Source organism: Dyella japonica, from assembly GCF_040545895.1.
Lineage (GTDB): Bacteria > Pseudomonadota > Gammaproteobacteria > Xanthomonadales > Rhodanobacteraceae > Dyella > Dyella japonica_D.
In genome coordinates, this window is the sequence record NZ_JBEPMU010000001.1 from 1,197,343 (window position 1) to 1,251,560 (window position 54,218).

Consider the following 54,218-nt stretch of genomic DNA (forward strand, 5'->3'; position numbering starts at 1 on the left):
CAGAGCTACCGCTGCCCGGAATGCGAATCCGTGCAGGTGTTCCGCGTCGATTGAGGCGGTGATGGTGCGCCGCGGCGCGTATGCGGCCAGATCCGATGGCGCAAGAAACGGATGTCGCCGCCATGTGGCCGGCGCGAAACTGGACTCCGTCGAGTCCACGGAGCCCATCCCATGTCTTTTCGCATTTCCGGCCTGCCCGCCGAACCGTTTGCTGAACTGTTCTCTCTCTCCGACGAAGCGCTGGCAGAGCGTCGCGCCGTTCGCATGGTGGCCGACAGTGACAGCGGCTTTCCGTGCCGCATCAGCCTGACCGACGCCAAACGCGGCCAGACGCTGATCCTGGTGAACTACGAGCACCAGCCGGCGGATTCGCCGTATCGCTCCACCTATGCCATTTTCGTCCGCGAAGGCGAAGAGCAATACGACCGCGCCAACGACGTGCCGGAACAGCTGCGCCGCCGCCTGCTCTCGGTGCGCGGCTTCGACGACCAAGGCATGCTGCTCGATGCGGACGTGACGCCGGGCACGGAGCTCGAGTCGTTGATTGACCGTCTGTTCGACAACCGGAAAATCGCCTACCTGCACGTGCACAACGCACGGTACGGTTGCTACGCAGCCCGCGTGGACCGCGCCTGATCTGCATCAGCGAGCGTCGCGACTTGCCTTGGCAGCCAGCGCGACGCCCAATGCGATCCAGCCCACGATGAAGGCCACGCCGCCCAGCGGCGTGATCGCACCGAACCAGCGCGGCGCGCCCAGCGCCAACGCGTAGAGGCTGCCGCAGAAAACCACGATGCCCATGGCGAACGCAGCGATGGCGATGCGTCGTGCGCGACCCGCAGCCGCCATCACGGCGAACACCAGGGCAAGGACGTGCCAGAAGTGGTAGCTCACTGCGGTGTGCCATAGCTCGATGCCGCGGGCGTCGAGCACGTTGCTTAACGCGTGCGCGCCAAAGGCGCCGAGCACGACAGCGCTGGCGCCGGCCAGTCCGACCAGCAGGCCGGTCGCTCGGTCAGGTTGTCGCATGCCCTCTGCTCCTCGATTTGCCACGCGCCGGCCGGGTGGCCAGTGTCGTATGCTGCCGCGATGATTCCCATCGATTCTCGCACGACGCTTTGTCGCACCCGCCGCTGGCTGATACTGCTGATGCTGGTACTCGGCATCGTGATGCTGGCCGGTTGTCATCGCGACGACGGCATCGAATGGCAATTGACCAATGTCACCGGCCATATGCCCGACCTGGATTTCCAGCTGGTCGACGATCACGGCACGAAGGTGACCGCCCAGGACTATCGCGGCAAAGTGGTGCTGCTCTATTTCGGCTACACGCATTGTCCCGACGTCTGCCCTCTGACGCTCGCGCAATTGCACGTGGTGATGCAGCGACTGGGACCGCTGGCCGATGGCGCGCGCATCCTGTTCGTCAGCGTGGACCCTGCGCGCGATACGCCCGAGATCATGCATGCCTACGTCAACGCGTTTGATCCGCGCGCCGTTGGCTTGTCGGGCCCGGCTCGCGAGATCGAGGCGCTGAGCAAGCGCTACCGCTCAGCCTTCACGCGCGAGCCTGATCGCGCTGACGGCCAGTACGAAGTGAGCCACAGTTCGGCCATCTACCTGTTCGACAGCACCGGCAAGGCACGCCTGCTGTCGACGCCGAGCAACTCGCAGGACCAGATGGTGCACGACCTGCATCTGCTGCTCAGCCTGGGAGCCCGTTCATGAGCCTGCGTTTCACCCGCACCCTGCCCCTGCTTGTCGCGGGCCTGCTGTCGATGGCGGGCCTGCATGCCACCGAAGCACAGCACGTTCGCGCCAGCGGTGCCTGGATCCGCGTGCTGCCTGGCGACCTTCCCGCCGGCGCCTACGTCACGCTGGAAAATACCGGCGACCAGGCGGCAAGCCTGCGCAGCGCGCACAGCGCCAGCTATGCGAGCGCCATGCTGCATCAAAGCAGCAGCGAAGGCGGCGTCAGCCGCATGTCGATGGTGGACGATCTGGCCATTCCCGCGCATGGCAAGGTCGAACTCTCGCCCGGCGGCTATCACCTGATGCTGATGAAAGCCACTTCGCCGGTGAAGATCGGCGACAAGATCAAGGTGACGCTCACCTTCGGCGACGGCAGCACGCTGGACACCGACTTCGTCGCGCGTCCCGCCAACGCCAGCGGCCTCAGCGACTAAGCACCTTCGCGAGAAGGCGACGCGGCGCGCGCTTGTCGCGTGGGCCACGGCTTGCGACGTATGCGACCGCTGCGCGAAAGCCTCAGCCATTGGCGCATGGCCAACAAAGCGCCGATGGATTCGATGAGCGCCGCCGGCACCCACATGATCACGCCGCCCACCAGTTGCGCCGTGAGCACGTTGAAGGTGAAGGCGCGACCGCAGATTTCGAAGATCGGATACAGATCGGTCTTGGAGAAAGTAACGATGGCGCCGGCCAGGATCTGCGGCGTCATGGTGATGCCGGGCGACAACACACGGATACCCGGCGTCATGCGTCCCGGCGGACGCGGACGATGGTCGAGCACCAGCCACCAGTAGGTGAAGCCACTGGCCAGCATCGACCAGTTCATGAACCGATAGATGCGCCAGTCCAGCATCGCCAGCGTCTGCATCGCCGGCACCAGCCAGATCAGGATAAAGGCCACGAACAACACCGTGGCCACGGCCGGGTTGCACCACACCGCGCTCGCCATGCGCCATGGCATCGACGCGCGAACCGGCCGCAGCACGCGCAGCCGCCACGAGAACGGCAAGCCCTTGTGCAGCACGGTGCCGGGATACGAAGCAATGATCAGCAGAGGCGCCAAATGGTGCAGCACGATCTGCTGGATGCGATGCATGAAGAACTCATGCTCGAAGAAGTAATCCAGGTACGTGTGCAATGACACGTAGATCAACGCCATGCCGATCCAGAACGACAGGCGGCGGCCGAAGCTCACCTGCAAGCGGCGGGAACCGCGCGCATACAGCACACCACAGGCGATGAAGCCCAGCAGGAAAACCCAGGAAAACTCCCAGGGCACGATCCACTTGAGCACGCTTGCCATCATCGAACGTACCCGGACCGAATCAGTGGCGACTGCCCATCATACGCGCGGCCGCAGCAGCATCCACGGCATAAACCTGCGACACATCATTGCCCTCGATCACACTCATGCGTTCCGCCTGCTGCGCCGGGAACGGCGCCAGCCGTAGAGCAGGCCGATCAGGGTGACCAGCAGCGGAATCAGCACGATGTTGATGAACTTCAGGCGCAGGCCGAGCGCGTCGATCTCCGCATTGAACTGGTGCTGCACATCGCGCAGCTCCTTGTTGATGGCCAGCTGGCGCTGCAGGAACTGTTCGATCTCCGCGCGCTGTTCCGGCGTCGCCGTATCGCCACGCCCCGCCGCCTTGGAAGGCTGCAGTTCGCTCAGGCGCGTGCGCGTGACGGCCAATTCGCGCTGCAGCTCCTGCATCTTCGCCTGGAATTTCTGGTCGGCGGCACTGCGCAGTGCCGCGACACGGGTGAAGGGACGCTGCGAACTCACGCGACCGTGGATGGAAAGCAGGGCCGAGGAACCGCTGAGGTTGTCCGCGATATTGGTGATCAGGTCGCCATTGTTGGCAATTGCGCTCAATTGCGGCTGGCCCAGCAGGCTTTGGGCATAGGACACCCACAAGCGATCGCTCAACAGGTCGGTATCGGCCACCAGGATGACCTCCGCCGTGCCCGTCGCTGCCCCGAGGTGGCCCGTCTCGTTGGATCGCTCCGGGAACGCACTGGGGAACTGACCGCGCACGCGGGCGGCAATCACGTAGTGCAGGTTGTCGGGCTTGTAGTTGTCGAGCAGTCCGGCGGGATTGTTGATCGATTCGCGCACGCGCTGGCTGGACACCACCTCGGCGTCGGTGGTCGACTGCATCAATGGTTGCAGACGCGAAGTGGTACCGGGGGCCAGGTCGAAATAACCCACGCTGGACACGTTGATGCGCTGCAGGCTGGCCGTGGTCACGTCGTCGTGATTGAGCTCCTGCTGCCCCAGCCCGAGCATGGCCGGATGGCTCATCGAGCTGTTGTCGGCCAGTTCGATACGCAAGGCACGCGAACGATCGAGCACGACTTTCTGCGGGTCGTACTGCACGCCCCACGCATGGAACAGGCGCGGCAGATCCGAGTTGTGGTCATCGGTGACGCCACTGCTGTCGATGAACGGCGTGTTGTCCATCTCGGCAACCGGGTCCACGAACACCACCAGGTGGCCGCCATGGAGCACGTACTGATCGATCGCGTACAGCGCATCGGCCGGCAGGTGCTTGGGATGGATCACCAGCAGCGCCTTGATGTCGTCGTCGACGCGCTTGAGCTTGGAGGCATCCAGCGGCTTCACGTCGAACTGCTGCGCCAGCTGGCGCATCACCGTCCATGGCTCTTCGCCAATCACCGGATTGCCCTGCACCGGCAGGCTGCTGACCACGCCGATGTGCGGCTTCGACGGCTGGTCCAGCTCGTAGAGCAACTTGGCGATGTCGTATTCGAGGAAGGTTTCGCGCGACGGATCGAACAACGGAATCGCCTGCACTTTTTTCGGCAGGTGATCGTCGGCTTCGCCATCCGCATCGGAAGGCAGCGTGCTGCCAACCAAGCCAAAGAACACGCGCTCGCCATTGGTGCCGCCATTGATCGGCGACAAGCCATAACCTTCGGCGCTGGTCTCGTCGTCGGAATACGGCACGGGATCGACGATCTGCAGGCGCAGGCGGCCATGCGAGCGCGCCACCATCTCCTGCAGCATTTCGGCCACGCGCTGTTCGTAGCTGCGCAGCTGGGGCAAGTCGCGCGTGGCGTGGCTGGAGAAATACAGCGTAAGGCGCAGCGGTGCGTGCAGCCCATCGACGATGTGCGTCGTGCCCGGCGTGAGCGTGTAGAGCTTGTCGGAAGTGAGATCCACGCGCCCGATGCGCCAGCGGCTGCTGGCAAGCACGAACACCACGAACAGCACGGCGAGGAATACCAGTGCGACCAGCAGCACGGCGCGACGACTCACATGGATGCGCCTCATGCTCATGGCGTCCGCTTCAGGTCGAGCGTCAGCACGCCAGCCGTGAGCCAGGCGGCCATGCTCAGCACGAAATACAACAGGTCACGCAGGTCGAGCACGCCGCGCGAAATAGCCTCGAAGTGCCGCACCATGCTCAGGTGCGCCAGGCCATTCACCAGCTTGCGCGGCAACGCGCCCTGGAAGAACTCCATCACCTGCGGCTGCCCCACCAGGATCAGCAGGAAGCACACCACCAGCGTCAGCACGAACGCCACCACCTGGCTTTGCGTCACCGCCGACAGGCTCGCACCGATGGCGAGGAACGCGCCGGCCATCAACCAGCTGCCGATGTAGCCGGCGAGGATCACGCCATTGTCCGGCGAACCGAGATAGTTCACGGTGATCCAGATCGGGAAGGTCAGCACCAGCGCCAGTCCGATGAAGATCCATGCCGCGAAGAACTTGCCCAGCATGGCCTGCGCCAGCGTCAACGGCAGGCTCATCAGCAATTCCAGCGTGCCGCCCTTGGCCTCTTCCGCCCACATGCGCATCGACACCGCAGGCACCAGCACGAGGTAAAGCCACGGGTGCATCACGAAGAACGGTTGCAGGTCCGCCTGGTTGCGCTCGTAGAAATCGCCCGCGTAGAACGTGAGGATGCCCGCCAGCACCAGGAAGATCACCAGGAACACGTACGCCACCGGCGTCACGAAATAACTGCGCAGCTCGCGGCGCATCACCGCTGCGATGGGACTCATGCCCTGCTCTCCGCGCCGGTGGTGATCTGGCGGAACACTTCATCGAGTCGCCCGCGTTCGAGCTGGATCTCCGACACTTCCAGGCCCTGCTGGCGCAGCAGCGTCTCGACCGGTTCAAGGATGCGTTCGCCTGGGCGCGGGAACACCGTGATGCGGCCATCCATCGGGTCGACTTCAATGGAAGCGACCTGCGGCAGGCGGCCGAGCATTTCCTGCGATACGCCACTGCCCGGCGCACTGAACGACACCGCGCCGTGATAGCGCGAACGCGATTCGAGTTCGGCCGGCGTGGCATCGACCATCAGCCGTCCATTGGCGATGATCACCACGCGATTGCACAGCGCGTGCACCTCTTCCAGCAGGTGCGTGGAAATGAGGATGGTGCGATCGCGCGCCATCTGATCAATCAGCTGCCGCACCGTGTGCTTCTGGTTCGGATCGAGACCATCGGTGGGTTCGTCCAGCATCAGCACCTGTGGGTTGTGCACGATGGCCTGCGCCAGGCCCACGCGGCGCTTCAAACCCTTGGACAAGGTATCGATGCATTGGTCGAGCACACCTTCGAGTTGCAGGCCGCCCACCACGCGTTCGAAACGGCGATACGCCTCGTCACGCTGCAGGCCGCGCATGCGCATGACGAAGGTAAGGAATTCGCGAACGGTGAGCTCGCCATAGCTGGGCGCGCCTTCGGGCAGGTAGCCCAGCGCGCGCTTGGCCTTCAGCGGCTCCTTGCGCACGTCATAGCCGCACACCCGCGCCGTGCCCGAGCTCGGCTCGAGGAAGCCGGCGATCATGCGCATGGCGGTGGTCTTGCCGGCACCGTTGGGACCCAGCAGGCCCAGCACCTGGCCAGGCTCGGCGCGGAAACTCAGCGAGTCCACCGCCGTGAGGGCACCGTAGCGTCGAGTGAGCAGTTCGGTTTCGATCATGTCCTGTGCAGTCAGTGGCGTGCATGGGCTGCGCGCGTGTCGCGGAACGTGGCTGCAACGTCGACCCGCACTGTAACCGAAAAGTTCGCGGGAACCGGCTCGTACGAAGCCCTGAAATGAAAAGGCCCTTCGCGAGGAAGGGCCTTTTCGATGCTTGCCGCCGAGGCGACTTACTTGCCGGCGCTGGCAGCGCTGGCCGGAGCGGCGGCGGTGCCGGACGATGCCGGAGCCTGCTCGCTGCTGGTGTCCTCGAGCGACGGCGGCTTGATGCCGGCAGCCTGTTCCGGGGTCTGGTCCGGAGCCCAGCTCAGCGGCAGGTACACGTCGAACTCGGCGTACTGGGTGACTTCGTCGCCCTGCTTCACTTCCGGCTTGGCTTCGATGTCGTAGAAGCGGTTCACCACTTCGTCGAACTTGTAGCCGTGGGTCTGGGCGTAGGCCTTCATCAGGTCGCGGGTCTGCGGCACGCCGGCGGCGGTGCCGTTCCACACGGCCTTGAGGGCCGGGCCACCGAAGGCAAGGAAGGCGCGCACGTCGTTGTCGATGATCAGGCGGCCGAAGCGGTCATGACCACCCGGGGTGTTGTCACCGGCATTGCTGTTCGCATCAGCGCTGGTGCTCGCTGCGGCGGCATTCAGATCGGGCGACTTGGCGGCAGCCAGTTCCACGGTCTGGCCGGCAACGTTCAGGCTGGTCGCGCTGATCGGCATGGCCACGTCGAACGAGTAGGTCTGGTCGCCGTAGTTGGTCGTGTAGATGATGCGCGGACCGGTGGTGGTCACGCCCAGCTTCTTGGCAGCGGCCTGGATCTGGCCAATGGCCTTGTCCGTCGCGTCGTTGAGGGCCTCGAGGCCACCCTTGCGCTCGATCGACGAGGACACCACCAGCACCGGCGTGGGCTGGGTCTGCTCGATGTACGGGATGAGCTTGGTGTAGTCGACGTTCTGGACCGAGGCCAGCACGTTCTGCAGGTTGTTCAGGCTGAACTGGATGAAGGCATCCGGATCGCCGTGAATGTAGAGGTTGGCGTAGCGGTTGATCAGGTTGAAGCCGTAGGCGACGTCATACGACCAGGTCACCTTGGTCAGCTGGCCGCGGCTGCCGTTGCGCTCGAGGTCGAGCGTGAAGTGCTTGTCGTTGCCGCGCCAATCGTTGTCGACGTTCCAGACGATGGAAGCCTTCTTGGCCGTCGAGTCGATCTTGTCGAAGCTCGGATCGGCGGAAGCAATGGTGAACTTGCCGGTGCCGACCTTGCCGTCGTCACTGGCCCAGCTGATTTCGGCGCCAGGGCCATAGGCCTTGCCCGAGAAGTCGAACTTGATGTTGCGATCGTACTCGCGCTGCACGGAGTACTCCGGGAAGCGACGGAAGTTGTTGAGCACGTCGTAGACCTGACGCATGTCCTTGCCGACGACCAACGACCGTTCGACATGGCCGCTGCCAGGCATCACCACGCCCACTACCACCGCCACGACGGCGACGATGATCAGGGCAACAATAAATTCAAGAACACGCATCATTCCAAGGTTCTCCGCACGTCTCTCTGTATACGGCACAAGGGCAGTCGCCGGAGACCGGCCCGCCACGGGAGATTCCCGAGGAATCACTGCATGAACGGGGGGTCGGCCAGCGCCGAAGTCCCCGATACTACTTGCTCGCGCGCAGGAACGCCATCCGGCCGTAAAGACTGCCTGACACGTCCCCACCAGACGCCTGCGAATGGCGTCTGGCAAGGCCCCGCGCGTGCAGTCAAAGCCTCAGACGATGCCCAATTCGAGGGCCTTGAGGACGGCGCGCGTGCGGTCGCGCACGCCCAGCTTGGAGAGGATATTGGAAACGTGGTTCTTCACCGTTCCCTCCGCCACCTTCAGCGAGTTGGCGATCTCCTTGTTGCTGTAGCCACCGGACAGCAGACGGAGGATTTCCGTCTCGCGCTCGGTCAACGGATCGGGCTGTTCCAGGCTGGTGAACTGGTTCTGCATGCGGCCGACGCCGGCCAGCAGGCGCTGGGTGACCATGGGCGCCACCAGTGAGCCACCGGCGGCCACGGTGCGAACGGCCTCCACCAGTTGCTCCAGCGACACGTCCTTGAGCAGATAACCGCGGGCGCCGGCCTTCAGACCCTGCAGCACGAGCTGGTCGTCATCGAAGGTGGTGAGGATGATGGTGGGCGGCAATTCGTTGCGGGCAGACAGCGCCTGCAGCACTTCCAGTCCGCTCATGTTGGGCATGCGCAGGTCCAGCAGCACCACATCGGGCTTGATCCGGGGAATGTCCTGGACAGCCTGGGCGCCATCGGCGCATTCGGCCACCACGCGGATGTCCTCCGCCAGGTCCAGCAGTGAACGGACACCCTGGCGAACCAGGTTCTGGTCGTCGACGAGACAGACGGAAATCATCGCGGATCCTCGAAACGTAGGTGGCCGGCGTGCGATGCCCGCGGCCAACGGAGAAGAACGATGCGGCTATCCAAGCCACTCATTTTTACACGACAACCCAGCAAGGCTACAGCATGCCCAGCGCGGGCGGCTCGAACCGTGACGGCGTGTGCGCGAGCTCCGGGACCTCCCCCAGCGGCAGGCGCACGGTAAGTGCAAAACCCTGTTGAAGCGCCGGGTCCACCATGACGCTACCCTCGAACTCGACCAGTCGCTCGCGCATGCCCGACAGGCCATTGCCCGGCCGGAAATTCGTGGCGCCGCGGCCGTCGTCGCGTGCGTAGAGTTCCAGCAGGTTGGCGTTGACGTAGTCGAAGCGCAGCCACAGGTTGCGCGCGCCGGCATGGCGGGCGGTATTGGTGATGATCTCCTGCGCGCAGCGCAACAGCACCTGGGCGCGGCGCGGGTCTTCCACGCTGAACCGGGGTGGCGTTTCCATGTGCACGTTGAGCCCCGGCACGCCTTCGGTGAGGCTGCGCAGCGCGACCGTGAGGTCGATGGCATCGTCCTGGCGCAGCTCGCTCACCACCTCGCGCACGTCCGACAGCAGGTGCTTGGCGGTGATCTGCGCCTTCTGCACGTGTTCGGCCGCCTGGGCGTTGACCAGGTGGCTGGCCACTTCCAGATTGAGGCTGAGCGCGGTCAGGTGGTGGCCCACCAGGTCGTGCAGGTCGCGCGCAATGCGCATGCGCTCGGCAATACGCGTGGATTCGGCGAGCAAGGCGCGGGTGGCGCGCAGCTCGGAATTGAGCCGCCGCTGCACCTCGCGTTCCTCGGCCTGCAGGCTGGCAATCATCGAGGTGAAAAACACCAGCGCGGAAATGCCCAGGTACATGCACACCTGCAGGAATGCGGTGACGATGGTCCAGCCCATGTAGCTGGCGATGATGGGGATCAGCATCAGGTTCTGCAGCAGCATCCAGGCCAGCCCGGCGCCCACCGGAAGCTGCCAGGGCAGCACCACGGCGATCACCAGCATCAACATGGCCGAGAGGCCGCTCTGGCTGAACCAGCCCATGGCCACCGCCGAGCCCGTCAGCACTACCAGTCCGAACAGCTGGACGACGGAGGGATAGCTGGTCTGGCGCGTCATGCCCGAGCGGCGCGTCAGCAGCAGATAGGTCACCCCGAAGATCAGGTAGGACAGGATCCAGCCCGTGATGTTCGGGTTGCTCCACCACGCACTGACCTCCGCCAGCCCGCCGGGACCGGACAGCAACGGCAGCGCGACGCACAGGTACGTGAACAGACCAGCGTACCGGAGCAGCCGGATGTGATTAATGTTTGACCAGGCCATGCGTGCATCATTAGCCAGCCGCAGGCGTGGTGCAATGCGTGAGAAGTCATTGCTCCACCCCTGCCAGAAGGCACGACCGTTGGCGCTTTACGAAGGTTTTACATGGTGCGCCGTGATATGTGCGCTTGCCTGACGCATGTCATAATGCCGCCGTCACGCGGGGCCGAAACAACGGTCTTATCCTCGAACCACTCAAAGCGGAGCAACGAATGGCCCTTGCCATCCGCGACGTGCGTGAGCACGACCTGGATGCCGTACTGGCGCTCAACAACGCCGCCGGCCGCACCATCCTCGCCCTGGACACGGCGCAGCTGCGCTACTTCTTCGACCACGCGGACTATTTCCGGGTGGCCGAGATCGATGGCCATCTCGCCGGGTTTCTGATCGCGCTTCGCGAAGGTCGCGATTACGACAGCCCGAACTATCACTGGTTCTCGGAGCACTACCCGCAGTTTGCCTACATCGACCGCATCGTCATCGCCAACGCCTATCGCCGCCATGGCCTGGGTCGCATTTTCTATTGCGACGTCACCAGCTATGCGGAAGTGCGCGTGCCGCTGTTGACCTGCGAGGTGTTCCTGGAGCCGCGCGACGACGTGGTGGTGCTGTTCCACGGCACCTACGGCTTCCAGGAAGTGGGCCAGCAACGCATGGGCAGCGACGGCCCGCAGGTGAGCCTGCTCGCCAAGGACCTGCCCAGCTACGCCTTCGTGCGAGAAACCTATCTGGACCACGACGGCCTTCCCGATGTGCCGTGGCTGGCCGAACGTCAGCACTCGTCCTCCTCCCCCGATACCACCCGGCGCCGCCTCACGGGAGAGCGCCGCCAGTGAATGCAAAGATGGATCAACAAGACGCCTGTGACCTGCGCTTCGGCCAGGTAGGCATAGCCAACGTGCGCATCAAGCGCGTGGATGCAGCCGCGCTTTGCGAAGAGCTGGAACGCCGCGTTCGTGCCGCTCCCCAACTGTTCTCCCGTGCGGCCGTGGTGCTGGACTTGAGCCATCTGCTGAACCTGCCGGACGACGGTACGGTCGACGCCTTGCTCGAGGCCGTGCGCAGCGCCGGCATGCTGCCCGTGGGCCTTGCCTACGGCACCAGCGAAGTCGATGCGCTGTCGCAGCGCATGGGCCTGCCGTTGATTGCCAAGTTCCGCGCTGCTTACGAGCCGGCCGATGGCGGCAGCATCGCACCGCCGGCACCGCCCGCCGCAGCGGCCGAGCCGCCTCGCCGCGCGGAACCGGTGCGACAGGAACCCGCGCCCGCGGCGCCGGTCGCCACGCTCGGTGCGCAGCACTACGAAGGCACGGTGCGTTCAGGACAGCAGGTGTACGCGCGTGATCGCGATCTCGTCGTCCACGGCGCCATCGCCAATGCCGCCGAAGTGATTGCCGACGGCAGCATCCACGTCTACGGCACTGTGCGCGGTCGCGCGATGGCCGGCGCACAGGGCGATGAGAAAGCGCGCATATACATTTCAGACTTCCGCGCGGAACTGGTGGCCATCGCCGGCCACTATCGCGTGTTTGAACAAATTCCAAAGGACCTCGAAGGCCAGTCTGTGCGATGCTGGCTCGAAGGGGAAAAATTGCTGATCGCCAAGCTGTAAAGATCGGCCATGACTACTACAAAGAAACATGCGGAGATGAGCCTTGACTGCTGAGATTATCGTTGTCACCTCGGGCAAGGGTGGCGTGGGCAAGACCACGACCAGTGCCTCGCTTGCCACCGGCCTTGCCATGGCCGGCAAGAAAGTCGCGGTGATCGATTTCGACGTCGGCCTGCGCAACCTCGACCTCATCATGGGCTGCGAGCGGCGCGTGGTGTACGACTTCGTCAACGTCGTGCACGGCGAAGCCACGCTCAAGCAGGCGCTGATCAAGGACAAGCGCTACGAGAACCTCTACGTGCTGGCGGCCAGCCAGACGCGCGACAAGGACGCCCTCACCCAGGAGGGCGTGGAGAAGGTGCTCGAAGACCTGGGCAAGGAAGGCTTCGACTTCGTCGTTTGCGACTCGCCCGCCGGCATCGAGAAGGGTGCACACCTGGCGATGTATTTCGCCGACCACGCCGTGGTGGTGGTGAACCCGGAAGTGTCCTCGGTGCGCGATTCGGACCGCATCCTGGGCCTGCTCGCCAGCAAGACGCGCCGCGCCGAGCGTGGCGACGGCGCCATCAAGCAGCACCTGCTGCTGACGCGCTACAACCCGGCCCGCGTGGCCGTGGGCGAAATGCTCAGCGTGAAGGACGTCGAGGAAATCCTCGGCATCAACGTGGTGGGCGTGATTCCGGAATCGGAGAACGTGCTGGCTGCGTCCAACGCAGGCGTGCCGGTGATTCTGGACGACAACTCGTTCGCGGGCCAGGCGTACAGCGACACCGTCGCCCGCATCCTCGGTGAGGAACGTGCCCTGCGCTTCCTCGAGGTGCCGAAGAAGGGCTTCTTCCAGCGCGTATTCGGAGGCTGATCGCGATGGGTATTCTTGATTTCCTGAAGCGCAAGCCGGAACCCACCGCTGGACTCGCCAAGGAGCGTCTTCGCATCATCGTGGCTCAGGAGCGCTCCACCCGTGGCGCTCCCGACTACCTGCCGTTGCTGCGCAACGAGCTGCTCGAAGTGATCAAGAAATACGTCCACGTCGACCTCGAAGCCATCAACATCAATGTCGAGCGCGACAGCGGACACGAGATCCTCGAGCTCTCCGTGGCGCTGCCCGAGAACACGCCAGCCAAATCCATCTGAGGTCGTGGCGCGGCACTGCCGCGCCACGCACATCGCGATGTGCGTCGCCGCCGATGGGCGGCGACCTTCTTCCCATGTCAGCTCCCCACTCCGCTCCTGACGAAGCCCGCGTGATGCGCCTAGCCGAGATCGGCTTCGAGGCACCTGCGCGCCTGCTTGCGCGTTACGGGCTCACGCTGCAACGCGTGGATGTGGGCACGCCGATTCCCGGCAGCTTCTGGGGCGACGAGGAAGCCGGCATCATCGGCAACACGGTGTATGCACGCGACGACACGCCGGTGCATTCGCTGCTGCACGAAGCCGGCCATCTCATTGTGCTGCCGCCCGAGCGACGCAGCCAGGTGCATACCGACGCCACCGATTCCATCGCCGAGGAAGATGCCACCTGCTATCTGCAGATCGTGCTGGCGGACGAACTGCCCGGCGTCGGCCGCAAACGATTGATGGCCGACATGGACGCCTGGGGCTACACGTTCCGGCTGGGCTCCGCCCAGGCATGGTTTGGCGAAGACGCCGCCAATGCCCGCCATTGGCTGGTGGAACACGGCCTGCTGGACTCGCACGGGCACCCGGTTTTCAACTGACCGCCCGCGCACCGGGCAAAGCAAAACCTCGCTCTTATCTCACGCCGAGACAACACTCGCTGGCGCAGTGTGACATCGCCAAACGGGAGACCGTGCGTGACGCCTTGGCTCAAGACAGCGGCCAGTGTGCTGTGCGCCGCGATGCTGGCCACCACCACAGCCGGTGATGTCACCGGTGGCTTGCCGCGCTCCGACGGGTTCGTGGCGCGCATCGATCTCACCGGCGCCATCGGTCCGGCTGCGGCGGAATACGTGGATGCGTCCCTGCGACACGCCGCACGCGATGGCGCCACCGCCGTCGTGCTTCAACTGGATACGCCCGGCGGCCTGTCCGATTCGATGCGACAGATCATCGCCAGCATCCTCGCCTCGCGTCGTCCGGTGATCGGATACGTGGCGCCGGGTGGCGCGCGGGCGGCATCGGCGGGCACGTACATCCTCTACGCCTGCGCCATCGCCGCGATGGCACCCGGCACGCATCTTGGCGCGGCCACGCCGGTGTCGCTTGGAGGCAGCGGCACCCTGCCCTCGCCCGCGGCCTCATCACCTGGCGCGCCATCGGCAGCGACCGACGCAGAATCCAACAAGGTGATCAACGACGCGGTCGCATCGATCCGATCGCTGGCGCAGCTCAATGGCCGCAATGCGGACTGGGCCGCACAGTCCGTGCAAGGCGCTGCAACGCTCACCGCCGACGAAGCCGTGCAGAAGCATGTGGTGGATCTGGTGGCCGCGGATCTTCCAACGCTGTTCGCGCGCCTGGAAGGACGACGCGTGCATGTCGACGGACAGGAGGTGCTGCTGCATCTCTCCAACCTTCCCGTGCGCAGCTATGAACCCAATTGGCGCACGCATCTGCTCGGGCTCATCACGCATCCCACCATCGCCTACCTGCTTCTGCTCGCGGGCATCTATGGCCTGGTGCTCGAAGCGTTTCATCCCGGCGTGGTTCTACCCGGCGTAGCCGGCGCCATCTGTCTGCTCGTCGGCCTGTACGCCCTGCAACTGATGCCGGTGAACTATGCAGGCCTCGCCCTGATGCTGCTCGGCGTCGGGCTGGTGCTGGCCGAAGCACTGGTGCCGTCGGTGGGCGCCATCGGCATCGGCGGCGTGGTGGCGTTCGTCATCGGCTCGATCATGCTGTTCGATGCGGGCGTGCCGGGTTATGCAGTGAACCTCGGCATGATTGCCGGCATCGCGCTGGGCGGCGTGGTGGTGTTGGTGATCCTGCTGCGCCTGGTGGCGCGCACCCGGCGCGTGCGGACCTTCAACGGCGACGAACAGATGCTGCTGGCCACCGGCGAACTCACGCAGCCACTCGATGCGGCCGGCGACGGATGGGCGCGCATTGGCGGCGAACAATGGCGCGTGCATGGCGATGCGAGCATGCCGGCCGGTTCGCGCATCCGTGTCGTTGGACGCGACGGCTTGCTACTGCGCATCACGCGCGCCTGACATCGACAAAGGAGAGGCTCATGTTTGGCTTCGTTGGCGTGATCGTGATCTGGGTCGTGGCATTGCTGTTCATGTCGATCAAGGTGCTGCCGGAATACCAGCGCGGCGTGGTGCTCACGCTCGGCCGCTATACCGGCACGAAAGGACCCGGCCTGGTCCTGCTGGTGCCCATCGTCCAGCGCATGATGCGCGTGGACCTGCGCGTGGCCGTGATGGACGTGCCACCGCAGGATGTGATCTCGCGCGACAACGTTTCCGTGCGTGTGAACGCGGTGGTCTATTTCCGCGTGGTGGAACCGGACAAGGCGATGCTGCAGGTGGCCGACTTCTTCCAGGCCACCAGCCAGCTGGCGCAGACGCGCCTGCGTTCCGTGCTGGGCCAGCACGAACTGGACGACATTCTTTCGCAGCGCGATTCGATCAATCGCAGCCTGCAGCAGATCCTGGATGAAGCCACCGATCCATGGGGCATCAAGGTCAGCAACGTCGAAATCAAGGACGTGGATCTCAACGAGACGATGGTGCGCGCCATCGCCCGCCAGGCTGAAGCCGAACGCGAGCGCCGCGCCAAGGTGATCCATGCCGACGGCGAACTGCAGGCCGCCGAAAAACTGCGCGACGCGGCTGCCCTGCTCGCGCAACAACCGCAGGCACTGCAGTTGCGCTACATGCAGACCATGTCGGACATGTCCAACAGCGGCAAGGCATCGACCATCGTGTTCCCGCTGCCCATCGACCTGCTCAAGCCCCTGCTGGAAGGCCTGCCACGCAGTTAATCGCCCACCGACACCGGCGCAGCGCGTAACATGGGCGGCTATCTTTCACAGGCAGCCCCATGGCCCTCAACGCCACCATCTACAAGGCCGAGCTTCAGGTCAGCGACATGGACCGGCACTACTACGCCACCCATGCGTTGACCGTGGCGCGCCATCCCTCCGAAACCGAGGAGCGCCTGATGGTGCGCCTGCTGGCGTTTGCCCTGTTCGCCGATGACCGGCTGGAATTCGGCAAAGGACTCAGCGACGAGGACGAGCCGGCACTGTGGCGCAAGGCGTACACCGGCGAGATCGAACAGTGGATCGAGCTGGGCCAGCCGGACGAGGCGCGCATCCGCAAGGCCTGTGGCCGCGCGCAGCAGGTGGTGGTGATCAACTACAGCGGCCACGGCGCGTCAGTGTGGTGGGACAAGATCGGCAGTTCGCTCGCCCGCAACCGCAACCTCACCGTGCTGGATATTTCCGCCGAAACGGTGAACCGGCTGGCCGCCATGTCCGAGCGCGGCATGCGTCTGCAATGCCTGATCCAGGACGGCCAGCTTGAGGTCATGAACGATACGGCCAGCATCACTGTCGACCCGCAGCGGCGCATGACCGCCGTGCCGTCGAACTGAAGCCCGCCATGTCGCAAGGTTCGCCCGCCCATGTTCGTCTCGCCGTTGTCGGCGGCGGTCCCGCCGGCTTGATGGCGGCCGAGACGGCGCGCGCGGCGGGCGTGACCGTGGATGTTTTCGATACGAAAGGCTCCGTGGGGCGCAAGTTCCTCATCGCCGGCAAAGGCGGCATGAACCTCACTCACGGCGAAGCCAAGCCCGATTTCGTGCAACGGTACGGCGCACGTGCGCACGAAGTGGGCGAATGGCTGGACGATTTCGATACCGACGACTTGCGCGCCTGGGCGCGCGGCCTGGGCGTCGAGACGTTTGTCGGAACATCGGGGCGCGTGTTTCCCAGCGACCTGAAAGCCGCACCGCTATTGCGTGGCTGGGTGCGTCGCCTGCGCGAGGATGGAGTGCGCTTCCACGTGCATCACCGCTGGCTGGGCTGGAACGATGACGGCTCGCTGCGCTTTGCCTCGCCCGATGGCGAACGCGCTGTCCACGCCGATGCCGTGGTGCTCGCCATGGGCGGCGGCAGCTGGCCGGAGCTCGGCTCGGATGGCGCATGGCAATCGACGTTGATGGATCGCGGCGTTGACGTATCGCCCCTGGTGCCGTCCAACTGCGGCTTCGACATCGGCTGGAGCGAACATATCGCCAGCCGTTTCGCTGGCGCGCCGCTGAAACCCGTGGTGATCCATCTGCGCGACAAGGACGGCCGCGAGCATGCGCGCCAGGGCGAGTGCGTCGTCACCGCCAACGGCATCGAAGGCAGCCTGATCTACGCGTATTCCGTGCTGATCCGCGATGCCATCGCGACGCATGGCCCCGTCACCATCGAACTCGATCTTGCCCCCGATCGCACGCTCGATCGCCTACGCACCGACCTGGCCAAGCCGCGCGGCAAACATTCCATGAGCGATCACCTGCGTCGCCAGACCGGCCTTGCCGGCGTCAAGGCGGCGCTGCTGCACGAAGTGCTCGATCGCGAGCAGTTCCACGACACCGAAACGCTGGCGCGCACCATCAAGCGCCTGCCGCTGCGGCTTGCACGAACCCGTCCCATCGAGGAAGCGATCAGCAGTGGTGGCGGCGTGCGGCTGGAGGCATTGGATGCCAAGCTGATGCTCAACGCCTTGCCCGGCGTGTTCTGCGCTGGCGAAATGCTGGACTGGGAAGCCCCCACCGGCGGCTACCTGCTCACCGCCTGCTTTGCCAGCGGGCGCCGCGCCGGCCTCGGTGCGGCAGGCTGGATCAAGCATTTGATGCCTGCTGCCGATAACTGAGCAGAGCGTCGCAACACGGGAGAGTGGCGCTACATTTTTCCCGCCAGCTGCCGATATACCCAGCGTAGCGGGGGCCACACAGGGGAGCTGGCAGCACGATGATGGGGAACTGGTGGCGAGTATTCGGACGTGAGCGCGCAGCGGAACCAGCAGCGGCGCGCCCGTCTGCGCCCGAACCGGTGCTCCCCGACGCCCCGATGCCGCAGGACACGGTGTCGGGCGACGAACTCGCCGAACGGTTCTTCCGCTTCATCCTCAATCAGCCGGTCGATGCGGGCGACGCTCCCGACAAGGCAAGCGAACAGGCCATTCTGCAGCGCCTGAAGGACCAGTGCGAAAACGGTCGCTTCGACGTGCGCAGCCTGCCCCGCATGCCCACCGTGCTGCCGCAGCTGATGCGTGCGATGAAGAACGACAAGCTCAGCGGCGCTCAACTCGCCGACCTCATCAAGCGCGATCCCGTGCTGGTGGGCGAAGTGATGCGCGTCACCGGCAGCGTCACTTATCGCACGGCCCATCCGGTGGGCAGCCTGCAGCACGCCGTGGTGCTGCTCGGCCAGATCGGCCTGCGCCACGTCGTGACGTCGTACGTGATGAAACCCATCCTGATGGCCAGCGCCGGCGCCAACGGCCAGATCGTGGGCCAGCGCCTGTGGGATCACGCCGAACGCTGCGCGCACGCGGCGGTGTATCTCAGCAAGGGACAGTGCGACGCCTTCGAGGCGTACCTCGTGGCCCTGGTGGGCTACAGCGGCCTAGGCGCCGTAGCGCGCCTGCTCGATCGCGAGTTGCAGAACACCGAGCTGCCTGCCAGCTCCACGGCTTTCATCGACAGCTGCGTACAGCTCGCCGCGCAGCTCACCGTGCAGGCGGGACAGCACTGGGATCTGCCGCCGCCCGTGCAGGATGCACTGGTGGAACACCTGGAACACGGCCATGCCGCGCTCATGCTGCCGATGAGCCGCGTGCTCTATGTGTCGCAGCGGCTGGCGATGAACCAGCTGCTGGCCGAACAGGGCTTGCTCGATCGCGACTCCGGTTACAGCGACGACCCGATCGCCACCTTCCCGCAGCAGTTGCTGGCGCGTTGCCAGCAGGACCTGCGCCAGAGCTTCGCCACGACCTGACCCATCGCCTTCGTCGCCTTAGTGCGCGGCGACGAGACGCTCCCTCACCTCCGCCACGATGGCGAACGAACGGCAGCGCGCCTCGTGGTCGAACACGTTGGCGGTGATCATCAACTCGTCAGGGCGATGGCGCTGGATGAAGGCCTCGATGCCGTCCTTCACCGTGTCGGCGCTACCGACCACCGCGCAGGCCAGCGCGTGCTCCACGCCGAACTTCTCGGTGGGCGTCCAGTAGTTCTCGATGTTGTCGATGGGCGGCGGAATCAGGCCGGGGCGCCCGCGACGCAGATTGACGAAACTCTGCTGCTGCGTGGTGAACAGGCGCTTCGCCTCCGCGTCGCTTTCCGCCGCGACGATGTTCACGCCCAGCATGGCGTGCGGCGCCTGCAGTCGGCGGGACGGCCGGAAATCACGGCGGTACAAGGCCAGGGCGTCGTCCATCGCATCCGGCGCAAAGTGCGAGGCGAACGCGAACGGCAAGCCCATGGCCGCCGCCAGCCGCGCACTGAACAGGCTGGAGCCAAGCAACCACACCGGCACGTCGATGCCTGCGCCGGGTACGGCGCGCACCGGCTGGTCGGGCGTGGCGGGTTCGAAATAGGCCAGCAATTCCGTCACGTCCTGAGGGAATTGATCGGCACTGTCGAAGTAGCGGCGCAAGGCGCGCGCCGTGGCCTGATCGGTGCCCGGCGCTCGCCCCAGGCCCAGATCGATGCGCCCCGGATACAGCGAGGCCAGCGTGCCGAACTGCTCGGCCACCTGCAGCGGCGCATGGTTGGGCAACATGATGCCGCCGGCGCCGACGCGAATGGTCGAGGTGCCGCCGGCCACATGGCCGATCAGCACGGCCGTGGCCGCACTGGCGATGCCCGGCATGTTGTGGTGCTCGGCCAGCCAGTAGCGGTTGTAGCCAAGCGTTTCGGCGCGGCGCGCCAGATCCAGCGTGTTGGCGAAGGCCTGCGTGGTGTCGCTGCCTTCCGTGACGGGCGCGAGATCCAGGACGGAGAAGGGAATCATGGGACTTCCTCATGCGGGAAGCTCCGATGTGGGGACGTTGCCTCCAATTGCCAGTGTTATCCGACCCCGGTCAGCCGTGCTTCCAGGCACGTTCCTCGACGCGCCCACAGCGGGCACATTGGCGACGGCCGGGTTCGGATCGAATCCACCGGTGTTTGAAAACGCGACACAAGAGCCTTCCGACCCAGCGTTTCCCTTTCATGCTCACCCCGTGATTTGCATGCAAAAATATGATTTACATGACAATCCAACAGTCCTGTTCGGGAGGACGACCACGGCAACGCGGCAGCCCCCGTTGTATGCGCCCGGCAGAGGATGTCGCTGGCCTGTCCTGGCGCATATCGGAGTTAAGCCCTGAAAAATATCAGCGACTCCCGCGCAGACAAGGGGAAAGGACTTAGCCGGTGACCGGTTCGCCCATGGCGAACGAGGCCTTGACGATGTGGCCTTGCGCCACTTCGTAGATGCACAGCATTTCCATGCGGCCCTTCCCTTCCGGGAAGTTGCGCGTGACCTCTTCGAGATCGATCACGAAGCTGCCCATGACGGTGCGGCTGAGCAATAGCGCGTGCAGATCGGGCTCGGCGAAACGCATTCGCATGCGCTCGCGCAGGGCTTCATGGCCTTGCGCGAGCCGTTCGCCGTGCAGCATGAACTGCTCGGCGTCTGGTGCATACGTGGCAAGCCACGCATCGAGGTCCTTGCGGTTGTAGGCGTCCAGCTGACGCTGGACCACCGCCTCTGGCGAGGACACCGATGCGACCCCGGCCATGCTCAGCGCATGATGCCGGTGTGGCCCAGCGAGTAGCGGCCCGGCTGTGGCCATACGGCCAGACCGTGCGGCTCCTGGCCGACATTGATCTTGCGCACCTGGCCGGTGGTGGTGTCGAACGCGTACACCACGTCGTCGAAGCGGCCCGACAGCCACAGCGTCTTGCCGTCCGCGCTCACGTTGCCCATGTCCGGGCTGCCGCCGCCGGGGATCGGCCAGTTGGCCACGACCTTCTGCGAGGCAAAGTCGATCACCGATACGCTGCCCTTGCCACCGCGCGGACCATGCACCTTGTTGGAGCCACGGTTGGCCACGTACAGCTTGGTGCCGTCGCGGCTCGGGTACAGGCCGTGCGTGCCCACGCCGGTCTTGATGAAGCCGATCTGCTTGAAGCTGTCGCCGTCGATCAGGTACACGCCATCGGCCATCATGTCGGCGACATAGAAGGTCTTGCCATCCGGAGAGGAGCGGATGTCCTGCGGCATGCCCTTCTTGGACAGGTCGAGGTAGCCGAGCACCTTGCGGTTGACCATGTCGATCTTCACCAGCTTGCCGGTGAACTCGCAGGTAAAGATGGCGAACTTGCCGTCGATGGAGAAGTCGGCGTGGTTGATGCCCTTGCACTCCGGCGCGCTGAGGCTGGAGTGCTCGGCCATGGTGTGTGCATCGCGGAAGTCCAGTCGCGCGAACGCTTCGGCGACCACGATGGCTTCCTTGCCGTCCGGCGTGAAATACATGTTGTACGGGTCGTCCACCGGCACGGCCGTGCCCGGCTTGCCGGTGGCCGCGTTGATCGGCGTGAGGCTGCCGGTCTTCTTGCGCTCGGCATTGTTGGTGACCCACAGCGTGCGCAGGTCCCACGACGGCACGACGTGCTGCGGGCCCTCGCCCACCTTGAACTTGTCCACCACCTTGTAGGTGGCCGGATCGATCACGTACACGTCGTTCGAACGCAGGTTGGGCACGTAGATGCGTGCGGGGTCGCTCTTCACCGCGGCGCTCAGGTGGTTGAGCCCGGCCTCGCTGTACATGTTGGCGGGGTTCACCACCGGCGGCATGCCGGGCACGGTGGTCACGGCCGAAGCCGCGAGGGCCTGGCCGCCCAGGCACGCAGCGGCAAGCGCCAACGGTGCGAGGCGGAACAAGCGGGAGGAACGCAGGGATTTAGCGATGGCCATGGGTCACAACTTGGTCTGGTTGATACAGGGGGAAGTCAGTGCGCTTGCGTGTCGCGACGCAAGGCGTTCACGGTATTTACCACAATAGCATCCACGCCCAGCTGACCGAGCTCAGCTGAGGAGCGGCGTGGATCGCCGCCGTAGACGCCGTCGGCGGCGCCCAGCTTGGGGCCGTCCTGCAACTGGCCCAGACGCACCATCTTCGGATCGACGGCAAGCTGCAGTGAGGTGTCGGCCAGGGCGGCATGCGTGCCGATCTCAGCATCCTTGACGCCATGCTGGCGAAGGATCTGGTTGAAGCCGTCGGACGAGGTGGCGTAGTACTCGGGCGGCACGATGGCGCGCGCCTTGCCGCCCCAGCCCTTGTTCAACTTGGCCGCCACGCGGTCGAGATCCTTCAGGTAACCGCCGTGGTCGCCCAGGAAGACGATGTTGCGAAAACCATGCACGGCAAAGCTCTGCGCGACCGATTCCAGCACCTGCTCGAACACGGCATCGGGCACCGTGATGGTGCCGGGGAAGCGCATGTGCGAACTCGGCGGCGCGGTGCCGCCTTCGGGCACGTAGGCCACCACGGGCGCCACCAGGGCGTTGCCCAGGCGCTCGGCGATCTTCTGCGAGAGGAAGGCCGCGCGCGCGTTGTGCTTGCCCACGGCAATGTACGGGCCGCTCTGCTCGGTCCCGCCGATGGGAATGATGATGGTGGTCTTGCCGGCCTGCACCTGGTCGCGGATTTCGGTCCAGGTGAGCTCTTGCAGCTGCACCGTATGCGGTGCCTGGGCGAAGGCACTGGAAGCGCCCAGCAGCGTGAGCCCGCACAGCAAGGCGCGGAACGACGGGAAAGGCATAGCATCGTCCTGAAAAAACAGGCGACAAGTGTAAGGCCCGGGGCCACGGGAGCACACCCCGCGCGAGACACCCGCAGGAGGCTGGGTCAAGCGTTCCGTCAGGTGAAGGTCGCGATCCCACGGAGGTTTTCGCGCTACACGGGCCTTTCATGCGCTCCGTGATTTGTTCCGCTGCCATGGCCTTGCCACGCCGCCGCCCCGGAGCTGCCCATGCGTCGCCACGTTTTCGCACTCGCTGCCGCCGTCTGCACCTTCGTCGTTGCCGCTTCTTCGCACGCGTGCACGCGCACCTTGTACGTGGGCCAGGACAACACGGTCATCACCGGACGCAACATGGACTGGTCCGAAGACATGGCCTCGAACATGTGGATTTTCCCGGCCGGCATTGAGCGCGACGGCAATGCGGGGCCGAATTCGCCCAAGTGGACATCGCGCTACGGCAGTGTCATCACGGCGGGCTACGACATCGGCAGCGTCGACGGCATCAACGAGAAAGGCCTGGTCATGAACGCGCTGTACCTGGGCGAGACGGATTTCGGCAAGCCCGATCCCAAGCGTCCGCACATGGCCATCAGCCTGTGGGGCCAGTACATCCTCGACAATTTCGCCCGCGTGGACGATGCCGTGAAGGCGCTGGCGAAAGAGCCGTTCCAGATCATCGCGCCGCCGCTGCCGAACGGAAAACCACTCACCATCCACATGTCGATCTCCGACGCGAGTGGCGATTCGGCCATCTTCGAATACATCGACGGCAAGCTGGTGATCCATCACGGCCGCCAGTACAAGGTGATGACCAATTCGCCGATCTACGACAAGCAGCTTGCGCTGTACGAATACTGGGAAGGCATCGGCGGCCTGAAATTCCTGCCCGGCACCAATCGCGCGGCCGATCGCTTCGCACGCGCGTCGTTCCTGCTGGACGCCGTGCCCAAGCAGCCCGATCCCAACTACATCAACGGCGTGCCGAACCAGGATTACCAGTTCCAGGCCGTGGCCGAGGTGATGAGCGTGCAGCGTGCGGTGAGCGTGCCGCTGGGCATCTCCACGCCGGACCAGCCCAACCTGTCGTCCACCATCTGGCACACGGTGGCCGACCAGAAGAACCTGACGTACTACTTCGACTCCGCCACCACGCCCAACACGTTCTGGGTGGACCTGCACAAAGTGGATTTGAAACCGGGTGCGTCGGTGAAGAAACTCACCATGGCGAACGGCCGCGTGTATGCCGGCGAAGTTTCCGCGCAATTCGTGGAAACGCCATCGTTCAAGTTCATGCCGGCGCCAGCGCCCTAGAGACAGCGCGCCACTGCGCTGCCATGCCCGGATTCAGGGCAATTGGCCCGGATGCCGCTCTTTCCACGCGGCGAGTTCTTCGCGATAGCGGCCCATGGCTTCGTCGTAGAAATCGAAGATGCAGGGCACGCAGCCCTGGCCGCAGCAGTCTTCGTCATCGGGGCGTTGCGGTGGCCTGGGCGGTGGGTCACTGGAGGGCGCGTTCGCACCCTCCAGTGCCGTGTTTTGCTGTGACTCGGTCAAACCGGAAATACCATTCGAAGATCAGCCGGGCTTGCGGAAACGATAGACGAACTGATCAGTGTGACCACGTATCGACTTGTCGAATACCTTGATGTTGTGCGGGTCTTTCGGATTGCGCAGCACGTCGCTCTCGCCATCGAACACGAAGCCCACGGACTCGACCTGCTTCTTGACGATGGCCGGATCGATGCGATGCAGCGTGTCGGTGTCGCGCATGCCCGAACCCGCTTCGGCTACATGATCGACCACCACGAACAAGCCGCCGGGCTTGAGCGAATCGAACACCTGCTTGTCGAATACCACGGGATCGACGTTGCCCATGAACTTGTCCGGATAGTCGTGGTAGTTCTGCGACGTGAAGACGAGATCAACCTTCTCCGGCGTCTTGAACTCCTTGGCCGGCACCATCAACACGCCGACGTTGGCGTAATGCGGGTTGGCCACCAGGGCCTTGGATGCCTGCACGTCGGACTGCGCTTCCTTGCCGTATTCGTTCGGCCATACGGCATAAACCCTACCCTTCGGGCCCACCACGCCGCTGAATACGCGGGTGAAGTAGCCGCTGCCGGGAATCAGGTCCACCACCGACTGGCCGGGCTTCACCTGCGAAAACGCCATCAGCTCGGCGACCTTGCGGCGATCGTCGTTGGCGGTGTCGTCCTTGCGGGCCGGATCATTGACCGCCGCCGTGACGTAGGAAGGGATATCCGACGGCGCCGGCGGTGTGGCCAGCGCAGCGGCAACGGGGAAAGCAAGGGCTACCAGCACTGCAAGTACGGTCGGACGCATGACGAACTCCGTGATGTGTGGCGGGTGTGGGGCGCCATTGTGCGCCCCATCAGGATAAACCGCAGCAGGCGTTTCGGCACGGTCTCCCGTCGCGTTATTTGCCTGTGCCCGGACCGGCCAGCGTGGTGAGCAACACGTGCCAATAGGTCACGTCGTCATAGAACGACTTCACCGGCACGCGCTCGTTGAGGCCATGCGCGAACGCATCGCTGTTCTTCATGAACATGCCGTTCACGCCATACGTGGGAATGCCCGCCGCGCGGAAATAGATGCCATCGGTGGCGCCCGATTCCTGCACCGGCGTAATGGCCACGCCCGGACGAATGGCATGCACCGCCTTGGTCACGGCCGCGACCACGTCGGGACGAAGCGGCGAGGCATCGCTGGAGATGGCCTTGCCGATCACGGCGACATCCACCTTCGGGCCCACCAGATCAGCCAGCGTCTTGCGCACGGTCTCGATGGTCACGCCGGGAAAAATGCGGCAGTTGATGTTGGCCGTTGCCGACTGCGGCAACGCATTGTCCGCATGACCACCACGCAACATGGTGGCCACGCAGGTGGTGCGCGTCTTGCCCACTTCCGCGGGTTCGGCCGCAAGCACCGCTGCCGCAGCCGCGTCGTGCGGATCCTTGGCGAAGTCGCGCATCGCCTGCCCCACCTTGCCTTGCGTGGTCGCGCCCAAGGCCTTGAACGAGGCGATGGTGGTGTCGTTCCACATCACCGGGAACTGGTAGCCCTGCACTTTCTTCAGCGCATCGGCCAGCTCGTAGATGGCGTTGTCGGCGCGCGGCAGCGAACTGTGGCCGCCGGCGTTGTGCGTGGTCAGTTCGAAATCCGCATAGGCCTTCTCGGCGGTCTGCAGGCCGAATACCAGCGGCTTGCCGTCTTCGCCCAGCTCGCCGCCACCGGCGTCGGTGTTGAGCGCGAACTCCGCGTCGACCAGATCGCGATGGTTCTTCACCAGGTCGTCCATCGTGTCCTGCGAGGTTTCCTCGTCACCGGTGTAGACGATGATGAGGTCGCGCGTGGGCACGAAACCGGCCTTCTTCAACTGGATGAAGTTGGCCGCAAGCACGGTGACGCCGCTCTTGATGTCCTCGGTGCCGCGTCCGTAGAAATAGCCGTTCTCTTCGATCAGCTTGAACGGATCGCGCTGCCAGTCTTCCGGCTTGGCGGTGACCACGTCCATGTGCGCCATCAACGCGATGGGCTTGCCGCCCGTGCCGTTGCCGCGATAACGCACCACCATGGCCGCGGTCTCGCCGTGCGGAATGATGTGGATGTCCGCGTCCGGAAAGCCCGCGGCGCGGAACTGGTCGGCGAGGTACTTCGCCATCACCGGCACCTGGCCCTGCCCGATCTCCGTCTTGAATGCGATGAGGTGACTGAAGATGTCACGCGCCTGCGCCTGGTTGGCATCCGGCGTCGCCGCCATGGCAGGAAGCGCGACCGAACAGGTCAGCAGGGAAGCGAGCAAAGGCTTGAGCATGGACGTCTCACCAGCGTCGGAAGGAGCCGTGAGTATGTCGTGTCGGACGCCCGCGTGACATCGTGCGTCGCGCCAAAGTGTTGCCGGCCTACGACGCCTGCAGGCGCCACGAATCCAGTATCCGGTACTCACCGCCACCGACCACGCTGTGCACCAGCGAAAAATCCTCCACCCGCCAGGTGATCGGCTCGATCGCGATCGGCTCCAGCAATGCGCTTCGGCTATAGGCAAAGGTGACATGCGGCGTGAATTGGCGGGACAGATGCTGCCCCAACCCCATCAGCAGCAGCTCTCGCCGCAGACTGTCCCAGAGTGCCTGCAGGCCTTCGGGCACCTGCGAGCAGCGCAGCACGCACGGCGGTTCGCGACCATGGAAGGACGACGCCGAGTCCAGCACCACCTCGAACGGCGCGGCCTGCAGCTTGCCTGCGGCCGTCATGGCGGCCCTGGCAAGGTCGTCGCGCAACATCGGGTGATCGCCAAGGAAATGCAGCGTGGCGTGGTAGCGCGACGGGCGAATCATCCTGGCATGCAGCTGCCGCGTGTCCATCGCGCCGGTCGCGGCGGCCTCGATCTGCGCACCCACCGCATCATCGGGCATCAGCGCGAAGAACAGGCGATGGATCTGGGCAGGTGCGCCGCCACCCAACAGGTCGGGCTGTTGCTCGGAAGGACGGGAACGGGAGCGGCTCATGCAGGCAGGACTCGGAGAGAGCCTTACACGATACCGCAGACCACGCATCGACGCCCTTGCATGAGGCCACCCGTTCGGGAGTAATCTGGTGCCGCCGGCGCATCCCCAGGCCCCGCGCCCACATCGACAACACATGCCGTCAGGAGGAAGAACATGGCTTTCTCTGCTCGTGCTTCCAGTGTTCCGCTTGCACAGATCAACGTCACTCCACTGGTGGATGTCCTACTGGTGTTGCTGGTGATCACAATGATCACTTCGCCTGTGCTGACTCACAAACTGAAACTCGACCTGCCGCAACCGGGCACCGTCAAACCCACGACGACGCCGGAAACAGTGCGGCTGTCCATCCATGCCAACGGGTCGATGTACTGGAACGAAGCACCTGTCGATGCCGCCATGTTGTCTTCGCAGCTGGCCATCGCCGCGCATCGGAGCGAGCAACCTCATCTGGTCATCGATCCCGCCGATGGCGTGTCGTATCAGACCGTCGCCAGCGTGATAGCCGATGCGAAGCGGCAAGGCGTGCAGCAGATCGATTTCATGGCATCGCGCTGAGGCACCTGCTCCATCGCCGATGAGGACGCCGTCGCGTCCTCGTTGGTGTGCCGGCAACGCAAACGTCACGCGGCACCGACATAAGCAAACCGTTCCGAAAGTCGCATGAAAATGCGGCATGGCATTGTGCTGGCGTGCACACAGGCAGACCTACGCTTCCCTTCGTGCGACACCGTCGCCGCATTGCCGGAGGGAACGTTGATGAAACACAACCCGTCTATCGCCCTGCATCACAAGCTCGCTGCCGCCGCGATGGCCGTGGCATGGATGGCGCTGCCGCTGCCCGCGCTGGCGCAGTACCACCATGGTCCGCCGCCGCCACATTACGACCATCACGATTATCACGGTCACTACGACAACCACTACCACTACGACCATTACGATCACCATGACGATAGCGGTGCCATCGTGGCGGGCGCCCTGCTCGGCGTCGCCGCGGGCGTCGCCATTTCCAATGCCAATACGCCGCAACCGCCGCCGACGGTGGTCTACACCTCGCCGCCTCCGCCGCCGCCCCCGGGCGTCGTCTACTACAACGACGGCTACTGAGCCGTTGCCGCCATTCACTGCAGAGGGAATACCGACGATGAAAACCACGCTTCGTAGTCTGACCCTGCCGGCGCTGATATCACTTGCGCTCGTGGCGGCTCCAGCCTGGGCACAGCAGGCCGCACCGACCACGGCGCCTGCCGCGCAGAAACTGCCCACGACCACGCCGCCGGGCGCGCAGGATCATGGCCAGAAACACGCCGATGCGGTCGAACAGCGCATTGCCGACCTGCATGCCAAGCTCAAGATCACCGATCAGCAGGCCAAGCCCTGGGACGCCTTTGCGCAGACCATGCGCGACAACGCGCGCAAGGCCGACCAGGCCTTCCGCGAACGCGCGCAGAAGCTGCCGACCATGAGCGCGGACGATGCCATGAAGTCGTATGCCGATCTCACCGAAACGCATGCGGACAACATGAAGAAACTCTCTTCGGCCTTCAGCGACCTGTATGCCGCGCTCTCGCCCGAGCAGAAGCAGGTTGCCGATGCCATGTATCGCAATCCGGGTGGCAAGGGCGCCGGCCCGCACAAGGGCGGCAAGGCAAGCAAGGGCATGCCGGCCAGCGCTTCCTCGTCAGCGCACAGCTGATTCAACGCCACGCTTGCGCAGCGCGACACGGGCATCGTGTCGCGCTTTTTTATCGCGCGCTATCCACCGTTACCGATGCCGGTTCCAATGCAACGCGTCGAAGGCAGTCCAGCGAACCGAACTGATCGCGTGCATCGTAGGTGACGTACTGGAGCTCCGTTACATTCAACGCTGAGGGCGGCGGCGCCACCTCGCCCAGCCGTTGGCGAATCACCTGCGCCGGCACGCACTGGCGATACAAGCCCAGTGTGATGTGCGCGACGTAGGGCGCCTGCCTGATCTCGCGACTACCCTCACCCAGCGCCTGGCGCCACCGCGCCAGTCGCCCCATGGGATCGCCCACGGGGATGAAGGCTGCGCTGGCGAAGCTGTCGAGCCTGGCCAACGGTAACGCGCAGGCGGCTTCGGCACGTGCTTGCAGCAAGGCCATCTGTCGATCGAGACGGTGCAACGGAAAATCGTCGTCCCATTCGCCGGCACCATGAAAGCCGCACACGAAGATCGTGAGATGCGGCTGCCGGCGCGGACTGGGATGAATCAAGTCCGCCAGCTGGCTGCGCACGACACCGATGTAGTCGAGCAACACAGGATCGTCGATGGGCGCCACCCAGACACCGTAGCGATGACGCCCCCGATGCCACTCGGGGTAATCGCGCAAGTCAGCGACCAGCGTTTCGGCGGGTCCTGCGATGGGATCGGAAAACAACATGCCGTCGATACTAGCGGCTTCGCGCGTGACGGCATCCGGCTACCCTGTGGAAAGTCATGTTGCCAGCCGCCACGCATCGTTTAGAGTGACCACGCCAGACGCCACGGAGAACACCATGCCTCGCACGCGTCATCCTCTGCTTGCCGCCATCCTCTGGGGCGGATTCGTCGCCGGTACGCTGGACATCGGCGCGGCCAGTCTCATCAGCGGCTTCGGCCCCCTCGTGATCCTCAGGTACATCGCCGCTGGATTGCTCGGCAAAGGCGCGCTGGCCGGCGGCACCACGGAAGCGGCATTGGGCCTGGTGCTGCAGTGGGCCATGTCGCTGGTGATCGCGGCGATCTTCGTGCTCATCGTGGGGCGGCGCGTGGCTGCCACGTCGCGATGGCCGGTCTGGGGTGTTGCCTACGGCGTGGTGGTGTTCGCGGTGATGAACTACGTGGTGGTGCCGCTCTCGGCACTGAGCAAGATCCCGCACTTCACCGTCTTCAGCTTCATCGCCAACCTGGCGGCGATGCTGTTGTTCGGCTGGATCATCGCCTTCTTCGTGCGGGCGAAGCTGTCGAACTGAACCACGGAAGCCCGCGTGTTGCGGCACACTATGCGCCATAGTCCGGCGCATGCATCATGACCCTCCCCACCGAATCGGCCAACGTCAGCGGTTGGTGCCTGTATCTGATCGAATGCCGCGACGGCTCGTATTACGCCGGCATCACCAACGATCTGGATGCACGCTACCAGGCGCACGTGAATGGCAAGGGTGCGCGCTACACGCGTTCGCACCCGCCGCTGCGCTTGATCGGTTCACGTGCGTACGACAACCGCGCGGCGGCATCGCGCGCGGAGTGGGAGATCAAGCAGCTGCCCAAGCATCGGAAGATCGATTACCTGAGCGGCGTGGAGAAGGAAGCCGCCAGTCCGCCCACGGCGGAGTGACGGCTTCCCGCACTCGTCGCCTTACGAGGGCTTCTTCAGCATCGCGGTGAGCTTGTCCAGCTGCTCGCGATAGCCATCCAGCGTCTTGGCCGTGGCCTGCGCGAACTGGCTCGCCTCGTCCCAGCGACGTGCCTCGATCGCTTCGCGCACGCCGGGCACGGTCTTCACGCCGTAGCCGGTGAGCATGCCCGGCGCATAGACCATATGTTGGAACCACGGGCGTCCCGGCAGGCCGGATGCGCTGGTGAGCGATTGCTCCATCTGCCCCATCAACGCGTTGATCTGCTGCTGTTGCGCGGCCGACACGTTGAAATTAGCCGCTGCACGCTGGGTGTAAGCGGCTTCGAAGGCCTGCGCGCTCTTCTTCAATTTCCTGGCGGCGTCATCGAGCGGTGCGAGCTTGATGTCGGGAACGTCCGAATCGCGCTCGGGCGGCAGGATGGGACGGGTGGGATCGGACACCAGCGCATACGCGTGCTTGTCGAGCAGCTGATGCTGTTGCTCGGTGTCCTTGCGCGTGTCGCCCACCAGCTTGTGCAGTTCTTCCACGTAGCGGTCGAAGGTGTCGCTGAAGTCGCTGATGCGCATCGGCAACACGCTGGCATCGGCCGTGCGCAGCACGATGTGACCCGCTACTTTCGACAGCGCCACGCCGTACTGGAAATCCGGATCGCCAAAGCGCACGTAGTGATCGAACGAGTCGTAGGCGGAGTGATAGATGCCGCCGTTGTCATCCTCGCCGCCGAAGCCGAGATCCAGCGAGGCAATGCCCAGGTGTTCGAGGAAGGCGCTGTAATCGGAACCCGAACCGAGCGCGGCGATCGGCACGTCGCCACCGGCGGCGGCGAGCTTGGCGAATTCCCTGGCCTCGGGCTTGGCGTCCTTCGCGCTGCCGCTCACCATCACGTGCGCTCGCATGCGTTCGAGCACGCTGCCCTTGGTTTCCGGATCGGTCACGCCCTCGGCGACCTGATTCACCAGGTGCTGATAGGAGTGACTGCCACCAGCTTCGAGGAAACCGCGGCCATTCGTATCGGAGTTGAGATAGAGCACCGCCTTCTGCTTCAACTCGTCGGCATGCGTTTCGGCCCATTCGGTGGAGCCCAGCAGGCCGGCTTCCTCACCGTCCCAGCTCGCGTAGACCAGCGTGCGCTGCGGGCGCCAGCCCTGCTTGTAGAGCGCGCCGATGGCCTTGGCCTCGGCGAGCAGCGCCACGTTGCCTGCCAGCGGATCCCACGCGCCGAACACCCAGCCATCGTGATGGTTGCCGCGCACGATCCAGCGATCGGGTTCGGTGGAACCCTTGAGCGTGGCGATCACGTCGTACACCGGCTTCTGGCCCCAGTCCGACTGTACGGTCAGGTGCACCGGCGCCGTGCTCGGTCCGATGTGATAGGTGATCGGCAGCGAGCCGCGCCAGCCACCCGGCGCCACCGGTCCCGTCAGCGATTTCAGCAGCGGCGTGGCATCGCCATAGGAAATCGGCAGCACCGGAATCTTGAGGATGGTCTTGGCATCCTTCAGGTCGAGGCGCTTCGCATCGGCCGTGGAACCGATGCCAGGCGTGAGCGGATCGCCGGGATACTGCTGCATGTCGGCCACGGAACCGCGCTGCACGCCATCCTCCGGACGCCAGCCGCCCTGGGGATAGGTGTCGCCTTCCGCGTAGCCGTCGTCGTGCGGGTCGGAATAGATCAGGCAGCCCACCGCTCCGTGTTCCTGCGCCAGCTTGGGCTTGAGGCCACGCCAACCGCCGCCGTAGCGCGCGATGACGATCTTGCCGCGCACGTCGATGCCGCGACGTGCGAGATCCTTGTAGTCGTCCGGCATGCCGTAGTTCACGTACACCAGCGGTGCGCTGACGTCGCCATCGCCACCGTAGACGTTGTACGGCGGCAACACGTCGTTCTTGATCGACGAGGTCGCATCGCCCGCCACCGCCGGCTCATGCAGCTTGGCGGTATACGGGTGCGGCCCCTTCAGTTCCAGCGCCACTTTCTTGGGCGTGGGATAGAGCACGTTGAAGGTTTCGATGTGGGCGTCCCAGCCCCATTCCTTGAACTTCGCCAGCATGAACTCCGCATTGGCCTTGTCGTGCGGCGAGCCGACCTGGTTGGGCTCCGAAGACATCTGCTTGAGCCATTCGCGCTGGTCGGCCGGATCGAGCAAGGCATCGAAGCGCTGCTCCAGGCTCTTCTGCGCGGCCGCGCCGCTGCTGGTGAAGCCCAGCATGCCCTGCTCGGGGCCGTGGTCATCGGCGGCCAGTGCGCTGCCCATGGATGCAAGCAGGCAGGCCGCCAGCAGCGGCCGTATCGTCAAACGGGTCATGCGTTGTCTCCCCAACGGTGGCACGAAAAAGGCGCGCGACGATCGTTCGCCGCGACGACGTTCAAGGCTGTCGAGGCACTTATACCCTGTGCCCACAGGCGGCCGTCTAGGACAAAGGTCATGCATGGCCACGACAAGGCTTATCGGCATGCGTCGCCAGCGTGACCCGGCGCACGTCCCTGCGCTCCCGCAGGAACGCACGGCCGGACACGAAACCCGCTGAAGTTTGCCCGCCAGGCGCCGATAACCACCGTGGCACCCGGCAACGGGCTGCGACCAACCCTTCGAGGCGAAACACGTATGCTGCAAACGGCGCCGAACATCGCGTATCTCAAAGCCGCATGGGCCGCGTTCTCGGGCATCAGCGGTGTCAATGCCCAGCAGAGCTACGAGGCGGCGGGCCTGAGCTTCACGCGCATCAACCACTCCACGCTGGTGCGCAAGAACGACGTGCAGGTTTCCACCATGCCCATCCACTACACGCGGCACGAGCTGCGCGTGGGCTTCCTGGGCCGCATCGAGAACGAAGTGCGCAAGGCGGTGTTCGAGATGGACGCAGTGTTCTATCGCGACCTGTGCCTGCCCGAGGGACATCGGCTGGTGATCGAGCTGGAGGAATGCCTGCGCATGCTGCGTCGTCGCGGCAACCGCTCGCTGTCCATCCTGGTCGAGCCCGATGGTTCCATGCCGCTGGACGCGGCCGCGCGCGTGGACATGCGCGTGTTCCTCGATTCGCCGCGCGCCTGCCTGTTCGCCTGCGCGGTCGACGCCAGCGGCCAGGTCGATCTGCTGGAAGACGCGCCCAAGCGTGCCCGCATGCCGCGTGCGGCGAACTACGCCGAACTGGCCGCACAGATCAGCGCCACCCTCAATGAGGCCTTCGCCGCGTTCCCGCGCGCGCAGTTGGCCGCTTGAAAAGCTACTCCACCGGAATGTAGAGATCGGTTTCCGACGCCGGATCGTCCGGCGCCACGAAGCGTTCGTCGTAGCGCTCGAACTCCACGCCCGCATGTGCCCGCAGGCCCAGCTTGGGCAGCAGGCGCGTGTGGATGGTGCGGATGGTCTCGCCGATCTGCATGGCCACGCCGCGATGAGTGAACACGCCGTACTTCTGCGCCGGCACCTGGAACTTCACCATGCCCTCGGGCACCGCCGCGTCGTCCGACACGGGCAGGCCCGCCACGTAGCGCAGCATGCCATCGGGTAGCGGCGCGCATACCCCGTAGGCAATGCCCGGCTCCGCCAGCGGCGCCACTTCGTGCTCCCGCGTGAGGAAGCGTTCCCACAACGTCCCGATACCGCTGGGGCTGCGTGCGATGTGTTCCAGTCCGACGACCGTAAAGGCAGGCAACGACACGATCCGATGGTCCATGGCTTTCGTCCTGGCAGAAGCGGTGAACGAGCCCCAAGCCTACGGCACTGGGCGGATGTGACAACAGGGTGAAAGTGGCCACTTGCACCCTGGTGCCGTTCCTGCCTCTTGGGCCGGATGTCGATATGCCCGGTGCCCGTTCGTCGTGAAAGTAGACGCGGACTTCGCCCCAGCGGCCAAGCATGCGTCCCGCCCTTCTCCACGCCGAGGTTGTCCACCATGACTCAAGCCCCCGCCCTGGTTCCCGTTGCCGAACTGGTAAAGCGCAACGGCATGCGGTTCGCCGGCGAAAGCCCGGCCTATCGCCGTGCCCGCGACGAATTGCTGGCCGAGGAAATCGAACTGCGCCGCCACATCGAACGCGTCGCCGAGCAGCGCCGCGGCCTGCCGCCCGGCCCGGAAGCGAAGGGCGACTACCGGTTCGTGGGCGAACGCGGGCCGGTGGATTTCGCTGGCCTCTTTGGCGACAAGCAGACGCTGGTCACCTACAACTACATGTTCGGCCCGCAGCGCGAACGCCCCTGCCCCATGTGCACCTCGTTGCTGGGCGCATGGAACGGCGAGGCGCGCGACATCCAGCAGCGCGTGGCGTTGGCCGTGATCGCACGCTCGCCGATCGAGCGCCTGCTCGCCTTCAAGCAGGAACGCGGCTGGCGCGATCTGCCGCTGTATTCGGATGCCAACGGGAATTTCAGCCGCGACTACCACGCCATTGCCGATGACGGCAGCGACATCCCCGCCTTCTGCGTATTCACGCGACGCGACGGCCACATCCGCCTGTTCTGGGCCGGCGAAATGGGCGGCGAAACAGCGGACCCGGGCCAGGATCCGCGCGGCGCACCCGACCTCATGCCGATCTGGACCATCCTCGACTGCGTACCCGAAGGCCGCGGCGGCAACTGGTATCCCAAGCTCGACTACGGCACCTGAGCGCCGCACGACGGGCCGCAGTGTAGCGGCCCGCCGCGTCGATCACTGGCCCGGCGTCTTCAGGCAGTTGACCATCCATGCCTTGCCGTAGCGATCGGTGAGCATGCCGAAGCGATGGGCCCAGAAGGTCTCGTCGATGGGCATCGTCACTTCGCCTCCTTCGGACAAGGCCTTGAACACGCGCTCGGCTTCCGCCGGATCGTCCACGCTCACGTTCACGCAACCGGTGCTGCGCGCGGTATGCGGCGGGCCGTCCGCGCCCATCACGATGCCACCATCGGGCGTTTCCAGTTGCGAATGCATCACGCGTGCGTGCGTCTCCGGCGGCATCTGCGCGGCCATCGGCGATTCACCGTAGGTCATGCGCATGGTGATCTTGCCGTTGAACACCCTGGCGTAGAAATCGAACGCCTCCCGCGCCTGGCCGTCGAAATCGAGATAGGGAATGAATTGCATGTGGGTTACTCCTGCGGTATGGGGACAGAGCGCCTTCCGGCTCGCCGCCGCCAAGGCGGGTGGCCTTGGGTGCCATCCATGGAACCGCGCCTGGAACGATGCGCCGGCACGGTCGTTCATGAGAATGACGAACGGGCGTCTCATGGATCGACATGACCCTCATAAGAGACATACTTCAGGCGTAGTCTGTTGACCGGCTCGTCAGGCGATGGCGTGGCCTTGAACCTTCAATGACAAGGAGCGAATGGTGCCTTCCATCGTGACGCAACCCGTTGCCGCGCGGCTGACCCATGCCGCCATTTTCCTCGTGGTGACACTGAAGCCCGACACGCGTGGCGGCGATGCCGTGCGCGCGCTCTGCGGCGACATGGCGTCGCTGCTGCGCGCCATCGGCTTTCGCAACCCGGACCGACGACTGTCCTGCGTGATGGGCTTCGGATCGGACGCGTGGGATGCCCTCTTTGGCACGCCGCGCCCGGCTGAGCTGCATCCGTTCCGCGAGATCAAGGGCGTGCACCACGCCGTGTCCACGCCCGGCGACATCCTCTTCCACATTCGCGCCACGCACATGGACCTGTGCTTCGAACTGGCCACGCAGATCATGTGCCGCATCGGCGACGTAGCGACCGCCGTGGACGAGGTGCATGGCTTCAAGTACTTCGACGAACGCGACCTGCTGGGCTTTGTGGACGGCACCGAGAATCCGGTGGACCAGGGCGCGATGGATGCCACCATCATCGGCGACGAAGACCCGGCCTTCACCGGCGGCAGCTATGTGATCGTGCAGAAGTATCTCCACGACCTCACGGCGTGGAACGCGGTGCCGGTGGAACAGCAGGAAAAGATCATCGGCCGCAGGAAGCTCTCGGACATCGAGCTGGACGACGAGGCCAAGCCCGCTTACGCGCACAACGCGCTCACCAGCATCGAAGAGAACGGCGAGCCGCTGGAAATCGTGCGCGACAACATGCCCTTCGGCGAAGTCGGCAAGGGCGAATTCGGCACCTATTTCATTGGCTACGCGCGCTCCCCCGCCCGCATCGAACAGATGCTCAACAACATGTTCGTGGGCCGACCGCCCGGCAACTACGATCGCCTGCTCGACTTCAGCAAGGCGGTCACCGGTTCGCTGTTCTTCGTGCCGTCCGCGACGTTCCTTGAGAACGCACCCGCGCCAGTCCACGACGGGCCGGCATGACGAACAAGCTCAGGCCTTCACCAGACCCTGGCTCTCCGCATCCGACATGACGCGGTTGCGACCGGTGCGCTTGGCGCGATAGAGCGCCGCGTCGGCGTCCTTGCGCAGGCGCTGCAATTCATAGCCGGACGTGTCGGTGGACGCCAGGCCGATGCTGGCGGAGAACGCGACCAGGCAGCCGTCGCCGTTGACCGGCGTGCCTTCGATGGCCGTGCGGATGCGGTCGGCAATGGCCATGCCCTGGTCGAGCGTGCAGTCGGGCAAGAGGATGCCGAACTCCTCGCCACCCAGACGTCCAAACAGATCGGTGGGGCGAAGCTGGCGCTGGCACAACGCCACCGTGTGCTTGAGCACCACGTCGCCGGTGGCGTGGCCGTGCGTGTCGTTGATCTGCTTGAAGTGATCCAGGTCGATGGAGATCAGGCAGGCGCTGCCATGGCGCTTCTCCAGCATGCGCAAGGTGCGTTCGGCCTCGCTCACGAAATGCTGGTGGTTGAAGATGCCGGTGAGGCCGTCGTGATGCGAAAGCATCTTGAAGCGAAGCTGCGAACGCTTGATCCGCAGCAACCAGAAGAAGATGGACACCAGCACCACGAGAAGCAAGGTGATGTACAGGCGGCTGGTTTCGACGGCCTTGGTGTCCAGCGCCTGCTGCAGGCGCAGGATGCTGTTCTGCTTGCTCAGGCCTTCGGTTTCCAGCTTCTGCGCCAGCACGTGCTGCTGCACGGCCGCATAGGCCAGTGACCTGGCGCTGATGTCGTCGAGGTAACCCTTGTCTTGTGCCGTGTACTGCTCGTAGTAGCCCAGCGTGGCGTTGAGATTGCCGCGCTTCTTCTCGATGCGGTAAAGCAGGCTATAGGTTTCGCGCTGGACTTCGCTGATTTCGCCCGGACCGCTCATGGCCAGCACGGCCAGCGCTGCCTTGCGGGCATTGTTGTCTTCGCCGAGCTTTTCGTACGCAAGCGCCAGCTGGACCTGCACGCTTCGCACATGCGGGTAATAGCGGTTGGCGCTGATGCTGGGAAGGATGCTGTTGAGCAGCTCCAGCGCCTTGGCCGGCTGCCCTTCCATCCGGTAGAGCGCACTCTTGATCAGCCGCAAGGTGTTGGCGAATACCGGCTGTCCCGCGGCCAGGCAGGTGTCGATGGCTTCCTGGAGTTTCGGGCTGGACGAGGTGAGCCGGTTGCTCTTGTCGAGCGCGCCGATTTCCATGGAGAGCGGATTGCACAGGCTTTCGCCCGGCGGCAGCGTCTCCTCCATCATGCTGGCGTACTTGATCGCCAGATCGGTCTGCCCGGCAAACACCATCAGCTGGGAAAGATTGGCCAGCACCGTGAATCGGGCCAGCCGGTCCTTGATCTCGGGCAAATCGGTGGCCAGTTGGTTGGCCAGCGTGAACGCTTCTTCGTAGTGGCTGCTCAGGCCCTGGTTGTGCATGAGCAAGGCCGACGCCTTGGCCCGCAGCGTGATGTCGCCGGAATGGTCGATGACGTCGCGCAGCATGGTGTTGGCCTTCGGGGCATCGCCCTCGAACGCCGTCTGCCAGGCTTCGAGATAACGCAGATACCACCGCTGATTGGCCGTCAGCTCGGGCGCCTCGCTGCGCATCTGTTCCAGCATGAGCACAAACCGCGGGTGGTCGGTGGTGCGCACCCGTTCGGTCTGTTCCAGGAACGCGCCGGGATCGGCGATCTCCGACGACGCAAGCGCCGCCTCGGCGAGTACGCAGAAGGCCAGGCCCGCCCAGGCGAGCCATGGCCAACGACGACGCCACCGATGCGGCATGTCGGCTGCCTAGCCTTTCGGCGAAGCCGCGCCGTGCTGCGGCTCGGCGGGATCCAGCGGCTCGCCTTCGTCTTCGCGCTCGGGCTCGTCGCCTTCAGGGAAGGTCTGCGAGCTCTGGGTCACGTGCATGACCCGCTTGCCGAACTCCTGGGCCAGCCACGAGCTGTCGCCCGATGCCACGGCGGCCATCAGGGCCTCGGAGGCTTCCGCGGCCTCCAGCGTGCTGTTCAAATCTTCGGCCGAGGAATGACGCAGCGTTGCGTCCTGGCCAATGGCCTCCAGCCAATCCATCGTGTCAGTCATACGTTCCCCCAAGTGTCTTCCGGTGATGTCGTGTATCGGTTCTTGCGTGCCCATGCCTAGCAGCACCAGCTTGATGAAGCATGATGACGTTCGCCATCACGGTTCAATCCCTGCACCGAACGCTGCGGGCCTCTCCCCCGCCGCATGCGGCCACTGTACTGCTTTATACCGGCAAACCGGCCTTTTCCTGCTCATCCAGCGCTGCCAGCTTCGCCTGGACGGCAAGGTTCGGCCTCAAGGTTTCCGACGGCGGCAACACCACGGTCTCCTCGGCCGGCAATTCGATGTTCGGCAGATCCCGCAGCGCCACGCGCCGCATGCGTGGCTGCTGGATCGGCAGCGTGGCGGCGCGGTAGACGATCACCTCGTGGTCCAGCGGATAGTGCTGGCTCAGCAGCTCCACCAATACCTGGCGATAGGCCGGGCCCGTCTGGAAGCGCGCCAGCGAACGATCGCCGACCAGCCCGACCTGCCACAGCACGAGGTAGCCGGTGGGATCGATGCGGCGTTCGAACAGCAGCAGCTGGCTGGCCTCGAAGTGCTGGCAGCCGAACCGGCCCGGGTCGATGCCCAGGTCGGCATAGAGGCAGTCCTCGGCGGAAATGCCCGGCTCCATATGCGCCGCATAGCCTTCGGCGCGAGCCGCCTCGATGGCCTTGTGCGGGGCCCAGGCGAAGATGCCCGGATGCCCGTAGAACACGCCGCACACGCGTTTGCCGGCGCGCACCTCGGTCATCATCAGGTCGACCCACTGGCGATACGTGGTGAGCCGCGACTTGCCTTCCTGGTAGTACGACTGAAGGCTGCGCACGTCCGGATGCATGCGCTGCAACCACATCTCCACGATGCCATCGGAGAGGCCCGCAAAGATCACGTCCGCCTGCGCGATGTGACTGCGCGCCAGCGGCGTGAGGTGCGAGCCCAGGGTCATGCCCAGGCCCACGCAGGCAAGGCTGCCGCGGTGCGTGGCTTTTGTGGACTGAGTCTCAGGATTTGTCATCGCTTGATAGTAGGGCAATTCCCGGAGTCTGCGCACGCCAGGCGACATATGACAAAGAGAAGGTTTGTCCGCGCCCAAGGGAAACCGTCGCCTCGTTTCACGCAGGCCTTGACCTGCGGCCCGGCCCCCATCGCAAGGCGTGGCGGGCAGAAAGCGTTTACGGCGTCCCGCCGGCGCGTATCAAGGATCGCGTTGCTCGCGGCCTACCACCGCCGGACTATCGAAATATTCGTTTGAAACCTTTGAGCTCGCCGAACTACTTAGGTGGCGGCTCCATCCGGCGCGAAAGCAGCCGCCGGTCCCATCGCCATCACCACGTTGCGTCGTCACGAAATCGTCGCTTGCAGTCCCGGCGGGCACCCGGCAAGCTTCCGCGTTTCGCCAAACCGGAAGTGCCATGTCCTCACAAGAAATCATCATCCAGATCATGCCCGCCACGGGCTGGGTTGCCGTGTTCGACGAGAGCGGCGACGAGAGCGCGGAAGCGCTTGTGTGCTTCGCGCTGGTGGAATCCGTGCAGAACGGCACCACGCGCCGTGACGTGCGCCCGATGCTGGTGAACGGCAAGCAGATCAGCTTTGCCGACTCGGCGCCGAACTTCCTGCGCGTCGAAGAGCTGGAAACCTTCGAGGACGAAGGCGAGGAAGAGGAAGAAGAAGACGAGGAGTAATCCCGTCCTTCCCGCTTCACCTGCAAAGGCCGGCGCATCTCGCCGGCCTTTGTTTTTCAGGCAGCGATGTCGATCACCACCTTGCCGCGCGCCTCGCGCCGTTCGATCAGGCCGTGCGCTTCGGCCACGCTGTCCAGGTCGAAACGTCGTGCATCCACGAACGGCGTGATCTTTCCTGCTTCCGCCAGGCGGGTGACTTCACGCAGGATCTCGCCATGGTGCTCGCGCCCCTCGCCCGTCAACAGCGGCAATAGCGTGAACACGCCCGAATACGTGCCGGCGCGAAACGACAACGGCGCCAGCGCATGCGTGCCCCAGCCCAATGCGCTCACTACGTGGCCGAAGCGCTTGACTGCCTGGAACGATGCATCCAGTCCCGCGCCGCCCACCGTGTCGTAGACCCGTTCGAAACCGCGGCCGTCGGTGTGTTCGGCGACGTAGTTCTCCACCGCCGTTCCACGATCGATGGGCGTCGCGCCCCAGCGGGTGATGTCCTGGGCCTTGGCCGCCGAGTCCACCGCAAACACCTTGGCATCGAATGCCTTCGCCAATTGGATAACGGCGTTGCCGACGCCACCGGCGCCCTGCACCAGCACGGTCTGACCTGCCTTCACCTGTGCACGATCTACCAAGCCTTCCCATGCCGTGATGAAAGCCAGCGGCAGCGAGGCCGCTTCGCGCATGCTGAAGTGCGACGGCTTGTGCGCCAGCAGGCGCACATCCACCGCCGCGACTTCGGCAAGCGAGCCCTGGATGCCGCCGACGCCGCCGGTCATGCCGTACACCTCGTCGCCGACGCGGAAATCGGTGACGCCCGGCCCGACGCTTTCTACCACGCCCGCCATGTCGATGCCGAGGATCGCCGGCAACGGATGCCGTGCATGTTCGGCCTTGCCCTCGCGGATCTTCAGATCAAGCGGATTCACACCACTGGCCATGACGCGCACCAGCACCTGGCCTTGGGCGGGCACCGGCCGCGCCACGGCAGCGCGGCGAAAGACGTTGCCATGCTGTTCGAGCACGGCGGCTTGCATGGACGGTAGAACGCTCACGGCGACTTCCTCGCGATTGGGATGCGCTCAAGGTACGCCAGTCCCAATTGCATGAAAACTAAATAGAATGCATTCTTTCCATGCAAAATTGCATGCCACGAATGGCCCGGCAAACAAAGGCAATCACCATGGAATGGAGCGACCTGAGGATCTTCCTGGCCATCGCCCGCGAAGGCACGCTGGGTGCCGCCGCCCGCGCCCTGGGGCAAACCCAGCCCACCATGGGCCGACGACTGCGCGCGCTGGAAGCCTCGCTCGGCCAGACCCTGTTCCAGCGCACCAGCGACGGCTTCGTGCTGACGGAGGAAGGCACGGTGGTCTGCCAGCACGCCGAGCGCATGGAGCAGGAAGTGCTCGCGTTCCAGCGGACGCTGGCCGGCCAGCAACAGGAACTCGATGGCCTGCTGCGCATCACTTCCTCCGACTGGTTCGGCGTCCACGTGCTGGCGCCGGTGCTGGCGGAGTTCTCGCGCGAGCATCCGCGCGTCACCCTGGAATTGCTCACCGATACGCGCTTCCTCAGCCTCGCGCGCCGCGAGGCTGATCTCGCCTTCCGCATCAAGCCCTTCGAAGAACCCGACGTGGTTTCGCGAAAACTGCTGCGCATGCCTTACGCGGTTTACCTCAAGAAGGGCACGCGCCGGCCCAGGGCGGGCAATGGCAAGGGCGCGTCACTGATCACCATGGACCACGCCTTTGGCGACATGCCGGATGTCGCGTGGCTGCAGGCGCAGTTCCCCCACGCCACCGTCGCCTTTCGCAGCAACGCACGCGACGTGCATGCGCGTTTGTGCGCGGACGGCGTGGGATTGGCCGTGCTGCCACGTCCCTTGGGCGATGCCACCAAGGGCATCGAACGCTTGCCGTTGAAAGAACACCCACCGTCTCGCGACACCTGGATCGGCTATCACCGCGACCTGCGCAGGCTGGGACGCCTGCGTGCCCTGCTCGACCTGGTCATCGAACGGCTCGCCAGCGATTGATCCATCGCTGCCATTCGGCAGCGGGCATCCGCCACGATGCGGCTCGCGCGCCTCAGGCCGCGGCTTTGCCGATCGACGCGCCGCCGTCCACGTACAGGGTCTGCCCGGTGATGTAGGCGGCATCGTCCGAGAGCAGGAACGCGATGGTCGCAGCCAGTTCTTCCGGCTTGCCCAGGCGCCGCATCGGAACGAGCGACAGAAAACGCGCTTCGGCCGCGCTACCCTCCGGCGTGTTTTGGCGAAACAGTTCGGTTTCCGTGGGACCCGGCGCCACCGAATTGACGGTGATGCCCGTCTCGGCAAGCTCCAGGCCCCAGGTGCGCGTGAAGCTGTTCATCGCGCTCTTCGCGGCGGCATAGGCCGTACGCTGCGTCATGCCGAGCGCGACCAGGCTGGTGACGTTGACGACACGACCCCAACCCTTGGCGCGCATCTGCGGCAGCAGTGCCTGCACGGTCTGCACGGTCGGAACCAGGTTGAGGCGCATGGAGAACTCCAGTTCGTCCAGGTCCACCTCGCCGATATTGGCCAGCTTCACGTAGCCGAAGTTGTTCACCACGCCATCGAAGGAGAACCGGCTCACCAGCTCGGCGAGCACGCGACCCGTCGCCTGGCGATCGCTCAGGTCGGCCGCCACCAGGGTGCCGGGAAAGTTCGGGTCATCGGCGCCTCGCGCCAGGCCGACCACATGATGCCCCGATCGTGCAAGGCGATTGGCAACGGCGCGCCCAATGCCCTTGGTGGCGCCGGTAACAAGGAAAGTACGTTGTGTCATGACTGTCTCCGCAGGAATGCGAGTGGGGATTCGGCGGGATAGGTTGAGCCAGATCCACTGACATGACGTGCGGCGCGAACGACGATCTCGTTCGATCCCGTCGAAAGTGTTCATTCGCGATGCACGGCGCAGATTCCGCGCGTAGGCTTCGAAAAAAAACATGGCCGGCACGGTATACGATGCGGGATCGACGCCACCCATGGATACCTCATGCGCCCAGCTGCTTCGCGGATCTGGCTTGCCGGCCTGGCATGTCTTGCATGGATGAACGTCGTTGGCGCCGTCAACGCGCCAGTCTTCGACACCCGCCCAGCGCAGGCCGTCATCGCACGCCTGCTGCCGCAACATGCCGCGCAGTTCGAACTGGTTGCGTTACCCGCAGCAGACGATCACGAACGCTTTCGCATCAGTGCCGCCAACCGGCACATCAAGGTGGAAGGCAGCACACCCAGCGCCTTGTTGTTCGGCGTGAACTGGTATCTGAAATACGTGGCGCACGTACAGATATCGCCCAACGGCGACCGCGTTGGAGCCAGTCCGTTTCCCTTGCCTGACCACGCTATCGAGGGACAAGCGCTCCACCCTCACCGCTATGCGCTGAACGAAAACGTCGACGGCTATACCGCGCCCTATTGGGATTGGCCGCGCTGGCAGCGGGAAATCGACGTGCTCGCCCTTTCCGGCATCAACGCCGTGCTGGTCGAACGCGGCATGGACAGCGTGCTGTACCAGACATTTCGCGATGTCGGCTATGCGGACGCCGAGATCCGCCAATGGATCACCCAGCCGGCGCACCAGAACTGGCAGTTGATGGGCAACCTGTGCTGCTTCAACGGGCCCATCAGCACGAACCTGATGGAACAACGCGCGGCATCGGCGAAGCAGATCGTGGCGCGACTGCGCGAGCTTGGCATCACGCCCGTGCTGCCGGGCTTCTACGGCATCGTGCCGGCCGACTTCCAGAAGAAATTCCCGAAGGCCCATGTCGTGCCTCAGGGCGAATGGGCGGGTTTTACGCGACCGGGCTGGCTCGATCCACGTGACCCTCTATTCGCGAAACTGGCCGCGTCGTTCTACAAACACCAGCGCGAGCTGGTCGGGGACAGCGTCATTTACGACATGGAGGTGTTCCAGGAAGGTGGCGATGCCGGCGACGTCCCCGTGCCCGAAGCCGCACGCGACGTGCAAGACGCACTGGAGGCGGCGCATCCAGGCGCGCAGTGGATGATGCTGGCCTGGCAAGGCAACCCGCGCCAGGATCTGCTCGACGGCGTTGATCGCCAGCACTTGCTGGTGATCGACATCGATCACGATCGCGTGCCGCGCGACAACCGACAGAAGGATTTCCAGAATGCCGCCTTCCTGTTCGGTGGCATCTGGGAATTCGGTGGCCGCACCACCCTCGGCGCCAACACCCGCAACATCACCGAGCGACTGCAACGGTTGGGACGAACCAACCGCAACATGGCCGGCACTGCGATCTTTACCGAGGGCATGGGTACCAATCCGTTCGCCTTCGATCTGTTTACGGAAATGGCCTGGCGCAAGGACCCAGTCCACACGACGCAGTGGGCGGCCCAATACGTGCAACGTCGCTACGGCGCAGCCGATGCGCATGCACTCGCCGCATGGAACGTACTGCTTGGCACAGCCTACGACATACGCATCGACCAGGTCGTGTTCAACAGCGAACGCGATGCGGCGCAAGAATCCCTCTTCAATGCGCAGCCCAGTCTTACCGCCAACCGCGCCTCGAACTGGTCACCCGAAGCCATGCGCTACAACGCGGCTGCGTTCAAGCAAGCGCTGCCCGAGATGTTGAAAGTGGCCACCAGTGTGCGCAGCAGCGAAACCTATCAATACGACCTGGTGGACATCGCCCGCCAAACCCTGGCCAACGAGAGTCGCCTGCTGCTGCCGCAGATCAAGGCGGCCTATGACGGCAAGGACCGCACGCGTTTCCATGCCCTCACGCAGCGCTGGCTGCAGCTGATGGATCTGCAGGACGAGCTGCTGTCGACCAGTCGTTTCTTCCTGGTGGGACGCTGGCTCGCGAACATCGATCCATGGGCCTCCACGCCGGAGGAACGCCTGCGCCTCGACTACGACGCCCGCTCCATCCTCACCACCTGGGGCGACCGCAAGGCCAGCGAGGGCGCCAGCCTGCACGACTACGGCAACAAGGATTGGGCCGGTTTGACGCGCGACTACTACCGTTTGCGGTGGGCCACTTATTTCAACGCGCTCGATGAGCAACTGCGCAGCGGCATCGCCGCCAAGCCCATCGACTGGTTCGCCATGGGCGATGCATGGAACCACGGCACGCAACGCTACCCTGACCAACCCGTCGGCGACGCCTATGACGTGGCGACAAGGATCGCCAAGGAACTCGGCTCTTCCGGCGACTGAAGCACGCCGCGCCATCGCGCGGCTTCCGTTCGCGGACATCGATGGCGACTGGCGGCAAGCGACCTCAGTGCATTTGATCCGCCGTCTGCATTGGCGCACGTGTTTCGGCGCGCGTAGGGTTCGCCGCAGACCGCATCATCAGGTAGAACGCAGTGACGTGCGTGATCATCAGCAGCGGCACATAGATGATCGGAATCGCATAAGCGGCTCCCAGTTCGCCGGCCATGGTGGGAAGACCGGCCCGAATGGCGTGAAAGTAATCGAGCAGCAAGTCGGCCATGCCCACGGCATTGAAGGCGACCACCAGGCTCCAGAAAACTGGCCGGATTCTCGCGGTGAAGAGCGCGAGCATGGCGAGTGCGCCGGTGGCCAGATCGGCATATGCCGCGAACGAAGCGAAACTGCCTGGAAGATGCAGCCCGACAACGCCAGGAACCGCAAAGACCAACCCGAAGAAGCGGAAGCTGTGCAAAGTGGCGATGGCACGATGGGCATCGATGCGTGGGATCGATCGCAACCACGGCCAGATGTACGCGCGAAAGCAAAGCAGCCAGGCCACGTAACCCAGGACGAGTTGCAGGGTGAAGATAGTTGACGGTGACATGGGAATCTCCTCCGGCAGATGGCCGCAGCCGTGCGCATCGCCGTAAGCGATGACGGTGAAGCCTCCTTGCGCCTCGATCGCGCGGTACCGATTGGTACCAGCGAAATCATGCTACGGTACCAACTGGTACCAATGCAAGAGGCGAATTGTGAAAGAGCAGTCAGACCCGGCTTCCGCCTCACTACCCGTGCGCGAGCGCATCCTGCACGCGGCCATGGACACCTTCATGGAGCTGGGCTACGCCGAAGCGAGCACGCTGAAGATCGCCACGCGGGCACAGGTTTCCAAGCGCGAGTTGTATGCGTTCTTCGGCACCAAGCAGGCGATGCTCGCAGCCTGCATCGCCGACCGGGCCCAGCGCATGCACCTGCCTGCCCCGCTGCCGCTGCCGCGCCATCGCGACGAGCTGGCGGCCCTGCTCGCCAAACTCGGCGCCACCGTCTTGCGCGAAGTCAGCCGACCCGGAGTTATCGCCGTCTTTCGACTCGCCATCGCGGAAGCTCAACGTGCACCCGAAGTAGCGGCGACGCTCGAAACCGCGCGACAGTCGGTACGCGATGCGGTCGCCCAACTGGTGGAACAGGCGCGATCGGATGGATTGATCGCTCGACGCGCGCCACGTGATTTGGACGTCCGTTTCCTCGCCCTGCTCTGGGACGACCTGATGCTGAGCCTGTTGCTTCGCCTGCGCGACGCGCCGAGCGATGCGGAAATCAACCGACGCGCGAAACGCGCCGCCGAAGACTTTCTTCAGCTCTACGCCCAACCGTAAGCTCGCACCCTGCAAACGCGCCACGGCGTTGCCCGGAAAAATCCACAGGAACAGCCGCCGCACGCCCGATGTGGTGCGCAGCATGAAGTGGTTGGAGACCCTTCCGGCCTCCTGCAACCGTGGCCAAGCGCCCAAAGGACGAAGCGTGATGAAGCGATGGATGATGGCAGCGTGTCTGCTGATGGCAGGTGCAAGTGCCTACGCAGACGCCCCGGTATGGCAGCCGACCGCCGGCCATACGCAGATACCCATCTGGCCTGGCGCGGCGCCTGATGTGCAGCCGGTGCCCGGGCCGGAGACCCTCACGAAGGGAGCCATCACCAATGTCACCGTCCCGACGATGACGGTGTATGAGCCCAAGGGGACGAATACGGGTGCCGCGGTCGTGGTGATTCCCGGAGGCGGTTTCCAGATACTGGCCATCGATCTCGAAGGCACCGAGGTTTGCGATTGGCTCACCTCCCGAGGCATCACCTGCGTCTTGCTGAAATATCGCGTGCCCAGCGTGCCTTATGTCTGGCAGTGCGATTGCCGTCCGCACAACCTGACCACATCGGTGCCATCGCTGGAAGACACGCAACGAACGTTGCGACTGGTGCGTTCCCGTGCCGCTGAATGGCACATCGATCCGCACAAGGTTGGCGTGCTCGGTTTTTCAGCGGGCGGCTATCTGGTGGCCGAAGCGAGTACGCGCTTCAGGAAGAATCTTTATGCACCGGTGGATGCGGTCGACAAGGAAAGCAGCCGTCCGGATTTTGCGGTGGCTATTTATCCGGGCCACCTCACGACCGACAACGATGCGTTGAACAAGAACGTCACCGTGTCGCATGACACGCCGCCCACCTTCCTGTTGCAGGCCGAGGACGATCATGTCGATGGCGTGAATCAGTCGCTGGTCTACTACACGGCGCTGAAAAACGCCGACGTGCCGGTGGAGATGCACCTGTACGCGCACGGCGGGCATGCGTTTGGGCTGCGAAAAACGCCGCTGCCGATTTCCGAGTGGCCCCATCTGGTCGACACATGGCTGCAGACCATTGGCATGGTGCCGAACTAAGCGATGCACGGTGGTGCGGGATGCAGGCCGATCCCGCGATTCATTCCCAGCGCTGCGCATTCCTGGGAAATCCCGGACGCTGAACCCGCACCACGCAGAAGCGTTGCCCCGTGGGCGCCTGCATCACCACCCAGCGTTCAAGGCGCTCCACCACATGAGCACCAAGTTTTTCCAGGCGCGCCACCTCGGCGGGAATGTCGTCGGTCTCGATGTCGAGGTGCACGCGGCTCTCATGCGTCACGCGCTGGATTTGAACGATGGGCTCGTCCGGCGGTGTCTCCAGCATGCGGTAATTCCCACGGGTGCCCGGATGATCGTTGTCCACCGGTCGCCCCAGGGCCTGGCCCCAGAAACGGGCAGCCTCGTCCACGTCGGTCGTATGGCAGTCGATGAGCAGTGCGCAGAGTCGGGAATAGTGCATCGCGTCCTCTTCCAAACCAGATCGCAGGAAGTAGCCACCTAGATGGCCGCCGTCGAGGCCTGCCGTGCGCCGGATATTCCAAACGGGGTATATCCAACCGTCGTTGATACATCGTTGCCCGCTCAGCTCGCACCGGCCCCGATCGAGCCGACTATATAAGCTCTAATGCTTTCAGTGGCATAGCGCACGAGCCTGATACGACAGCGGCCTTCGCCCGGGGTCAAATCGCTGCCCCGGCTGCGCAAGGGGTCACAAATTCCTAGCCGGCTTGTGTACACAAATGTCACGACACCGTGGACAATGTCGTGATCACCACTCCGGAAGGGGGAGCCGGAACCATGACTCATAGCGATGCCGCGGGCCGTCCCGTGGCCCAACTGCTTGTTGTCACTCGCAGCCTCGTGGAGCTGACCGACCGCGCCGTGTCCGACAGCGAGCTGTCGCACGCTGCCGCCGACGTGCTGGTGTTCGCGGCACGCCAGGCCGCGCGCCTGGTGGAAGACGTGGTGAGCCTTCGTTCGCGCGACCCCGATGGTGCATCCGCCTTCGTGCAGTGCTCCAGCAGCACCGACCTGGACCGCGCCTACAGCGATCTGGAATGCCTGGCCGAAGCGGCCGGCATGATTCGCGCGCACGGCATCGGCTCGCAATACCGCGCGCACCTGGCGTACCTGATGCGCTACGCCGCGGAATCCGCCTGCAGCGCGCTGGAACGCGCGGAGCATTCGATGAATCTGGCCGACATCACCAGCCTGACCAACGCCTGGGTGATGGACGCGCGCACGTAAGACGCGCGCCCACGCCTTCTTTGCATCACGTCGAACCTACTGCTTGCCGGAGGCTTCCGGCGGTGCAGCCTGCTGCAGCGGTCCCACGGTGACGTGACCGGACCAGCCGTCGAAGACATTGACGGCCGCGGTATCCACCATCTTCATCACCATCTGCACCGGCGGACAGCTGGTGGGATCGGCCGTGGGCCTGGACGGATCGTTCATGCCGGCCATGCAGTACTTGGCGCCTTGATTGGTCAAGCGATTGAGCATGGCCATGCCGTCGGCATAACGGCGTTCGGCGCGCGGCCCCGCCGTGGCATCGGCATACACCGGACGCAGCCTGGCCAACTCCTGTTCGGCAGCCTTGCGCTCCGCATCGGTGGCGTTCTTCCATGCCACATCACGCGCCTGCTGGAAATTGGAGTTCGCGCGCTCGGAAGCCAACGTCAACCACGCCAGCCCCAGTGGGCGATTCACCGGCTGGTGATCGCCATGGAGCGCCATCACGCCCAGCACGTATTGCGCAGGCTTGCTTGCCCAACTGGCAGCCGTCGTGAAGAAGCGCTGCGACGTCTCGTAGTGTCCCAGGCCGTAGTTCTGCGAACCGAGGCAGTAGAAATAATCGCCGGGAAGGAACTTCTCTTCGCCGGAAACGCAACGCGTATTGGCGAGGTCGGCGTCGGTGGGCGGCGTAGCGGAATCGGCGGCGCCTGTCTGCGCATTCACCTGCAGCGCCAAGCCCATCATCGCCAGCGCCAGTAGAACCGTCCAACTCTTGTTCTGCCGTCCCTGCATGGTCATGCCCTTTACGGTGGATACGCGGCGCCGATCGGCGGCTTATCCTAACGTCGTGGAGCACGCGTAGCGCAGCGCAAGGCGAAGCACGTTTTTGCGCCGCATGAAGTTGCAGGCAACGGCGCCTCGTCGCGTGATGTCAGATACGAGTTCCTAGGCACACATCCGCGCACCATCACGACGAGGCGCGCGGATTGTGTCCGTGGCAGGCAATGGCTTCCTTGCGTCCAATCGCAAATTCGCGTGCCGCGTCACACGGCATCGGCCTGGCGTGACGAAGCACTCACTGAAAGTGCCACCAGCACCACAGCAAGCGCCGCGTACGCACCGGCGAATTGCCACACCAGCTCGCGCGAGGCCGCGTCGAGTTGCCAAGGCAGATAGATGCCGCCGCTCAACTCCGCAGAGTGGATCACCCCGAACACGCTCAACCCGGCACCAACAAGCAGGATCAGCGCCGCGCGCAAGGCCTTGCCGTCGATCAAGGCCACCACAAAGCTGGCCCACACCATCGAGGTGATGATGAAGCCGTTGCCAAGCACCGTGATGATGGCGAGCTCCGAGAAACCATGGACGCGGTCCGCATACAGCGCGGCGAAATGATCGGGCGCCACGTAGGTGGGGTCGCTGAGCTTGATCGTCACCATGCGCGCAATGGCGGGAAAGAAGCTAAAGACCACCGCAGGTGCGTAGCGCATCGGCGTCGCCTCGAACGCCTGCACGGTGATGCCGATGGCCACGAACACCAGGATCGGCGCGAGCACCGAGAGCGGAATCAGCTCGACCAAGTTGGAGAGGTAACCGAACACGCCGCCCAGCCCGATGAACAGGCCCGTGAGCAAGGTGTAGCCAGTGCCTGCACCCATCGCCTTGTACGAAGGCTGCCCGATGTAGGGCGTGGTCTGCGCCACGCCGCCGCAAAAGCCCGCCACCAGCGTGGCCAGCGCCTCCACCAGCAGGATGTCGCGCGTGCGGTACTCATCGCCGGCAGCGCGCGCGCTTTCGGTGACGTTGATGCCGCCCACCACCATCAACAGGCCAAACGGCAGGATCAGCGGCAGATAGGGCACGGCTGCACCGAGGCCATCGATCCACTGCAACGTCGGCAGCGGCATCGCAAAACGCCACTGCCATGCCGCCGGCGGTTGATAGCCACCGCCGAGCCAGCCCAATGGGCCAAGCACGTAATAGAGCAAGGCACCCACCACGAACGCGACCAGCACGCCCGGCAAGTTCCACGGCATGCGTGCGCGCGCCACCAGCGCATAAAGCACCACGCCCAATCCCGCAAAACCCACCAGCGGCTGCTTGAGGATTTCCACCAGCGGCAGAAAACCCATCAGCACCAGCGCAATGCCGGCGATGGAACCCAGCAGGCCCGCGCGCGGCACGTGCCGCTGCACCATGCCGCCAAAGGACGACAGCACGAACTTCAGCACGCCCATGATCACCAGCGACGCCATGCCCAGCCGCCACGTGGCCAACCCGGCCGCCTGCGGATCCAGGCCCGCCTGCTTGAACTGCAGGAACGCAGGACCGAGCACCAGCAGCGCCATGCCGATGCTGGTGGGCGCATCCAGGCCCAGGGGCATGGCGGTGACGTCCGTGCGCCCCGTCTGTCGCGCCAGTCGCCGCGCCATCGCGGTATACGCCAGATTGCCCAGCAGCACGCCAAACGTCGTGCCGGGAAACATGCGCAGGAACACGATGTCAGCGGGAAAACCGAAGATGCCGATCAGCGCCGTGGCGAGAAACGCCATCACCGACAGGTTGTCCACCACCAGCCCAAGGAAACCATTGAGGTCGCCCGGCGAGATCCAGCGTTCGCGCACCGTCACACTCATTTCAGAACGACACCTCAGCAGGTTGGGTCACGCGCATGACCGACTGATCACCCGTGCGCTGTTTCCAGGCGGCGCGGATGGCTTCGATCTTGTCGCGGTTGGAAGGCGAATCCGGATAATCGATCACCAGCATCTTCGAACGCAGGCGCTCGGGCGTGCCCTGCCCCTTGCCCTGCCATTGACCGTAGACATCGAGCACGCTGAGGCCTTCAGGAAAACGCGGGGTCACTTCCGCATCCAGGAATTGCCGCCATGCCTGCTCGTTGACGCCACGCGAAGTGTCGTCCGCCGGCCCGAGCCCGAAATACAGCCGCGTCTCTACCCAGCCCGAGGCACGCGCCGGATGTGCCGCGTCGCCCGGAAGCACCGACGTCGGCGCACTGCCCGTGCTCGCGCAACCGGCCAGCAAGGCCAGCAACAGCGCAGCGGCGGGCACTCGTACATGGGGCATGCAGGCTTCCTTCGACATTTGGCCGTCCATATGCGCGGATGGCCGTGACCCCGGGAGTATGGACACCAAGTCTTGCGCGACGCAACAAACCATTTGCCGGCAGCGCCATGTTCTCGCCATCTGCGACAGGCCCGCGCGATGATAGGGGACATCTCCCGCCCGCTCGGCGAGAATGTGCCCATGAGCGAATCGCCCTTTTGCCTGACGTGAGCCACACCCTCGATCTGCCACTGGAAGGCCCGATCCAGCCGGGCCTGATGGTCATTCATGGCAATCGCATGGAAGACCTGCGCGACCTGCTGACCGCGTGGCTGGCCCGCGCGCCGCTGCGCCCCCTGGAAGACGAGCTGATGCTGGTGCAGAGCAACGGCATCGCGCAATGGCTGAAATGGGCGCTGGCGCGGCCGGCCGGCGAAGGCGGCCTGGGCATCAGCGCCGCCATCGACGTGCAGTTGCCCGGCCGTTTCCTGTGGGCGGCCTATCGCAGCGTGCTGGGTCGCGAGGCGGTGCCCACCACCTCGCCGTTCGACAAATCGCGCCTGAGTTGGCGCCTGTTGCGCCTGTTGCCGGCGCATCTGCACGAGGCCGATTTCGCGCCGCTGCGCGACTTTCTTCGCGACGACCCGGACGAGCGCAAGCGCTTCCAGTTGGCCGAGCGCGTGGCCGACCTGTTCGACCAGTACCAGGTCTATCGCGCGGACTGGCTGACCGACTGGGAACACGAGCGCTACGAACTTCGTGACGACCTGCGTGGCACGCACACCGCATTGCCCGCCGACCAGCGCTGGCAGGCGCGACTCTGGCAACTCCTGCTGCACGACGTGGGCGAGGAGTGCCACAACCATCGCGCCGCCGTGCACCAGGCGTTCCTCGATCGCATCGCCAGCCTCACCACACGGCCCGCGACATTGCCCCGCCGCATCGTGGTGTTCGGCATCTCCTCGTTGCCGCAGCAGACGCTGGAAGCGCTCACCGCACTATCGCGCTTCAGCCAGGTCATGCTGCTGGTGGCCAATCCTTGCCGGCACTACTGGGCCGACATCATCGAGGATCGCGAGCTGCTCAAGGCTAGCCAGCGTCGACATGGGCTGAAGCCAGGCCTGCCGGACGAACCTCGCTACGAAGACCTGCACCTGCATGCCAATCCCCTGCTGGCCGCCTGGGGACGACAAGGCCGCGACTACATTCGCCTGCTCGATGCCTTCGACAAACCCGAGGGCTATCGCAACCAGTTCGCCGCGTGGAACCGCAGCATCGACCTGTTCGCCGATACCGACGCCAGCACGCTGCTGCGACAGATGCAGCAGGCCATCCTCGATCTCGAACCGCTGCCTGCCGATCCATCACAACGCAAACCGTGGCGAGACAACGACGGCTCGCTGCGTTTCCACGTGGCACACAATCCGCAGCGCGAAGTGGAAGTGCTGCACGACCAGTTGCTGGCCATGTTCGAAAACGCCGCGCAACGAGGCGAGCCGCTCTCACCGCGCGACGTCATCGTGATGGTGCCGGATATCCAGACCTATGCACCGCACGTGCAGGCCGTGTTCGGTCG

Annotated in this window: 60 protein-coding genes (2 of these 60 only partly in view); 30 read left to right on the plus strand and 30 right to left on the minus strand. The window is 64.6% G+C overall.

The window, feature by feature from the left end; all coding sequences use genetic code 11:
* Together ABIC75_RS05230 and ABIC75_RS05235 are read left to right on the plus strand one after the other, a co-directional pair.
* Positions 1-54, plus strand: partial view of a hypothetical protein gene (locus ABIC75_RS05230; protein ID WP_354012786.1) — the end only. 150 nt of this gene lie to the left of the window's left edge; the window shows 54 of its 204 coding nt (coding positions 151-204); the start codon falls outside the window, past its left edge; it ends in the stop codon at positions 52-54.
* 117 nt (positions 55-171) lie between these two features.
* Complete coding sequence (locus tag ABIC75_RS05235) at positions 172-636, plus strand: DUF1203 domain-containing protein (protein WP_354012787.1); 465 nt, start codon at positions 172-174, stop codon at positions 634-636.
* 6 nt (positions 637-642) lie between these two features.
* Here the strand turns inward: ABIC75_RS05235 and ABIC75_RS05240 are convergent, their stop codons facing one another.
* Positions 643-1,029: a DUF423 domain-containing protein gene (locus ABIC75_RS05240; protein ID WP_354012788.1), complete on the minus strand. Its 387-nt coding sequence runs from the start codon at positions 1,027-1,029 to the stop codon at positions 643-645.
* A 60-nt stretch (positions 1,030-1,089) separates the two neighbouring features.
* Between ABIC75_RS05240 and ABIC75_RS05245 the strand changes: the two genes are divergently transcribed.
* Both ABIC75_RS05245 and ABIC75_RS05250 read left to right on the plus strand, forming a co-directional pair.
* Positions 1,090-1,728, plus strand: coding sequence for an SCO family protein (locus ABIC75_RS05245; protein ID WP_354012789.1), 639 nt, complete (start codon positions 1,090-1,092; stop codon positions 1,726-1,728).
* On the plus strand, positions 1,725-2,186 hold the full coding sequence (locus ABIC75_RS05250) for a copper chaperone PCu(A)C (RefSeq protein WP_354012790.1): 462 nt from the start codon (positions 1,725-1,727) through the stop codon (positions 2,184-2,186). Before ABIC75_RS05245 ends, ABIC75_RS05250 begins: the two co-directional genes overlap by 4 nt.
* On the opposite strand, the gene ABIC75_RS05255 is transcribed toward ABIC75_RS05250, so the two are convergent.
* The 7 genes from ABIC75_RS05255 to ABIC75_RS05285 all read right to left on the minus strand — a co-directional run bounded on the left by ABIC75_RS05255 (position 2,183) and on the right by ABIC75_RS05285 (position 10,451).
* Positions 2,183-3,058, minus strand: coding sequence for a cytochrome c oxidase assembly protein (locus ABIC75_RS05255; RefSeq protein WP_354012791.1), 876 nt, complete (start codon positions 3,056-3,058; stop codon positions 2,183-2,185). The genes ABIC75_RS05250 and ABIC75_RS05255 overlap by 4 nt on opposite strands.
* A gap of 102 nt (positions 3,059-3,160) precedes the next feature.
* Positions 3,161-5,056 (minus strand): GldG family protein, encoded by a 1,896-nt coding sequence (locus ABIC75_RS05260; RefSeq protein WP_354012792.1) that lies wholly within the window; start codon positions 5,054-5,056, stop codon positions 3,161-3,163.
* Entirely contained in the window at positions 5,053-5,787 is a 735-nt protein-coding gene (locus ABIC75_RS05265) for an ABC transporter permease subunit (RefSeq protein WP_354012793.1), read from the minus strand. Before ABIC75_RS05265 ends, ABIC75_RS05260 begins: the two co-directional genes overlap by 4 nt.
* A complete protein-coding gene (locus tag ABIC75_RS05270) occupies positions 5,784-6,716 on the minus strand; it encodes an ABC transporter ATP-binding protein (protein ID WP_354012794.1) in 933 nt (310 codons plus the stop codon). The genes ABIC75_RS05265 and ABIC75_RS05270 overlap by 4 nt, the downstream gene beginning before the upstream one ends.
* A 170-nt stretch (positions 6,717-6,886) precedes the next feature.
* Positions 6,887-8,236: a polyketide cyclase gene (locus tag ABIC75_RS05275; protein ID WP_354012795.1), complete on the minus strand. Its 1,350-nt coding sequence runs from the start codon at positions 8,234-8,236 to the stop codon at positions 6,887-6,889.
* Positions 8,237-8,473: 237 nt separating this feature from the next.
* On the minus strand, positions 8,474-9,115 hold the full coding sequence (locus tag ABIC75_RS05280) for a response regulator (protein WP_026635939.1): 642 nt from the start codon (positions 9,113-9,115) through the stop codon (positions 8,474-8,476).
* Positions 9,116-9,221: 106 nt separating this feature from the next.
* Positions 9,222-10,451 (minus strand): sensor histidine kinase, encoded by a 1,230-nt coding sequence (locus ABIC75_RS05285; protein WP_354012796.1) that lies wholly within the window; start codon positions 10,449-10,451, stop codon positions 9,222-9,224.
* Positions 10,452-10,660: 209 nt separating this feature from the next.
* Here ABIC75_RS05285 and ABIC75_RS05290 point away from each other — a divergent pair, with 209 nt between their 5' ends.
* From ABIC75_RS05290 to ABIC75_RS05335, 10 genes are all read left to right on the plus strand, one after another.
* Positions 10,661-11,284 (plus strand): GNAT family N-acetyltransferase, encoded by a 624-nt coding sequence (locus ABIC75_RS05290; protein WP_354012797.1) that lies wholly within the window; start codon positions 10,661-10,663, stop codon positions 11,282-11,284.
* Complete coding sequence (minC, locus tag ABIC75_RS05295; protein ID WP_354012798.1) at positions 11,281-12,060, plus strand: septum site-determining protein MinC; 780 nt, start codon at positions 11,281-11,283, stop codon at positions 12,058-12,060. The genes ABIC75_RS05290 and minC overlap by 4 nt, the downstream gene beginning before the upstream one ends.
* Positions 12,061-12,103: 43 nt before the next feature.
* Positions 12,104-12,919, plus strand: a complete 816-nt coding sequence (gene minD, locus ABIC75_RS05300; RefSeq protein WP_102304954.1) for a septum site-determining protein MinD — start codon at positions 12,104-12,106, stop codon at positions 12,917-12,919.
* A gap of 5 nt (positions 12,920-12,924) precedes the next feature.
* A complete protein-coding gene (minE, locus tag ABIC75_RS05305; RefSeq protein ID WP_046970573.1) occupies positions 12,925-13,194 on the plus strand; it encodes a cell division topological specificity factor MinE in 270 nt (89 codons plus the stop codon).
* A 74-nt stretch (positions 13,195-13,268) separates the two neighbouring features.
* A complete protein-coding gene (locus tag ABIC75_RS05310) occupies positions 13,269-13,778 on the plus strand; it encodes a hypothetical protein (protein ID WP_354012799.1) in 510 nt (169 codons plus the stop codon).
* 96 nt (positions 13,779-13,874) lie between these two features.
* Positions 13,875-15,233 carry an NfeD family protein gene (locus ABIC75_RS05315; protein WP_354012800.1) on the plus strand — a complete coding sequence of 453 codons (1,359 nt, stop codon included), beginning with the start codon at positions 13,875-13,877 and terminating at the stop codon, positions 15,231-15,233.
* A gap of 20 nt (positions 15,234-15,253) precedes the next feature.
* The gene (locus ABIC75_RS05320) at positions 15,254-16,009 is read left to right on the plus strand and encodes a slipin family protein (RefSeq protein WP_354012801.1); all 756 of its coding nucleotides are present in this window, start codon (positions 15,254-15,256) and stop codon (positions 16,007-16,009) included.
* 59 nt (positions 16,010-16,068) lie between these two features.
* On the plus strand, positions 16,069-16,623 hold the full coding sequence (locus tag ABIC75_RS05325) for a YaeQ family protein (protein ID WP_354012802.1): 555 nt from the start codon (positions 16,069-16,071) through the stop codon (positions 16,621-16,623).
* 8 nt (positions 16,624-16,631) lie between these two features.
* On the plus strand, positions 16,632-17,894 hold the full coding sequence (locus ABIC75_RS05330; protein WP_354012803.1) for a TIGR03862 family flavoprotein: 1,263 nt from the start codon (positions 16,632-16,634) through the stop codon (positions 17,892-17,894).
* Between the two features lie 197 nt (positions 17,895-18,091).
* Complete coding sequence (locus tag ABIC75_RS05335) at positions 18,092-19,021, plus strand: HDOD domain-containing protein (RefSeq protein ID WP_354012804.1); 930 nt, start codon at positions 18,092-18,094, stop codon at positions 19,019-19,021.
* An 18-nt stretch (positions 19,022-19,039) separates the two neighbouring features.
* Here ABIC75_RS05335 and ABIC75_RS05340 read toward each other — a convergent pair whose 3' ends face one another.
* The 4 genes from ABIC75_RS05340 to ABIC75_RS05355 all read right to left on the minus strand — a co-directional run bounded on the left by ABIC75_RS05340 (position 19,040) and on the right by ABIC75_RS05355 (position 22,836).
* Positions 19,040-20,038 carry an LLM class flavin-dependent oxidoreductase gene (locus ABIC75_RS05340; RefSeq protein WP_354012805.1) on the minus strand — a complete coding sequence of 333 codons (999 nt, stop codon included), beginning with the start codon at positions 20,036-20,038 and terminating at the stop codon, positions 19,040-19,042.
* A 397-nt stretch (positions 20,039-20,435) separates the two neighbouring features.
* A complete protein-coding gene (locus tag ABIC75_RS05345; protein WP_354012806.1) occupies positions 20,436-20,810 on the minus strand; it encodes a nuclear transport factor 2 family protein in 375 nt (124 codons plus the stop codon).
* 2 nt (positions 20,811-20,812) lie between these two features.
* On the minus strand, positions 20,813-21,988 hold the full coding sequence (locus ABIC75_RS05350) for a YncE family protein (protein WP_354012807.1): 1,176 nt from the start codon (positions 21,986-21,988) through the stop codon (positions 20,813-20,815).
* Between the two features lie 35 nt (positions 21,989-22,023).
* Complete coding sequence (locus ABIC75_RS05355; RefSeq protein ID WP_354012808.1) at positions 22,024-22,836, minus strand: creatininase family protein; 813 nt, start codon at positions 22,834-22,836, stop codon at positions 22,024-22,026.
* Positions 22,837-23,046: 210 nt separating this feature from the next.
* Here ABIC75_RS05355 and ABIC75_RS05360 point away from each other — a divergent pair, with 210 nt between their 5' ends.
* The gene (locus ABIC75_RS05360) at positions 23,047-24,129 is read left to right on the plus strand and encodes a linear amide C-N hydrolase (RefSeq protein ID WP_354012809.1); all 1,083 of its coding nucleotides are present in this window, start codon (positions 23,047-23,049) and stop codon (positions 24,127-24,129) included.
* 33 nt (positions 24,130-24,162) lie between these two features.
* Here ABIC75_RS05360 and ABIC75_RS05365 read toward each other — a convergent pair whose 3' ends face one another.
* The 4 genes from ABIC75_RS05365 to thpR all read right to left on the minus strand — a co-directional run bounded on the left by ABIC75_RS05365 (position 24,163) and on the right by thpR (position 27,347).
* Complete coding sequence (locus ABIC75_RS05365) at positions 24,163-24,372, minus strand: oxidoreductase-like domain-containing protein (RefSeq protein WP_354012810.1); 210 nt, start codon at positions 24,370-24,372, stop codon at positions 24,163-24,165.
* Positions 24,373-24,393: 21 nt separating this feature from the next.
* Entirely contained in the window at positions 24,394-25,161 is a 768-nt protein-coding gene (locus ABIC75_RS05370; RefSeq protein ID WP_354012811.1) for a class I SAM-dependent methyltransferase, read from the minus strand.
* 94 nt (positions 25,162-25,255) lie between these two features.
* Entirely contained in the window at positions 25,256-26,653 is a 1,398-nt protein-coding gene (locus ABIC75_RS05375; protein ID WP_354012812.1) for a M20/M25/M40 family metallo-hydrolase, read from the minus strand.
* 88 nt (positions 26,654-26,741) lie between these two features.
* Positions 26,742-27,347 (minus strand): RNA 2',3'-cyclic phosphodiesterase, encoded by a 606-nt coding sequence (gene thpR, locus ABIC75_RS05380; RefSeq protein WP_354012813.1) that lies wholly within the window; start codon positions 27,345-27,347, stop codon positions 26,742-26,744.
* Between the two features lie 153 nt (positions 27,348-27,500).
* On the opposite strand from thpR, the gene ABIC75_RS05385 reads away from it, so the two are divergent.
* The 3 genes from ABIC75_RS05385 to ABIC75_RS05395 all read left to right on the plus strand — a co-directional run bounded on the left by ABIC75_RS05385 (position 27,501) and on the right by ABIC75_RS05395 (position 29,040).
* Positions 27,501-27,902: an ExbD/TolR family protein gene (locus tag ABIC75_RS05385; RefSeq protein ID WP_354012814.1), complete on the plus strand. Its 402-nt coding sequence runs from the start codon at positions 27,501-27,503 to the stop codon at positions 27,900-27,902.
* Between the two features lie 201 nt (positions 27,903-28,103).
* Entirely contained in the window at positions 28,104-28,451 is a 348-nt protein-coding gene (locus tag ABIC75_RS05390; RefSeq protein ID WP_354012815.1) for a hypothetical protein, read from the plus strand.
* A 37-nt stretch (positions 28,452-28,488) separates the two neighbouring features.
* Complete coding sequence (locus tag ABIC75_RS05395) at positions 28,489-29,040, plus strand: Spy/CpxP family protein refolding chaperone (protein WP_354012816.1); 552 nt, start codon at positions 28,489-28,491, stop codon at positions 29,038-29,040.
* 49 nt (positions 29,041-29,089) lie between these two features.
* Here ABIC75_RS05395 and ABIC75_RS05400 read toward each other — a convergent pair whose 3' ends face one another.
* Positions 29,090-29,749: a 2'-5' RNA ligase family protein gene (locus tag ABIC75_RS05400; protein WP_354012817.1), complete on the minus strand. Its 660-nt coding sequence runs from the start codon at positions 29,747-29,749 to the stop codon at positions 29,090-29,092.
* Positions 29,750-29,864: 115 nt separating this feature from the next.
* On the opposite strand from ABIC75_RS05400, the gene ABIC75_RS05405 reads away from it, so the two are divergent.
* Together ABIC75_RS05405 and ABIC75_RS05410 are read left to right on the plus strand one after the other, a co-directional pair.
* Positions 29,865-30,320 carry a hypothetical protein gene (locus tag ABIC75_RS05405; protein ID WP_354012818.1) on the plus strand — a complete coding sequence of 152 codons (456 nt, stop codon included), beginning with the start codon at positions 29,865-29,867 and terminating at the stop codon, positions 30,318-30,320.
* Between the two features lie 56 nt (positions 30,321-30,376).
* Positions 30,377-30,685, plus strand: coding sequence for a GIY-YIG nuclease family protein (locus tag ABIC75_RS05410; RefSeq protein WP_354012819.1), 309 nt, complete (start codon positions 30,377-30,379; stop codon positions 30,683-30,685).
* Positions 30,686-30,706: 21 nt separating this feature from the next.
* On the opposite strand, the gene ABIC75_RS05415 is transcribed toward ABIC75_RS05410, so the two are convergent.
* Entirely contained in the window at positions 30,707-33,013 is a 2,307-nt protein-coding gene (locus tag ABIC75_RS05415) for a transferrin receptor-like dimerization domain-containing protein (RefSeq protein WP_354012820.1), read from the minus strand.
* 300 nt (positions 33,014-33,313) lie between these two features.
* Between ABIC75_RS05415 and ABIC75_RS05420 the strand changes: the two genes are divergently transcribed.
* Positions 33,314-33,928: a hypothetical protein gene (locus ABIC75_RS05420; protein WP_354012821.1), complete on the plus strand. Its 615-nt coding sequence runs from the start codon at positions 33,314-33,316 to the stop codon at positions 33,926-33,928.
* Between the two features lie 4 nt (positions 33,929-33,932).
* On the opposite strand, the gene ABIC75_RS05425 is transcribed toward ABIC75_RS05420, so the two are convergent.
* Positions 33,933-34,385: a GyrI-like domain-containing protein gene (locus ABIC75_RS05425; protein WP_354012822.1), complete on the minus strand. Its 453-nt coding sequence runs from the start codon at positions 34,383-34,385 to the stop codon at positions 33,933-33,935.
* A gap of 219 nt (positions 34,386-34,604) precedes the next feature.
* On the opposite strand from ABIC75_RS05425, the gene ABIC75_RS05430 reads away from it, so the two are divergent.
* On the plus strand, positions 34,605-35,315 hold the full coding sequence (locus ABIC75_RS05430; protein ID WP_354012823.1) for a DUF899 family protein: 711 nt from the start codon (positions 34,605-34,607) through the stop codon (positions 35,313-35,315).
* Between the two features lie 42 nt (positions 35,316-35,357).
* On the opposite strand, the gene ABIC75_RS05435 is transcribed toward ABIC75_RS05430, so the two are convergent.
* Positions 35,358-35,771, minus strand: a complete 414-nt coding sequence (locus ABIC75_RS05435) for a VOC family protein (RefSeq protein ID WP_354012824.1) — start codon at positions 35,769-35,771, stop codon at positions 35,358-35,360.
* A gap of 244 nt (positions 35,772-36,015) precedes the next feature.
* Here ABIC75_RS05435 and ABIC75_RS05440 point away from each other — a divergent pair, with 244 nt between their 5' ends.
* On the plus strand, positions 36,016-36,969 hold the full coding sequence (locus tag ABIC75_RS05440; protein WP_354012825.1) for a Dyp-type peroxidase: 954 nt from the start codon (positions 36,016-36,018) through the stop codon (positions 36,967-36,969).
* A 9-nt stretch (positions 36,970-36,978) separates the two neighbouring features.
* Here ABIC75_RS05440 and ABIC75_RS05445 read toward each other — a convergent pair whose 3' ends face one another.
* The 3 genes from ABIC75_RS05445 to ABIC75_RS05455 form a co-directional block, all read right to left on the minus strand.
* Entirely contained in the window at positions 36,979-38,754 is a 1,776-nt protein-coding gene (locus tag ABIC75_RS05445; protein WP_354012826.1) for a tetratricopeptide repeat-containing diguanylate cyclase, read from the minus strand.
* Positions 38,755-38,763: 9 nt separating this feature from the next.
* Positions 38,764-39,057, minus strand: a complete 294-nt coding sequence (locus ABIC75_RS05450; RefSeq protein WP_354012827.1) for a hypothetical protein — start codon at positions 39,055-39,057, stop codon at positions 38,764-38,766.
* Between the two features lie 163 nt (positions 39,058-39,220).
* Positions 39,221-40,057 (minus strand): SAM-dependent methyltransferase, encoded by an 837-nt coding sequence (locus ABIC75_RS05455; protein WP_354012828.1) that lies wholly within the window; start codon positions 40,055-40,057, stop codon positions 39,221-39,223.
* 397 nt (positions 40,058-40,454) lie between these two features.
* On the opposite strand from ABIC75_RS05455, the gene ABIC75_RS05460 reads away from it, so the two are divergent.
* On the plus strand, positions 40,455-40,727 hold the full coding sequence (locus tag ABIC75_RS05460; RefSeq protein ID WP_354012829.1) for a hypothetical protein: 273 nt from the start codon (positions 40,455-40,457) through the stop codon (positions 40,725-40,727).
* 56 nt (positions 40,728-40,783) lie between these two features.
* On the opposite strand, the gene ABIC75_RS05465 is transcribed toward ABIC75_RS05460, so the two are convergent.
* On the minus strand, positions 40,784-41,779 hold the full coding sequence (locus ABIC75_RS05465; RefSeq protein WP_354012830.1) for a zinc-dependent alcohol dehydrogenase family protein: 996 nt from the start codon (positions 41,777-41,779) through the stop codon (positions 40,784-40,786).
* A gap of 128 nt (positions 41,780-41,907) precedes the next feature.
* On the opposite strand from ABIC75_RS05465, the gene ABIC75_RS05470 reads away from it, so the two are divergent.
* Positions 41,908-42,762: a LysR family transcriptional regulator gene (locus ABIC75_RS05470; RefSeq protein WP_354012831.1), complete on the plus strand. Its 855-nt coding sequence runs from the start codon at positions 41,908-41,910 to the stop codon at positions 42,760-42,762.
* Positions 42,763-42,814: 52 nt separating this feature from the next.
* Here ABIC75_RS05470 and ABIC75_RS05475 read toward each other — a convergent pair whose 3' ends face one another.
* Positions 42,815-43,537: an SDR family oxidoreductase gene (locus ABIC75_RS05475; RefSeq protein ID WP_354012832.1), complete on the minus strand. Its 723-nt coding sequence runs from the start codon at positions 43,535-43,537 to the stop codon at positions 42,815-42,817.
* Between the two features lie 210 nt (positions 43,538-43,747).
* Here ABIC75_RS05475 and ABIC75_RS05480 point away from each other — a divergent pair, with 210 nt between their 5' ends.
* Positions 43,748-45,946 carry an alpha-N-acetylglucosaminidase gene (locus ABIC75_RS05480; RefSeq protein ID WP_354012833.1) on the plus strand — a complete coding sequence of 733 codons (2,199 nt, stop codon included), beginning with the start codon at positions 43,748-43,750 and terminating at the stop codon, positions 45,944-45,946.
* Between the two features lie 64 nt (positions 45,947-46,010).
* On the opposite strand, the gene ABIC75_RS05485 is transcribed toward ABIC75_RS05480, so the two are convergent.
* The gene (locus tag ABIC75_RS05485) at positions 46,011-46,550 is read right to left on the minus strand and encodes a hypothetical protein (RefSeq protein WP_354012834.1); all 540 of its coding nucleotides are present in this window, start codon (positions 46,548-46,550) and stop codon (positions 46,011-46,013) included.
* Positions 46,551-46,698: 148 nt separating this feature from the next.
* Between ABIC75_RS05485 and ABIC75_RS05490 the strand changes: the two genes are divergently transcribed.
* Together ABIC75_RS05490 and ABIC75_RS05495 are read left to right on the plus strand one after the other, a co-directional pair.
* Positions 46,699-47,322, plus strand: a complete 624-nt coding sequence (locus ABIC75_RS05490; protein WP_354012835.1) for a TetR/AcrR family transcriptional regulator — start codon at positions 46,699-46,701, stop codon at positions 47,320-47,322.
* Between the two features lie 148 nt (positions 47,323-47,470).
* Positions 47,471-48,379 (plus strand): alpha/beta hydrolase, encoded by a 909-nt coding sequence (locus ABIC75_RS05495; protein WP_354012836.1) that lies wholly within the window; start codon positions 47,471-47,473, stop codon positions 48,377-48,379.
* 40 nt (positions 48,380-48,419) lie between these two features.
* Here the strand turns inward: ABIC75_RS05495 and ABIC75_RS05500 are convergent, their stop codons facing one another.
* Positions 48,420-48,800 carry a VOC family protein gene (locus ABIC75_RS05500; RefSeq protein WP_354012837.1) on the minus strand — a complete coding sequence of 127 codons (381 nt, stop codon included), beginning with the start codon at positions 48,798-48,800 and terminating at the stop codon, positions 48,420-48,422.
* Positions 48,801-49,138: 338 nt separating this feature from the next.
* Here ABIC75_RS05500 and ABIC75_RS05505 point away from each other — a divergent pair, with 338 nt between their 5' ends.
* Entirely contained in the window at positions 49,139-49,588 is a 450-nt protein-coding gene (locus ABIC75_RS05505) for a hypothetical protein (protein WP_354012838.1), read from the plus strand.
* A 36-nt stretch (positions 49,589-49,624) separates the two neighbouring features.
* On the opposite strand, the gene ABIC75_RS05510 is transcribed toward ABIC75_RS05505, so the two are convergent.
* The 3 genes from ABIC75_RS05510 to ABIC75_RS05520 form a co-directional block, all read right to left on the minus strand.
* The gene (locus ABIC75_RS05510) at positions 49,625-50,374 is read right to left on the minus strand and encodes a hypothetical protein (RefSeq protein WP_354012839.1); all 750 of its coding nucleotides are present in this window, start codon (positions 50,372-50,374) and stop codon (positions 49,625-49,627) included.
* 245 nt (positions 50,375-50,619) lie between these two features.
* Positions 50,620-52,212, minus strand: coding sequence for a hypothetical protein (locus ABIC75_RS05515; RefSeq protein ID WP_354012840.1), 1,593 nt, complete (start codon positions 52,210-52,212; stop codon positions 50,620-50,622).
* A 1-nt stretch (position 52,213) separates the two neighbouring features.
* Positions 52,214-52,663, minus strand: coding sequence for a DUF3574 domain-containing protein (locus ABIC75_RS05520; protein ID WP_354012841.1), 450 nt, complete (start codon positions 52,661-52,663; stop codon positions 52,214-52,216).
* Between the two features lie 206 nt (positions 52,664-52,869).
* Here ABIC75_RS05520 and recC point away from each other — a divergent pair, with 206 nt between their 5' ends.
* Positions 52,870-54,218, plus strand: partial view of an exodeoxyribonuclease V subunit gamma gene (recC, locus tag ABIC75_RS05525; protein ID WP_354013073.1) — the 5' portion only. 2,134 nt of this gene lie beyond the right edge of the window; the window shows 1,349 of its 3,483 coding nt (coding positions 1-1,349); it begins with the start codon at positions 52,870-52,872; the stop codon falls past the right edge of the window.

What these genes read in the sequence shown, in the direction of transcription:
- ABIC75_RS05235 (WP_354012787.1), top strand. Translation starts at nt 172, where the DNA reads ATGTCTTTTCGCATTTCCGGCCTGCCCGCCGAACCGTTTGCTGAACTG.
- ABIC75_RS05240 (WP_354012788.1), bottom strand. Translation starts at nt 1,029, where the DNA reads ATGCGACAACCTGACCGAGCGACCGGCCTGCTGGTCGGACTGGCCGGC.
- ABIC75_RS05245 (WP_354012789.1), top strand. Translation starts at nt 1,090, where the DNA reads ATGATTCCCATCGATTCTCGCACGACGCTTTGTCGCACCCGCCGCTGG.
- ABIC75_RS05250 (WP_354012790.1), top strand. Translation starts at nt 1,725, where the DNA reads ATGAGCCTGCGTTTCACCCGCACCCTGCCCCTGCTTGTCGCGGGCCTG.
- ABIC75_RS05255 (WP_354012791.1), bottom strand. Translation starts at nt 3,058, where the DNA reads ATGATGGCAAGCGTGCTCAAGTGGATCGTGCCCTGGGAGTTTTCCTGG.
- ABIC75_RS05260 (WP_354012792.1), bottom strand. Translation starts at nt 5,056, where the DNA reads ATGAGCATGAGGCGCATCCATGTGAGTCGTCGCGCCGTGCTGCTGGTC.
- ABIC75_RS05265 (WP_354012793.1), bottom strand. Translation starts at nt 5,787, where the DNA reads ATGAGTCCCATCGCAGCGGTGATGCGCCGCGAGCTGCGCAGTTATTTC.
- ABIC75_RS05270 (WP_354012794.1), bottom strand. Translation starts at nt 6,716, where the DNA reads ATGATCGAAACCGAACTGCTCACTCGACGCTACGGTGCCCTCACGGCG.
- ABIC75_RS05275 (WP_354012795.1), bottom strand. Translation starts at nt 8,236, where the DNA reads ATGATGCGTGTTCTTGAATTTATTGTTGCCCTGATCATCGTCGCCGTC.
- ABIC75_RS05280 (WP_026635939.1), bottom strand. Translation starts at nt 9,115, where the DNA reads ATGATTTCCGTCTGTCTCGTCGACGACCAGAACCTGGTTCGCCAGGGT.
- ABIC75_RS05285 (WP_354012796.1), bottom strand. Translation starts at nt 10,451, where the DNA reads ATGGCCTGGTCAAACATTAATCACATCCGGCTGCTCCGGTACGCTGGT.
- ABIC75_RS05290 (WP_354012797.1), top strand. Translation starts at nt 10,661, where the DNA reads ATGGCCCTTGCCATCCGCGACGTGCGTGAGCACGACCTGGATGCCGTA.
- minE (WP_046970573.1), top strand. Translation starts at nt 12,925, where the DNA reads ATGGGTATTCTTGATTTCCTGAAGCGCAAGCCGGAACCCACCGCTGGA.
- ABIC75_RS05310 (WP_354012799.1), top strand. Translation starts at nt 13,269, where the DNA reads ATGTCAGCTCCCCACTCCGCTCCTGACGAAGCCCGCGTGATGCGCCTA.
- ABIC75_RS05320 (WP_354012801.1), top strand. Translation starts at nt 15,254, where the DNA reads ATGTTTGGCTTCGTTGGCGTGATCGTGATCTGGGTCGTGGCATTGCTG.
- ABIC75_RS05325 (WP_354012802.1), top strand. Translation starts at nt 16,069, where the DNA reads ATGGCCCTCAACGCCACCATCTACAAGGCCGAGCTTCAGGTCAGCGAC.
- ABIC75_RS05330 (WP_354012803.1), top strand. Translation starts at nt 16,632, where the DNA reads ATGTCGCAAGGTTCGCCCGCCCATGTTCGTCTCGCCGTTGTCGGCGGC.
- ABIC75_RS05335 (WP_354012804.1), top strand. Translation starts at nt 18,092, where the DNA reads ATGCCGCAGGACACGGTGTCGGGCGACGAACTCGCCGAACGGTTCTTC.
- ABIC75_RS05340 (WP_354012805.1), bottom strand. Translation starts at nt 20,038, where the DNA reads ATGATTCCCTTCTCCGTCCTGGATCTCGCGCCCGTCACGGAAGGCAGC.
- ABIC75_RS05345 (WP_354012806.1), bottom strand. Translation starts at nt 20,810, where the DNA reads ATGGCCGGGGTCGCATCGGTGTCCTCGCCAGAGGCGGTGGTCCAGCGT.
- ABIC75_RS05350 (WP_354012807.1), bottom strand. Translation starts at nt 21,988, where the DNA reads ATGGCCATCGCTAAATCCCTGCGTTCCTCCCGCTTGTTCCGCCTCGCA.
- ABIC75_RS05355 (WP_354012808.1), bottom strand. Translation starts at nt 22,836, where the DNA reads ATGCCTTTCCCGTCGTTCCGCGCCTTGCTGTGCGGGCTCACGCTGCTG.
- ABIC75_RS05360 (WP_354012809.1), top strand. Translation starts at nt 23,047, where the DNA reads ATGCGTCGCCACGTTTTCGCACTCGCTGCCGCCGTCTGCACCTTCGTC.
- ABIC75_RS05370 (WP_354012811.1), bottom strand. Translation starts at nt 25,161, where the DNA reads ATGCGTCCGACCGTACTTGCAGTGCTGGTAGCCCTTGCTTTCCCCGTT.
- ABIC75_RS05375 (WP_354012812.1), bottom strand. Translation starts at nt 26,653, where the DNA reads ATGCTCAAGCCTTTGCTCGCTTCCCTGCTGACCTGTTCGGTCGCGCTT.
- thpR (WP_354012813.1), bottom strand. Translation starts at nt 27,347, where the DNA reads ATGAGCCGCTCCCGTTCCCGTCCTTCCGAGCAACAGCCCGACCTGTTG.
- ABIC75_RS05385 (WP_354012814.1), top strand. Translation starts at nt 27,501, where the DNA reads ATGGCTTTCTCTGCTCGTGCTTCCAGTGTTCCGCTTGCACAGATCAAC.
- ABIC75_RS05390 (WP_354012815.1), top strand. Translation starts at nt 28,104, where the DNA reads ATGAAACACAACCCGTCTATCGCCCTGCATCACAAGCTCGCTGCCGCC.
- ABIC75_RS05395 (WP_354012816.1), top strand. Translation starts at nt 28,489, where the DNA reads ATGAAAACCACGCTTCGTAGTCTGACCCTGCCGGCGCTGATATCACTT.
- ABIC75_RS05400 (WP_354012817.1), bottom strand. Translation starts at nt 29,749, where the DNA reads ATGTTGTTTTCCGATCCCATCGCAGGACCCGCCGAAACGCTGGTCGCT.
- ABIC75_RS05405 (WP_354012818.1), top strand. Translation starts at nt 29,865, where the DNA reads ATGCCTCGCACGCGTCATCCTCTGCTTGCCGCCATCCTCTGGGGCGGA.
- ABIC75_RS05410 (WP_354012819.1), top strand. Translation starts at nt 30,377, where the DNA reads ATGACCCTCCCCACCGAATCGGCCAACGTCAGCGGTTGGTGCCTGTAT.
- ABIC75_RS05415 (WP_354012820.1), bottom strand. Translation starts at nt 33,013, where the DNA reads ATGACCCGTTTGACGATACGGCCGCTGCTGGCGGCCTGCCTGCTTGCA.
- ABIC75_RS05420 (WP_354012821.1), top strand. Translation starts at nt 33,314, where the DNA reads ATGCTGCAAACGGCGCCGAACATCGCGTATCTCAAAGCCGCATGGGCC.
- ABIC75_RS05425 (WP_354012822.1), bottom strand. Translation starts at nt 34,385, where the DNA reads ATGGACCATCGGATCGTGTCGTTGCCTGCCTTTACGGTCGTCGGACTG.
- ABIC75_RS05430 (WP_354012823.1), top strand. Translation starts at nt 34,605, where the DNA reads ATGACTCAAGCCCCCGCCCTGGTTCCCGTTGCCGAACTGGTAAAGCGC.
- ABIC75_RS05435 (WP_354012824.1), bottom strand. Translation starts at nt 35,771, where the DNA reads ATGCAATTCATTCCCTATCTCGATTTCGACGGCCAGGCGCGGGAGGCG.
- ABIC75_RS05440 (WP_354012825.1), top strand. Translation starts at nt 36,016, where the DNA reads ATGGTGCCTTCCATCGTGACGCAACCCGTTGCCGCGCGGCTGACCCAT.
- ABIC75_RS05445 (WP_354012826.1), bottom strand. Translation starts at nt 38,754, where the DNA reads ATGCCGCATCGGTGGCGTCGTCGTTGGCCATGGCTCGCCTGGGCGGGC.
- ABIC75_RS05450 (WP_354012827.1), bottom strand. Translation starts at nt 39,057, where the DNA reads ATGACTGACACGATGGATTGGCTGGAGGCCATTGGCCAGGACGCAACG.
- ABIC75_RS05455 (WP_354012828.1), bottom strand. Translation starts at nt 40,057, where the DNA reads ATGACAAATCCTGAGACTCAGTCCACAAAAGCCACGCACCGCGGCAGC.
- ABIC75_RS05460 (WP_354012829.1), top strand. Translation starts at nt 40,455, where the DNA reads ATGTCCTCACAAGAAATCATCATCCAGATCATGCCCGCCACGGGCTGG.
- ABIC75_RS05470 (WP_354012831.1), top strand. Translation starts at nt 41,908, where the DNA reads ATGGAATGGAGCGACCTGAGGATCTTCCTGGCCATCGCCCGCGAAGGC.
- ABIC75_RS05475 (WP_354012832.1), bottom strand. Translation starts at nt 43,537, where the DNA reads ATGACACAACGTACTTTCCTTGTTACCGGCGCCACCAAGGGCATTGGG.
- ABIC75_RS05480 (WP_354012833.1), top strand. Translation starts at nt 43,748, where the DNA reads ATGCGCCCAGCTGCTTCGCGGATCTGGCTTGCCGGCCTGGCATGTCTT.
- ABIC75_RS05485 (WP_354012834.1), bottom strand. Translation starts at nt 46,550, where the DNA reads ATGTCACCGTCAACTATCTTCACCCTGCAACTCGTCCTGGGTTACGTG.
- ABIC75_RS05495 (WP_354012836.1), top strand. Translation starts at nt 47,471, where the DNA reads ATGAAGCGATGGATGATGGCAGCGTGTCTGCTGATGGCAGGTGCAAGT.
- ABIC75_RS05500 (WP_354012837.1), bottom strand. Translation starts at nt 48,800, where the DNA reads ATGCACTATTCCCGACTCTGCGCACTGCTCATCGACTGCCATACGACC.
- ABIC75_RS05505 (WP_354012838.1), top strand. Translation starts at nt 49,139, where the DNA reads ATGACTCATAGCGATGCCGCGGGCCGTCCCGTGGCCCAACTGCTTGTT.
- ABIC75_RS05510 (WP_354012839.1), bottom strand. Translation starts at nt 50,374, where the DNA reads ATGACCATGCAGGGACGGCAGAACAAGAGTTGGACGGTTCTACTGGCG.
- ABIC75_RS05515 (WP_354012840.1), bottom strand. Translation starts at nt 52,212, where the DNA reads ATGAGTGTGACGGTGCGCGAACGCTGGATCTCGCCGGGCGACCTCAAT.
- ABIC75_RS05520 (WP_354012841.1), bottom strand. Translation starts at nt 52,663, where the DNA reads ATGCCCCATGTACGAGTGCCCGCCGCTGCGCTGTTGCTGGCCTTGCTG.